At 68.3% G+C, this 55,758-nt stretch carries 58 protein-coding genes and 3 pseudogenes; 24 read left to right on the forward strand and 37 right to left on the reverse strand.

All coding sequences use genetic code 11. The features are described from left to right. Positions 1-1,047: hypothetical protein (locus ACZ6TI_RS46430; protein WP_465351719.1), on the reverse strand; the 1,047-nt coding region annotated here is incomplete at its 3' end. A gap of 270 nt (positions 1,048-1,317) precedes the next feature. On the opposite strand from ACZ6TI_RS46430, the gene ACZ6TI_RS46435 reads away from it, so the two are divergent. Together ACZ6TI_RS46435 and ACZ6TI_RS46440 are read left to right on the forward strand one after the other, a co-directional pair. Beyond that, on the forward strand, positions 1,318-2,004 hold the full coding sequence (locus ACZ6TI_RS46435; RefSeq protein ID WP_465351720.1) for a transposase family protein: 687 nt from the start codon (positions 1,318-1,320) through the stop codon (positions 2,002-2,004). Continuing rightward, on the forward strand, positions 2,001-2,381 hold the full coding sequence (locus tag ACZ6TI_RS46440) for an integrase core domain-containing protein (RefSeq protein WP_465351721.1): 381 nt from the start codon (positions 2,001-2,003) through the stop codon (positions 2,379-2,381). Before ACZ6TI_RS46435 ends, ACZ6TI_RS46440 begins: the two co-directional genes overlap by 4 nt. Positions 2,382-2,504: 123 nt before the next feature. Here the strand turns inward: ACZ6TI_RS46440 and ACZ6TI_RS46445 are convergent, their stop codons facing one another. The 3 genes from ACZ6TI_RS46445 to ACZ6TI_RS46455 all read right to left on the reverse strand — a co-directional run bounded on the left by ACZ6TI_RS46445 (position 2,505) and on the right by ACZ6TI_RS46455 (position 7,622). Further along, positions 2,505-6,587, reverse strand: a complete 4,083-nt coding sequence (locus tag ACZ6TI_RS46445; protein ID WP_465351722.1) for a trypsin-like peptidase domain-containing protein — start codon at positions 6,585-6,587, stop codon at positions 2,505-2,507. Beyond that, positions 6,584-6,892 (reverse strand): CU044_2847 family protein, encoded by a 309-nt coding sequence (locus tag ACZ6TI_RS46450; RefSeq protein ID WP_465351723.1) that lies wholly within the window; start codon positions 6,890-6,892, stop codon positions 6,584-6,586. Before ACZ6TI_RS46450 ends, ACZ6TI_RS46445 begins: the two co-directional genes overlap by 4 nt. 106 nt (positions 6,893-6,998) lie before the next feature. Beyond that, positions 6,999-7,622 (reverse strand): integrase core domain-containing protein, encoded by a 624-nt coding sequence (locus tag ACZ6TI_RS46455; RefSeq protein WP_465351724.1) that lies wholly within the window; start codon positions 7,620-7,622, stop codon positions 6,999-7,001. Between the two features lie 19 nt (positions 7,623-7,641). Here ACZ6TI_RS46455 and ACZ6TI_RS46460 point away from each other — a divergent pair, with 19 nt between their 5' ends. Beyond that, the gene (locus ACZ6TI_RS46460; RefSeq protein WP_465351725.1) at positions 7,642-8,628 is read left to right on the forward strand and encodes an integrase core domain-containing protein; all 987 of its coding nucleotides are present in this window, start codon (positions 7,642-7,644) and stop codon (positions 8,626-8,628) included. An 82-nt stretch (positions 8,629-8,710) separates the two neighbouring features. Here ACZ6TI_RS46460 and ACZ6TI_RS46465 read toward each other — a convergent pair whose 3' ends face one another. Beyond that, positions 8,711-9,001 carry a hypothetical protein gene (locus ACZ6TI_RS46465; RefSeq protein WP_465351726.1) on the reverse strand — a complete coding sequence of 97 codons (291 nt, stop codon included), beginning with the start codon at positions 8,999-9,001 and terminating at the stop codon, positions 8,711-8,713. A 327-nt stretch (positions 9,002-9,328) separates the two neighbouring features. Here ACZ6TI_RS46465 and ACZ6TI_RS46470 point away from each other — a divergent pair, with 327 nt between their 5' ends. Both ACZ6TI_RS46470 and ACZ6TI_RS46475 read left to right on the forward strand, forming a co-directional pair. Beyond that, complete coding sequence (locus ACZ6TI_RS46470) at positions 9,329-10,114, forward strand: hypothetical protein (RefSeq protein WP_465351727.1); 786 nt, start codon at positions 9,329-9,331, stop codon at positions 10,112-10,114. Positions 10,115-11,157: 1,043 nt separating this feature from the next. Beyond that, positions 11,158-11,640, forward strand: coding sequence for a DUF4265 domain-containing protein (locus ACZ6TI_RS46475; RefSeq protein ID WP_465351728.1), 483 nt, complete (start codon positions 11,158-11,160; stop codon positions 11,638-11,640). Between the two features lie 103 nt (positions 11,641-11,743). Here ACZ6TI_RS46475 and ACZ6TI_RS46480 read toward each other — a convergent pair. After that, a pseudogene (locus ACZ6TI_RS46480) lies at positions 11,744-12,259 on the reverse strand (ADP-ribosylglycohydrolase family protein); the annotation flags it as partial. Positions 12,260-12,356: 97 nt separating this feature from the next. Continuing rightward, positions 12,357-12,908, reverse strand: coding sequence for a hypothetical protein (locus tag ACZ6TI_RS46485; RefSeq protein ID WP_465351729.1), 552 nt, complete (start codon positions 12,906-12,908; stop codon positions 12,357-12,359). Between the two features lie 66 nt (positions 12,909-12,974). Between ACZ6TI_RS46485 and ACZ6TI_RS46490 the strand changes: the two genes are divergently transcribed. From ACZ6TI_RS46490 to ACZ6TI_RS46500, 3 genes are read left to right on the forward strand one after another with little or no spacing between them, the layout of a single operon-like run. Next, complete coding sequence (locus ACZ6TI_RS46490) at positions 12,975-13,274, forward strand: hypothetical protein (RefSeq protein WP_465351730.1); 300 nt, start codon at positions 12,975-12,977, stop codon at positions 13,272-13,274. A 30-nt stretch (positions 13,275-13,304) separates the two neighbouring features. Further along, positions 13,305-14,024 carry a hypothetical protein gene (locus tag ACZ6TI_RS46495; protein WP_465351731.1) on the forward strand — a complete coding sequence of 240 codons (720 nt, stop codon included), beginning with the start codon at positions 13,305-13,307 and terminating at the stop codon, positions 14,022-14,024. A 3-nt stretch (positions 14,025-14,027) separates the two neighbouring features. Continuing rightward, on the forward strand, positions 14,028-14,360 hold the full coding sequence (locus ACZ6TI_RS46500; protein ID WP_465351732.1) for a hypothetical protein: 333 nt from the start codon (positions 14,028-14,030) through the stop codon (positions 14,358-14,360). Positions 14,361-14,602: 242 nt separating this feature from the next. On the opposite strand, the gene ACZ6TI_RS46505 is transcribed toward ACZ6TI_RS46500, so the two are convergent. The 15 genes and pseudogenes from ACZ6TI_RS46505 to ACZ6TI_RS46575 form a co-directional block, all read right to left on the reverse strand. After that, positions 14,603-15,103, reverse strand: coding sequence for a helix-turn-helix domain-containing protein (locus tag ACZ6TI_RS46505; protein ID WP_465351733.1), 501 nt, complete (start codon positions 15,101-15,103; stop codon positions 14,603-14,605). A 5-nt stretch (positions 15,104-15,108) separates the two neighbouring features. Continuing rightward, a complete protein-coding gene (locus ACZ6TI_RS46510; protein ID WP_465351734.1) occupies positions 15,109-15,567 on the reverse strand; it encodes a hypothetical protein in 459 nt (152 codons plus the stop codon). Between the two features lie 2,055 nt (positions 15,568-17,622). Then, a complete protein-coding gene (locus ACZ6TI_RS46515; RefSeq protein ID WP_465351735.1) occupies positions 17,623-17,907 on the reverse strand; it encodes a hypothetical protein in 285 nt (94 codons plus the stop codon). Positions 17,908-17,992: 85 nt separating this feature from the next. Beyond that, on the reverse strand, positions 17,993-18,454 hold the full coding sequence (locus tag ACZ6TI_RS46520; RefSeq protein ID WP_465351736.1) for a hypothetical protein: 462 nt from the start codon (positions 18,452-18,454) through the stop codon (positions 17,993-17,995). A 136-nt stretch (positions 18,455-18,590) separates the two neighbouring features. After that, positions 18,591-19,409, reverse strand: coding sequence for a helix-turn-helix domain-containing protein (locus ACZ6TI_RS46525; protein ID WP_465351737.1), 819 nt, complete (start codon positions 19,407-19,409; stop codon positions 18,591-18,593). Further along, positions 19,406-20,200: a helix-turn-helix domain-containing protein gene (locus ACZ6TI_RS46530; RefSeq protein WP_465351738.1), complete on the reverse strand. Its 795-nt coding sequence runs from the start codon at positions 20,198-20,200 to the stop codon at positions 19,406-19,408. Before ACZ6TI_RS46530 ends, ACZ6TI_RS46525 begins: the two co-directional genes overlap by 4 nt. A gap of 197 nt (positions 20,201-20,397) precedes the next feature. Next, complete coding sequence (locus tag ACZ6TI_RS46535; RefSeq protein WP_465351739.1) at positions 20,398-20,685, reverse strand: hypothetical protein; 288 nt, start codon at positions 20,683-20,685, stop codon at positions 20,398-20,400. A 278-nt stretch (positions 20,686-20,963) separates the two neighbouring features. Beyond that, entirely contained in the window at positions 20,964-21,761 is a 798-nt protein-coding gene (locus tag ACZ6TI_RS46540) for an SAM-dependent methyltransferase (RefSeq protein WP_465351740.1), read from the reverse strand. 244 nt (positions 21,762-22,005) lie between these two features. Next, positions 22,006-22,179, reverse strand: coding sequence for a hypothetical protein (locus ACZ6TI_RS46545; protein ID WP_465351741.1), 174 nt, complete (start codon positions 22,177-22,179; stop codon positions 22,006-22,008). 8 nt (positions 22,180-22,187) lie between these two features. After that, on the reverse strand, positions 22,188-22,808 hold the full coding sequence (locus tag ACZ6TI_RS46550; protein WP_465351742.1) for a GNAT family N-acetyltransferase: 621 nt from the start codon (positions 22,806-22,808) through the stop codon (positions 22,188-22,190). Positions 22,809-22,825: 17 nt separating this feature from the next. Beyond that, entirely contained in the window at positions 22,826-24,391 is a 1,566-nt protein-coding gene (locus ACZ6TI_RS46555) for an APC family permease (RefSeq protein ID WP_465351743.1), read from the reverse strand. Next, positions 24,369-25,136, reverse strand: a complete 768-nt coding sequence (locus ACZ6TI_RS46560) for a GPP34 family phosphoprotein (RefSeq protein ID WP_465351744.1) — start codon at positions 25,134-25,136, stop codon at positions 24,369-24,371. Before ACZ6TI_RS46560 ends, ACZ6TI_RS46555 begins: the two co-directional genes overlap by 23 nt. A gap of 259 nt (positions 25,137-25,395) precedes the next feature. Then, entirely contained in the window at positions 25,396-25,602 is a 207-nt protein-coding gene (locus tag ACZ6TI_RS46565; RefSeq protein ID WP_465351745.1) for a hypothetical protein, read from the reverse strand. 395 nt (positions 25,603-25,997) lie between these two features. Then, positions 25,998-26,618 (reverse strand): annotated as a pseudogene (locus ACZ6TI_RS46570) (GPP34 family phosphoprotein); the annotation flags it as partial. Beyond that, entirely contained in the window at positions 26,609-26,899 is a 291-nt protein-coding gene (locus ACZ6TI_RS46575) for a hypothetical protein (protein WP_465351746.1), read from the reverse strand. The pseudogene ACZ6TI_RS46570 and the gene ACZ6TI_RS46575, both read right to left, overlap by 10 nt. Positions 26,900-27,236: 337 nt before the next feature. Here ACZ6TI_RS46575 and ACZ6TI_RS46580 point away from each other — a divergent pair, with 337 nt between their 5' ends. The 3 genes from ACZ6TI_RS46580 (at position 27,237) to ACZ6TI_RS46590 (ending at position 30,658) form a co-directional block, all read left to right on the forward strand. After that, a complete protein-coding gene (locus tag ACZ6TI_RS46580; protein ID WP_465351747.1) occupies positions 27,237-28,562 on the forward strand; it encodes a hypothetical protein in 1,326 nt (441 codons plus the stop codon). Between the two features lies 1 nt (position 28,563). Continuing rightward, positions 28,564-29,115: a GNAT family N-acetyltransferase gene (locus ACZ6TI_RS46585; RefSeq protein WP_465351748.1), complete on the forward strand. Its 552-nt coding sequence runs from the start codon at positions 28,564-28,566 to the stop codon at positions 29,113-29,115. Positions 29,116-29,251: 136 nt separating this feature from the next. Next, complete coding sequence (locus tag ACZ6TI_RS46590; RefSeq protein ID WP_465351749.1) at positions 29,252-30,658, forward strand: IS1380 family transposase; 1,407 nt, start codon at positions 29,252-29,254, stop codon at positions 30,656-30,658. Between the two features lie 477 nt (positions 30,659-31,135). Here the strand turns inward: ACZ6TI_RS46590 and ACZ6TI_RS46595 are convergent, their stop codons facing one another. After that, positions 31,136-31,708 (reverse strand): NUDIX hydrolase, encoded by a 573-nt coding sequence (locus ACZ6TI_RS46595; protein ID WP_465351750.1) that lies wholly within the window; start codon positions 31,706-31,708, stop codon positions 31,136-31,138. 260 nt (positions 31,709-31,968) lie between these two features. Here ACZ6TI_RS46595 and ACZ6TI_RS46600 point away from each other — a divergent pair, with 260 nt between their 5' ends. The 3 genes from ACZ6TI_RS46600 to ACZ6TI_RS46610 all read left to right on the forward strand — a co-directional run bounded on the left by ACZ6TI_RS46600 (position 31,969) and on the right by ACZ6TI_RS46610 (position 33,991). Next, a complete protein-coding gene (locus tag ACZ6TI_RS46600) occupies positions 31,969-32,703 on the forward strand; it encodes an inositol monophosphatase family protein (protein ID WP_465351751.1) in 735 nt (244 codons plus the stop codon). A gap of 32 nt (positions 32,704-32,735) precedes the next feature. Continuing rightward, a complete protein-coding gene (locus ACZ6TI_RS46605) occupies positions 32,736-33,182 on the forward strand; it encodes a cupin domain-containing protein (protein WP_465351752.1) in 447 nt (148 codons plus the stop codon). Between the two features lie 101 nt (positions 33,183-33,283). After that, positions 33,284-33,991 carry a GNAT family N-acetyltransferase gene (locus ACZ6TI_RS46610; protein ID WP_465351753.1) on the forward strand — a complete coding sequence of 236 codons (708 nt, stop codon included), beginning with the start codon at positions 33,284-33,286 and terminating at the stop codon, positions 33,989-33,991. Positions 33,992-34,686: 695 nt separating this feature from the next. On the opposite strand, the gene ACZ6TI_RS46615 is transcribed toward ACZ6TI_RS46610, so the two are convergent. Together ACZ6TI_RS46615 and amcA are read right to left on the reverse strand one after the other, a co-directional pair. Beyond that, complete coding sequence (locus ACZ6TI_RS46615) at positions 34,687-35,283, reverse strand: pentapeptide repeat-containing protein (RefSeq protein ID WP_465351754.1); 597 nt, start codon at positions 35,281-35,283, stop codon at positions 34,687-34,689. Between the two features lie 82 nt (positions 35,284-35,365). After that, on the reverse strand, positions 35,366-36,742 hold the full coding sequence (amcA, locus tag ACZ6TI_RS46620) for a multiple cyclophane-containing RiPP AmcA (protein ID WP_465351755.1): 1,377 nt from the start codon (positions 36,740-36,742) through the stop codon (positions 35,366-35,368). A 236-nt stretch (positions 36,743-36,978) separates the two neighbouring features. Between amcA and ACZ6TI_RS46625 the strand changes: the two genes are divergently transcribed. Next, positions 36,979-38,322: a hypothetical protein gene (locus ACZ6TI_RS46625; RefSeq protein WP_465351756.1), complete on the forward strand. Its 1,344-nt coding sequence runs from the start codon at positions 36,979-36,981 to the stop codon at positions 38,320-38,322. On the opposite strand, the gene ACZ6TI_RS46630 is transcribed toward ACZ6TI_RS46625, so the two are convergent. From ACZ6TI_RS46630 to ACZ6TI_RS46660, 7 genes and pseudogenes are all read right to left on the reverse strand, one after another. Next, positions 38,319-38,852, reverse strand: coding sequence for an NUDIX domain-containing protein (locus ACZ6TI_RS46630; RefSeq protein ID WP_465351757.1), 534 nt, complete (start codon positions 38,850-38,852; stop codon positions 38,319-38,321). The two genes, ACZ6TI_RS46625 and ACZ6TI_RS46630, sit on opposite strands and share 4 nt — an antisense overlap. A gap of 497 nt (positions 38,853-39,349) precedes the next feature. Continuing rightward, positions 39,350-40,711 carry an FAD-dependent oxidoreductase gene (locus tag ACZ6TI_RS46635; RefSeq protein ID WP_465351758.1) on the reverse strand — a complete coding sequence of 454 codons (1,362 nt, stop codon included), beginning with the start codon at positions 40,709-40,711 and terminating at the stop codon, positions 39,350-39,352. Positions 40,712-40,724: 13 nt separating this feature from the next. Beyond that, on the reverse strand, positions 40,725-41,387 hold the full coding sequence (locus tag ACZ6TI_RS46640) for an arsenate reductase ArsC (RefSeq protein WP_465351759.1): 663 nt from the start codon (positions 41,385-41,387) through the stop codon (positions 40,725-40,727). Between the two features lie 400 nt (positions 41,388-41,787). After that, positions 41,788-42,669: pseudogene (gene trxB / locus ACZ6TI_RS46645) on the reverse strand (thioredoxin-disulfide reductase); the annotation flags it as partial. Position 42,670: 1 nt separating this feature from the next. After that, the gene (locus ACZ6TI_RS46650; RefSeq protein WP_465351760.1) at positions 42,671-43,078 is read right to left on the reverse strand and encodes an arsenate reductase ArsC; all 408 of its coding nucleotides are present in this window, start codon (positions 43,076-43,078) and stop codon (positions 42,671-42,673) included. Positions 43,079-43,123: 45 nt separating this feature from the next. Next, a complete protein-coding gene (locus ACZ6TI_RS46655; RefSeq protein WP_465351761.1) occupies positions 43,124-43,867 on the reverse strand; it encodes an aquaporin in 744 nt (247 codons plus the stop codon). A 115-nt stretch (positions 43,868-43,982) separates the two neighbouring features. Next, positions 43,983-44,669 (reverse strand): arsenate reductase/protein-tyrosine-phosphatase family protein, encoded by a 687-nt coding sequence (locus ACZ6TI_RS46660; protein WP_465351762.1) that lies wholly within the window; start codon positions 44,667-44,669, stop codon positions 43,983-43,985. Between the two features lie 232 nt (positions 44,670-44,901). Between ACZ6TI_RS46660 and ACZ6TI_RS46665 the strand changes: the two genes are divergently transcribed. Beyond that, positions 44,902-45,834 carry a hypothetical protein gene (locus tag ACZ6TI_RS46665; RefSeq protein ID WP_465351763.1) on the forward strand — a complete coding sequence of 311 codons (933 nt, stop codon included), beginning with the start codon at positions 44,902-44,904 and terminating at the stop codon, positions 45,832-45,834. 144 nt (positions 45,835-45,978) lie between these two features. On the opposite strand, the gene ACZ6TI_RS46670 is transcribed toward ACZ6TI_RS46665, so the two are convergent. Beyond that, positions 45,979-46,347: an ArsR/SmtB family transcription factor gene (locus tag ACZ6TI_RS46670; protein ID WP_465351764.1), complete on the reverse strand. Its 369-nt coding sequence runs from the start codon at positions 46,345-46,347 to the stop codon at positions 45,979-45,981. Between the two features lie 95 nt (positions 46,348-46,442). Between ACZ6TI_RS46670 and ACZ6TI_RS46675 the strand changes: the two genes are divergently transcribed. The 7 genes from ACZ6TI_RS46675 to ACZ6TI_RS46705 all read left to right on the forward strand — a co-directional run bounded on the left by ACZ6TI_RS46675 (position 46,443) and on the right by ACZ6TI_RS46705 (position 51,760). Beyond that, positions 46,443-46,589 (forward strand): hypothetical protein, encoded by a 147-nt coding sequence (locus ACZ6TI_RS46675; protein ID WP_465351765.1) that lies wholly within the window; start codon positions 46,443-46,445, stop codon positions 46,587-46,589. A 50-nt stretch (positions 46,590-46,639) separates the two neighbouring features. Further along, a complete protein-coding gene (locus ACZ6TI_RS46680) occupies positions 46,640-46,876 on the forward strand; it encodes a hypothetical protein (protein WP_465351766.1) in 237 nt (78 codons plus the stop codon). Beyond that, positions 46,873-48,105, forward strand: a complete 1,233-nt coding sequence (locus ACZ6TI_RS46685) for a M28 family metallopeptidase (RefSeq protein ID WP_465351767.1) — start codon at positions 46,873-46,875, stop codon at positions 48,103-48,105. Before ACZ6TI_RS46680 ends, ACZ6TI_RS46685 begins: the two co-directional genes overlap by 4 nt. An 18-nt stretch (positions 48,106-48,123) precedes the next feature. Further along, entirely contained in the window at positions 48,124-48,453 is a 330-nt protein-coding gene (locus ACZ6TI_RS46690) for an ArsR/SmtB family transcription factor (RefSeq protein ID WP_465351768.1), read from the forward strand. Further along, positions 48,450-48,956: a GNAT family N-acetyltransferase gene (locus tag ACZ6TI_RS46695; RefSeq protein ID WP_465351769.1), complete on the forward strand. Its 507-nt coding sequence runs from the start codon at positions 48,450-48,452 to the stop codon at positions 48,954-48,956. The genes ACZ6TI_RS46690 and ACZ6TI_RS46695 overlap by 4 nt, the downstream gene beginning before the upstream one ends. A 57-nt stretch (positions 48,957-49,013) precedes the next feature. After that, on the forward strand, positions 49,014-50,453 hold the full coding sequence (locus tag ACZ6TI_RS46700; protein ID WP_465351770.1) for an NAD(P)-binding domain-containing protein: 1,440 nt from the start codon (positions 49,014-49,016) through the stop codon (positions 50,451-50,453). Positions 50,454-50,524: 71 nt separating this feature from the next. Continuing rightward, positions 50,525-51,760, forward strand: a complete 1,236-nt coding sequence (locus tag ACZ6TI_RS46705) for an MFS transporter (protein WP_465351771.1) — start codon at positions 50,525-50,527, stop codon at positions 51,758-51,760. Here ACZ6TI_RS46705 and ACZ6TI_RS46710 read toward each other — a convergent pair. Then, positions 51,691-52,512 carry a bile acid:sodium symporter family protein gene (locus tag ACZ6TI_RS46710; protein ID WP_465351772.1) on the reverse strand — a complete coding sequence of 274 codons (822 nt, stop codon included), beginning with the start codon at positions 52,510-52,512 and terminating at the stop codon, positions 51,691-51,693. The two genes, ACZ6TI_RS46705 and ACZ6TI_RS46710, sit on opposite strands and share 70 nt — an antisense overlap. Then, entirely contained in the window at positions 52,509-53,576 is a 1,068-nt protein-coding gene (locus ACZ6TI_RS46715; RefSeq protein ID WP_465351773.1) for a flavin-containing monooxygenase, read from the reverse strand. The genes ACZ6TI_RS46710 and ACZ6TI_RS46715 overlap by 4 nt, the downstream gene beginning before the upstream one ends. 63 nt (positions 53,577-53,639) lie before the next feature. On the opposite strand from ACZ6TI_RS46715, the gene ACZ6TI_RS46720 reads away from it, so the two are divergent. After that, a complete protein-coding gene (locus tag ACZ6TI_RS46720; protein WP_465351774.1) occupies positions 53,640-53,963 on the forward strand; it encodes an ArsR/SmtB family transcription factor in 324 nt (107 codons plus the stop codon). Positions 53,964-54,031: 68 nt separating this feature from the next. Here the strand turns inward: ACZ6TI_RS46720 and ACZ6TI_RS46725 are convergent, their stop codons facing one another. Both ACZ6TI_RS46725 and ACZ6TI_RS46730 read right to left on the reverse strand, forming a co-directional pair. Further along, positions 54,032-54,940, reverse strand: coding sequence for a DMT family transporter (locus ACZ6TI_RS46725; RefSeq protein WP_465351775.1), 909 nt, complete (start codon positions 54,938-54,940; stop codon positions 54,032-54,034). 237 nt (positions 54,941-55,177) lie between these two features. Continuing rightward, on the reverse strand, positions 55,178-55,720 hold the full coding sequence (locus ACZ6TI_RS46730; protein ID WP_465351776.1) for a hypothetical protein: 543 nt from the start codon (positions 55,718-55,720) through the stop codon (positions 55,178-55,180). Positions 55,721-55,758: the final 38 nt, after the last annotated feature.

Consider the following 55,758-nt stretch of genomic DNA (forward strand, 5'->3'; position numbering starts at 1 on the left):
CGCGGGGTCGTCGAGCGCGTCGAACGCGAGATCCAGCACCGGCAGGGTCGCCACGCCGTGTGCGAGCAGGGCGATGGCGGACGCGAGCCGGACCCACGGTTGCGGTGAGGACAGCTCGGCGGTGAGCAGGCCCTGCCATCGCTTGGTGTCGGACAGTCTGCCCAGCCACAGCAGCCACTCGGCGCGGGTGGCCGGATCCCGCGCGGCCAGCAGGTAGCTCTCGGTCCGGTCGGCCGCCGCCGGGGAGACGCGAGCCAGGCCCGCGGTCAGCCGGCGGGCCTGCTCGCCGACCGGCCCCGGCTGCGCCGCGAGCTCGACCGCGAGCGCCTCGGCCGGCAGCACCGCCCGGATCAGCTCGATGTCGTACATGGTGACTTTCACCAGGAAGCGCAGCACGTCCTCGCTCGCCTGCGGGGCTGCGGCGGGCAGCATCCGGAGCAGGAACGGTACGGCCGGCGCGGTTGCCGTTGTGCTTCGGGAGTTGGGATAGAGGATGCGGGGCAACAGGCGGAACGCCTCCTTCCGGACGCGGTCGTCGGCGCTCGCCGCCGCGCGGAGCAGATCGGGCACGTCGTCGGCGGGGCCGTGGACGTGACTGAGCCTGTGCCACGGCACGTCGTCGAGGCCGGACAGGTCGATCCCGGCGGCTGGGACGGCGTCGCGCATCAGGTCGACGGGCAGCGACAGGCCGGCGGCATGGGGCGACACGGCCAGCGGTCGTGCCGTGGTCACGTCGGAGCCCTCCCCCCACACCTGCCAGCCGTTGCGGGCGGCCAGCCGGGCCACCACCGGCCAGAACGGGTGATCCGGGTCGGTGACCGGCCCGGGTCCCTTGGTGAAGATGTTCAGGCGTATCTCGTTGCTGGGCAGCTTGAGGAAGTGGGTCTCGACGTGGAAGCGCTCATCCGACCAGATCTCCCACGTGTCGAAGCCGGGCCGAACCCTCGGCAGGAACCGGCCGAGGCGCTCGCCCAGCTCGTCCCAGCTGGTCAGGGCCGGGCCGGAGTCCGGCCGCAACAGCAGCCTCTCCAGAGTGGTTGTTCTCATGTCCATGCTGACCGTTCTAGCAGGCCTCGCCCAGGATGCCATCGGCCAGCCGAGACCACTGCCACGCGGTCGCCACCCCTCAGGGAGAAGATCGCCGACGGGCCGGTATGGTCGCCGGCCTCATCCTCGGCGGTCGTCGGTGAGGTACACCGGCCGGCGATGCGGAGGGCCCGGCGGGTCGTTTTCGATTCCCTGCCCCGTGTGCCGTGCCAAATCTGTTCGCACCTGGTGTGAGCTGGAGTTCTGCGACCGCCGTGCATGATCGGCTGCATGGTTGTGCGTCTGCTCTACCTGACCGCGGTTCGCATGTTCGGCTGGCTGCCGCAGGTAACCCGCGGCGATACGGCGACGGTCGCCGAGTTGTTGGTGCTGCGCCACGAGGTCGCCGTGCTGCGCCGCCAGGTCGGCCGACTGCGTCTGTCCTGGCCGGACCGGGCCGTGCTCTGCGCTCTGGTCCGCAGTCTTCCCCGTGAGCTGTGGCGGCATCGGATCGTCACGCCGGCCACGCTGATGTTCTGGGACCGGCGCATGGTCAGCCGGCACTGGACCTACCCCAACCGGCCCGGACGTCCGCGGATCAGCGACGAGATACGCGACCTGGTCCTGCGGCTGGCCCGCGAGAATCCCGGCTGGGGGCACCGCCGCGTGCAAGGAGAACTCGTCGGGCTCGGCCTGCGGGTCGGCGCCGGCACCATCCGCCGGATCCTCACCGCCGCCAGGATCGGCCCGGCGCCCCGCGAGGCCGACACCAGCTGGCGGACCCTTCCTGCGAGCGCAGGCCTCCGGCCTGCTCGCGACCGACTTCTTCCATATCGACGCCATCACCCTGCGGCGGCGATCCGTGCTGGTCGTGATGGAGATCGCCGCTCGTCGGGTCCACATCCTCGGCGTCACCGCCCACCCGACCGCCGAGTGGACCACCCGGCAGGCCCGCAACCTGGTCATGGATTTGGGTGAGGGAACTGCGTCCTTCCGGTTTGCTGATCCGCGATCGAGACGCGAAGTTCACCGGCGCTTTTGACGAGGTATTCGCCGCCGAAGGCGTGGAGGTTGTCAAGACTCCACCGCGGACGCCGCGGGCCAACTGCTATGCGGAACGGTTCGTCCGCAGCGCCCGCGCTGAGTGCACCGACCGGGTGCGGATCTACACGAGCGGCACGCTCGCAGCGTCTTTGCCGAGTACGAGACTCACTTCAACGACCACCGTCCACACCAGAGCCTCGACCAGCACGCGGCCGAATCACGATCCAGCCCTTGTCGTCGCGATCGACGCACCGGTACGGCGGCGACGAGTACCCGCCGGCGTGGTCAACCAGTACTCACGAGTCGTCTGATCTGATCGAACGAGCCGCAGGTCGCAGGCCATGCGGCGAGTTTTGGCACGGCACAGGCTGTCGTGGCCTAGGAAAGGACCATTCGAGCGGCCCACCCTACGACGGTCTCATGGATTCTGAGTTCTACGCGTCGGCGTTCACGTCGACCACCAGGTGCCCCGCTGTGACGCCGACTGCGAAGCCTCGGCCGAACGGCGTACAGGAGAGCACGGGATAGTGGAGGGGTATCGTCCGGCCGTGGCCAGCGCTCACATCCCAAATCCGAAGGGACTGGTCATTGCCACCCGAGGCGAGCAACGTCCGGCCTTGGACATTCGACGCGCACAGGGCACGCACGCCGCCCGTATGACCATCGAGGACGCGGTCGAGCCTGTTAGCTCGCGGATCCCAGAGCCGCACCTTCCGGTCGTCGCCTCCGAAGGCCAGCAACGAGCGTCCTTCGACGGTCACCGCGCACATGCTCCGCACGACTACAGCTTGCTCATCGTATGAGGCGAGCATCCTGCCGTCGGCCGGGTCGAATATGACCACGGAAGCCCTGAACGCGCATGCCAAGAGCGTCCGTGTCGGTGCTGGCAGAGCGCAAATAGCCCGTACACCGCCCACATATCCTGATCGCGTATCGAAGCTGAAATGCTCCTCACCCGTGACGGGGCTCCATATCCTGAGCCACCCCTCGTTGCCGGCGGACGCCATCATCGTGGATCCCGCACCGGAGGAAATTGCACACAGCGCACTCACCGCGCCGGTATGACGCGCGAAGATCTGCGTCGGCACGCCGGTGACCGGGTTCCAGATCCGGACCGTCCGATCGTCGCCGGCGGACGCCAGCAACGGGTGACCATCGCTCATCGGAACCGGGCACAACGCCCGGACACCGCCGGTGTGACCCTCGAATCTTGCTTGCTGTCGGCCAGTATCAGGATCCCATGTCCGCAGCGTGCGGTCATCTCCTGCCGACGCGAGAAGTGATCGGCCCCTGATAGGCAACGCACACACGGCATAGACCCCGCCGGTGTGACCTTCGGGTCGTCGCTTTCCCTCGCCGGTGATCGGCTCCCACACGCGGACCGTCTGGTCGTCGCCGGCTGAGGCGAGCAATACGCGGCCGCTTACTGTTACGGCACATACGCTGCTCACACCACCGAAGTGCCCCTCGAACACTCGCAGTTCTGCAGCCGTGGCCGGATCCCACACGCGGACCGTGCGGTCGTCGCCGGCGGAAGCCAGCAGCATATGACCGCCCTCCGTCACGGTGCAGACGCTGCTCACACCACCGAAGTGCCCCTCGAACACCCGCAGTTCCGCGCCGGTCGCCGGGTCCCATACGCGAACAGTCTCGTCGTCGCTCGCCGTGGCCAGCAACATGCGACCACCGCGCGCCGGAAGCGTACATACCGCATTGACAGCACGCACATGTCCCCTCAGGACGCGTCGCTGCTCGCCGGTCGCCGGGTCCCATATACGCACGGTGCGGTCGTCACTGGTTGATACGAGGAACGGCCGGCCGGAGTCGTCCGAAACCGCGCAGACGCCTCGGACTCCGCCGGCGTGGCCACTGAGGACGCGTTGCGGCTCACCGGTGATCGGATCCCAGAGACGCACGGTTTCGTCGTCGCCGGCCGATGCGAGCAAAGGCAGGCCTGCCACTGTCGTCGAGCACACCGCGTTGACCGTGCCGATGTGGCCTTGCAGAACGGTGCGCAGATCACGGGTGAACGGGTTCCAGACGCGGATCGATCGATCATCGCCCACGGACACGAGAAACGTCTGCCCATCGCCGGTCGATACGGTGCATAGCCCTCGCACGCCGGCGGCATGTCCATCAAGGACTTCTCGTTCCACACCGGTGACCAGATCCCAGATTCGCACCGTCCGGTCCTGGCCGGCCGAGGCAAGGAGGTTGCGATCACCTGCCACCGGGATGACACAGAGGGCATTCACCCAGCTGGTGTGCCCATCTAGGGTGCTGTGTTCACTTCGCGGAGTGACGTGCGCCCACCGCGCCCGATAGGGCATACGCGGATGAATGGTCGTCGACGGACTGGCTTGCAAAGCCTGAATGACGTTGAGCAGGCCGGCCCGCTCGGGCGGTGATGCGGCAATCGCTTGGGGGGTGAGCCGCAGGAGGTGCGTTCTCTCTCGCCCCGCCGCCGTACGCGCATCCTCGGCCGCCGGGATAAGTCTCGGCAGATCGGCATGCAGGAGGTAGTTGTCCTCGTCGAGCAGTTCGTCGATCACCCCGGCTCGACTCGCATGTCCGGCCAGTGAGCGCAGAAGATAGGCTGGGGCGAGGGCCCAACTTCGCTTTTGACCTAGGGCGAGAAACGAACGAGTGATCCGTTGCTCGTCAGTGGCGTTGCCGCGCTCGCCTCTCGGCCTCAGCAGGGCGTCGTTGAGAGCCTGGTGAAACAGCCGGAAAACCGACTCGTTGTCTTCTTGTGAGTTTTCCACGAGAAAGTTCGCCGCAGCTGAGCGGGCGAAGCGGTCCAGCGTCGGTTCGCGGACCGATCCACCGAGAGCCTCGACGGCAACGCTCCAGAGCTTGGTAGTCCAGCCGGGTGCCTCTGCATAGGCCAAGGCAGTCAGTACGGCCCGTGCGGAGAGGCCGTCGACGGTAGGCAGCCAAGTCAGAAATGCGTCGAGGGCATCGTCGACGAAGGGAGTCAGGGTCACGGAGGAGGGCTCGGCAGGCTCCAGGTCGTACATTCCGCGTCGCCGAGCCTCCAAGCCGGCGACGAGGAAGTTTCCGTCGGCCAGTTCGGCAATCCGGCGAGCTACAGAGCCGGCTGCGTGGGGATCGGCGTATGGATTGCCGGGCCGTTCGTCACCGACCAGCCGGAGCGTCGCCAGCGCATACTCGTGTAGGTCGGCAAGCTCAAAGTAGTGGGCGTTATCGAGGTCGATGACCTTTGCCGCATCGGCGATCACCGCCAGGAGGTCGCCCCGCGAGTCGTTACGGCGCGTTCCGACGACGACCTGCGCCCCGAATTGCGCGCACGTCTGCACCAACGGCAGAACCACTTTGCTCATGATCAGCCGTACCTCGTCCGCGTTATCCGCCTCGTCGAGGGCGTCGATCACGATGTTGAACCGACCGGGCGCGAACGCCAGTCTTTCTCGTAAAGCGGCGGCCAAATCGTCGGGCTCGCGCGGTAGCGCGGCGGATGCGGCGGTGGCGATTTCGACCGCCACCTCGAGCGCGGTCTTGCCTTTAGCGTGCACGGCACAGGCGACCGATCCCTCGGTGGCCCGGACCGCTGTGTCGGCGGCTGGCAACAGTCGGCTGAGCTCCGCATCCGCGGTCGTGACAACCCGACCCAGCACTGCCGACTTCCCCACGCCGGGCGATCCGGTGACGACGAGAAGGCGCCGGTCCGGAGCCAAGCGATCGAGCCACTCCACGATCGCGGTCAGGGCTACCGACCGGCCACGGAACCGGTAGCCGTGTTCCGAACCCGTCGTGACGCCGCGAGCTCGGGGAGACCAATGACGGCCCGCTTCGCGGTCGGTAGCGAGTCGCCAGCCCCAGGAAGCCATCGCCACGGGACCGGCGTCAAGCGCTCGCCAGTCGACGAGCATCCGTAGCTTCTCGGTCGGCAGGAAGGCGTCCGCTTGAGCAACCGTGAGCGCCTGCGCATCGCCTTTCCGATCTCCTGAACCACGGGCCTGCCCGACGATTCCCACCACGGCACCATAGTCCGGAATCCAGAGACCCCCGCCGCTGAAGCCCCCCTCCACCGGGTACGGCGAATCGGTGTCCAGTCGGACCCAGCCGTGCGCGAGGCGCGCCCCGACCGTGCCCTGAGCCTCGTTACCGTTCGTTCGGCTGCTCAGCGGGAAGCCGAACGCCCACCAGCGCAACCCGACCAACGTCTCCGGCTCGGGTGCCCGTAGCCTTACCGGCTCGGCCTCGTCCGGCAAGTCGTGCTCGAAGTGGAGCACCGCCACGTCGGCAATGGCCGGCTCATCCGGGTCATATTCGACTCGAGCCACCGGACGGCGTACCCGCCACAGGGATGTCACCTTCGGGAACGAAACCCAGATCTTCTCGCGGATCCGATCTCCGTCGCGGACGACATGTGCGCAGGTCAACGCTCGTCGCGGTGCGATCACGACCGCTGTGCCGATCGGTGCGAATCCTCGCTCGAATCCGTGCACGGCAAGGGTCCAGGGGTCGGAGACGGGGGCGGCTGATCCGGTCACGCGAAGGCATCCCCGCCGGGATGCCACTTGAGGGTCACTTCGAAATTGCCCTCGGTCGCAGCCTTTGCCACCATCCAGTTCATCGTGCCGGAGACCTTGATCCCGAACTTCACTTCAACGTCCTGCGGAGCGAGCTCCCTGGCCCGGTCGAGGACCTCACGAGCCGCTTCCACCGCCGGTCCGATCGCCTCCCGTACCGCTCCCACGACCCGGTCCGCCGAGGCTTGCACGAACTCCTCGAGCGGTTCGATCTCGAATTGGACGACTGCGCCATTGTCAACGGCGTAACGCACCACCTGCGACATCTGTTACTCCTCGCTAGTCAGCGCATGCTACCGAGGTCGATTGATCTCCGGCATCGCCCGCCCAGCGTCTCGATTGGCCCTGTACCGTTCGAAAACCCGGTTTCGGCTACGCAGCCTGGGAGTACTCGCTGATCAGACCGTTGAGTACGCGTGTCCGGCGTAGCCGCACGGTGGCCAGATCCGTGACCGGGGTTGGGGACACATCCAGGGCTGGTGGGCGTTGCTCGCGGCCTTGATGGGGTCTGTGCTCGTTGTAGTGCCGGACGTATTCTTCGAGCGTGGCGAGCAGGTGCCGCGCGTTGTAGATCAGGATCCGGTCGAGGCACTCGCGGCGTACCGTGCGTACCCACCGCTCGGCGTAGGCGTTCGCGCGGGGCGCCCGCGGCGGCGTCCGTACGATCTCGATGCCCTCAGTAGTGAATACCTCGTCGAAGACGGTGGTGTACTTGGCATCCCGGTCTCGGATCAGGAACCGGAACGGCGAACTGTGGCTGGGGTGGGCGACCGGCATCCGCATGCCCGACGCGTTGCGGGCGCACGACCCGCTGGTCGCCAAGGCGGTCATCGGGCTGGAGCGGGCGGCCCGCGAGGGCGCGCCCGACCTCTGTGCGGCGTCCGCGGCGAGTTCCTGGCTGTTCACCTGCTCACCCGCCACGGCGATCGCGGCCGCCCGGCCTGTACCGTGCCAGAACTCGTCGCACACACGGTGAGCTGGGATTTCCCGGTTCATGGTAACGATCATCGGTGTGTTGATTCGACTGCTGTACCTGATGATGATCCGGCTCGTCGGTGCTCTGGGGCTGCTGGTCCGAAGCGATACCGCGGTGCTGGCCGAGGTCCTCGCCCTGCGCCATGAGGTGGCGGTGCTGCGCCGACAGCTGAACGGCCGGCCCCGGTTGGCCTGGCCGGACCGGGCCATCCTGTCCGCGCTGACCCGGCTACTGCCCACAGCCGTGCGAGTCCACCGGCTGGTCACCCCCGCCACGCTGCTCGGCTGGCACCGGCGGCTGCTGCGCCGCCACTGGACCCACCCGCGCAGAGCAGGCCGGCCACCGGTCAGCGACGAGGTCCGGGACCTGATCCGACGCCTCGCCCGAGAGAACCCTCGGTGGGGACACCGGTGCATCCAAGGCGAGCTACTACGGCTGGGCCATTACGTCGGCGCGGGCACGATCCGCCGCATCCTCGCCACCCGGCGGCTCGGCCCGGCACCACGAGCCGCGGACACCAGCTGGCGGACGTTCCTCCGCGCGCAAGCCCACGGCCTGCTGGCCATCGACTTCTTTCATGTCGACACGATCCTGCTACGGCGCCTGTACGTACTGGTGGTGATGGAGGTGACCACTCGCCGCGTCCACCTGCTCGGCGTCACCGCCAACCCGGGCAGTGCTTGGGTGGTCCAGCAGGCCCGCAACCTCGTCATGGACCTCGACGAACGAACCAGCCGGTTCCGGTTCCTGATCCGAGATCGAGACGGCAAGTACACCGCGGCGTTCGACGAGGTCTTCGCCGCCGAGGGCATCACCGTGGTCAAGATCCCGCCGCGGACACCGCGGGCGAACTGTTTCATCGAACGGTGGGGTCGTAGCCTACGTGCCGAGTGCACCGACCGGTTGCTGATCTACCACGAACGACACGCCCTCGCGGTGGTCGGCGAGTACGTGGACCACTTCAATGATCACCGCCCGCATCAAGGCCGGCAACAGTTGCCGCCAACCACGACCCGGCCGTCGTGATCGCGATGGATACCCCGGTACGACGCCGACAACGTCTCGGCGGCGTGATCAACGAGTACCACCGGGCACCTTGACGAAATCTTCAAAGTGCCAGCCCACAGCCATGTACGGGGTATTGGCACGGTACAGGGTTATCGCTCTGCAGGCGGCGGACCGCACCGCGGGCGTTGACCTTGTACACGCCCACCTCGACGAGCAACTCCCGCATCCGCGCTTTGTCGGACGTGCTGTAGATCGGCTGGGCGATGAGGGTGTTGAACTGCTGGTAGGCGGCCAGGATCGGCTCGCCGGCCGCCCAGTCGGTGGTGTCGAAGGCTTTCGGTCTGCTGAACAGGTTCTCGACGTTGAACGACGCCACCGTCACCGCAGCCATCAACGCCCCTTCGCCGTCTTGGTGTCGGCTCGAGCTTAGGTCCGCGCCAAGGGTGACGTCTGTCCCCCGATCCGCCTCAACCCTTCATCACTCTGTGGGCTGTTACGGCCCCGGCTCAACATCCTCGACCGGGCCCCGCGTGCTGCGGCGAGGTCACGCCCGGCGCCAGGAGCAAACATCGCCATTGGGGGAGGTGGAGGCTACCGTTCCGAACGGGCGTGGTTGGGGTGCTCAGTGTGGACTTCGCGCTACGCCGCGGGCATGTCTACGGGGGGCAGGGCCGCGCCCGCGACTCGGCCGTCCGACCACTGTGGATAAGGTGTCGCGGTGCCTTCCCAGGATTCTCCCAAGCAGAGCCCGGCTGCCATCGTCGGTGTGGTGCTGATCGCCGGCGCGGCGATCTACATGCTGGTGGTGCTGGTGGCCGGCAGCGTCGTCGGGCGGGGTGATCAGGACGAGGCGCTGGCCAGGCTATCCTGCGGAGGTTACGGCTTCGGGGCGACTCCCATACCCGAGCTCAGCGTTGAGTGCCCGGCGCCGACGACCGCGCCGGCTACGACGTTCGGGCTGCCCGTGTCCGAGTTCCCGGCCGGGCCGGTGCTGGCCGAGGGATACCTCGACCGGCTGCAAGCGATCATGTTCTCGGTGGCGCCGCGGCAGGAGATGCTCAACAACGCGGCCGCCATCGACCAGCGGGTGCAGCACTACGACGACCTGATCGCCGTGCACAACCAGGTCCGGACGTGCGGGGCCGCACCGGCGACGGCGGACGGCGGCAAGGGGCTCCGGATCTCCTTGTCCGGCACCCGCGTCGTCTCGTCTCACCCGTCGAGCGCGAAACTCTCCCTGCGCGTGGTGGAGCAGACACCCTCGTGCGTGACCGCCGCTGAGCCGTCATCCGGCCAGATCGCCGGCACGACCGACCTGACGGTGACGTTCGCCGCGGGCACACTCGGGGACGGCCGCGAGGTCTGGCAGGTGACCGCGCTTCGGGCGTGCCCGGTCACGCCGGAACCGCTCCGCAAGGCGGTGCCCGGCACGCTCGGCGCGTCGATCCCGCGCTCCGACGACGCGTCCCTGTTTACCACCGTGAGCAACGACCACGCCTGCTAGCGGTAGTTTGTCGCCTTCGTAACCTTCTTCCGCTCTGCGGCGTTGCACCGGCTGGTGTCGGGTCGAGTGGCTTGGGCACGCAGGAACATCCGCAACTGGTGTCCACCGTTCGCGGTGCCGGACCGAGTCGCCGGGTGGCGAGGATGCGCCGGATCGTGCCTGCGCCGACGTGGTGGCCCAGCTGCTGCATTTCGCCTTGGATCCGGCGGTGTCCCCGACGCGAGTTGTCGTGTGCGGGGCATCGGATCAGGTCGCGATCTCGTCGTTGACCGGTGGTCGACCGGTTTTTACGTGGATGGGTCCAGTGTCGGCGTAGCAGCCGCCGGTGCCATACCAGCAGTGTTGCCGGGGTGACCAGGCGGTGGGCCCGGATCGCAGTGGGTAGTAGCCGGGCCAGAGCGGACAGGATAGCCCGGTCGGGCCAGGACAGCCGGGGCCGGCCGTTCAGCTGCCGCCGGAGCACTGCCACCTCGTGGCGCAGGGCGAGGACCTCGGCCAGCAACGCGGTGTCGCGATGGACCAGCAGCCCGAGACGGGGTCAATAGGTCAGAGCTCGGGCAAAGGGTCCAAGGGGAAAATGGTAAGGGGGACTCTTCCGGTGGTGGAAAGAACGGTGACGCGCCAAAGAACGGCGCGCGTTTTGAAGTAGACTCGCGCGGCGTCATCAACGATGCGGCTAAACCGTCTACCAGGCCCTACCAGAAATTTACGCGCGACGAGACGCAAAGCCGAGCAGCGCAGCCTGGAAAACAATGGTGGAAGGACACGATGCGATGATTGTCGAATCGAAACAGTCCCGGCCACTCAGTCGAGAAAGGGAAGGCCAATACCCCGTTATGAGGGTAGAATCGATCATATGATACCGAGGTCACTTGAAGGGTCTGGCGAGCTATGGAAACGTGCGGTTAGTATGTGACCCCTGCAATCGTGGATGGGGAAATATTCCCAAGGGTCTCATCTAATGGATCACGGCTGGCCGGGACTGTCTAGCGGCGCCTCGGCCGGCCACGGCCGTACACTGAAAGGGCCACATGGCCTCCCCGATGAGTGTCATTGACGCCGACCACGTGAAGATTCGCTATGAGCTGCCATCGGACGGCGACGGGTGGCCACCGGTGGCAAGTGAGGACGTCTGGGCCATCCGTGTCGGCCCAGGTGTCGTCCGCATCGACAGCGTGCCGTGGTTCGTCGATGACCTCGCCCTCAACGACCTGGTCCAGGTTTCCGAGAACGACGGAACACTTCGAGCGGTCGACCGTCTGCAATGGTCCGGTAACTGCACGATCAGGCTTGCAATCGCGACTGATGATTACGACAGCGACGATTTGCTGGATATGGCAAGTAGGCTCAATGCGCTGAACGTCCAATGCGAGGGCATTCAACAATTCGGAATGATTGCAGTCAGTATTCCGCGGGACGCAGATATAGCCCAGATGCAACGGCTGATCTTGGATCAGGTCGGCACTGGGAAATGGGAGTACGAAGAGGGATACGTCAGCGAGGCCTGGCATGCGGGAATGCCCTGATATCGACCTCTGCAACTGCCTCCGGCTACAGCACGTTTCCCAAGTCGGCCACGAGATCCCGCACGAGAGATAGCAACGGGCAGGACGGCGGTGCGGGTCACTCTCATGCGTGACCCATCGAGGTGAGTTGGCCGGTGTACTCGATGCGGTGTTGCCATTCGTTCGGCCACGCGATCACTCCTCGATGTGCGCCGAGGAAGGCGCCGGTGAGGCAGGCGATGGAGTCGGAGTCGCCGGATGTGGCGGCGCTCAGGCGAGTGCGATCACGGGGTCGTTGGCGTGTCTGATGGCGCAGAGCAGGCTGGTGGCCAGTGCCTCTTCGGCGATCCAGCCCTTCGCCAGTGATTCGGCAGGGGCCGCCGCCGTCGTCAGTCACGTTCATTGCCGCGTCGAGTCGGTCCAGGATGTCCAGGCATTCGTCCCAGCCGCGGGCGATGAACTCGGCTGCGGTGGTGATCCCCGGTTGTTGCCAGAGGTCGCCGAGCCAATCTTCTCGGCAGACCTCGCGTTGCTCGTCGGCGCGGGCCCGCAGCAGGGCCGGTAACCCTCCGGGGGCGGCGCCGTCGCGGAGGACGCGGACGGCGTATGCGGTCAGTTCGGAGGCGGCGAGCGCGCCAGGTGGCTTCTGCTGGTTCTAGCGCCTGGGCTGTGTGGATGGGCGTTTGGAGGTTTGCACCGCCCGAACGGAAGCCCGTGTAGCGACGAAGGTCGGGTCGTCAGGCGCCCGCCGGCCGGGGGAGCTGGCCGGCGAAGTCCGGGCTTGCCTCAGCGATGTGCACGGCTGAACCGTCCGCGCTGAGTTCCGCGTTAACCAGTCTCGGCAGGCTCACCGCCCGGAAGACAAATGGTGAGATGAGGATGGCGGCGAGCCCGAGCAGGATTGGGATCATCGGAGCGGCGTTAGGACCGTCGTCGAACGCGGCGACCACGAATCCGGTGACCATCGCGAGGAGACCGCCGACCAGGAGCACACCCGCGAGGACTAGACCGGCAGTCCGGCGGCGCACACACTGCTGGCACAGTGGCCAGTCCGTCACTTTGACGATCTTGACCTGCTTGGTGTATTCCTCGGCGCGGTTGAGTGAGGTGTAGCCCGGCTGGAACACTTTCGCCTTCGACCCGATCTTCGGGTTGGAGCGCACCGCGAACGTCACCCGTTGCACCGCCGGGAGCCCATGCGGTGCGCATCGGTCGGGCAGCGGCGGTTCCTGGGCCAGCCAGCCGGTCGGGATGTCCACCGTCGCCCGTGCCGACACGAGGTCCTCCAAGATTCGTCGTCACCGATACGATGCCTCGACAATCAGCGTACTCACACCAGTCACGGGGGGTCACCGGTGACGTTCATCGCCAACCACAACACCATCCGCTCCTTTGCCGGCACCATCGGCGGGCTGACCGACGACGCCGATCAGGCCGTCGGCTATGCCCGCGAATGGCTCGGCATCGGCTACGCCGAAGGGCGCATGTTCGCCACCGTCGTCGAGACCGCCACCAACGTGCGCGAAGCCCTCGTCGACAACTACACCGCGCTCGCCAGGCTGGCCGACGCCTGCGAGCAGGAACTCACTTCGGCCGCGAACGAATACCGCGACACCGACCAGGCCGCAGCCGCCCGCGTGGACGCCACCTACTGACAAGCCGCGTCCACGAAAGCGAGGACATCGATGGCAGACGCACCCGCCGCCGCCCTGACCACCCCGGTCGCCGAGGCGCCGATCCCCGACCTGGTGAACAACATCCTGGGCGGCAAGCAATACATCAGCCCGTCCTACTGGCTCGGCTGGGCCATGGAGAAGGTCTGCGGAACCAACCCGTTCGACTGGGTCGCCCAGCAGTTCGCCGGCGACTGGAACGCCGCCGCCGAAGCCAGCTCCGCGCTGAACAACCTGGCCGAGTTCAACACCCGCTACGGCGACACCATCAAACAAGCCGCCGGCAACGTCATCCCGCACGACTGGGACGGCAACGCCGCCACCCAGGCGCAGACCTACTTCAACGAACTCGCCGCCGCACTGCAGAAACAGGTGTCCGCGCTCAAGGACATCGCGTCGCAGTTCCGCAGCCTCACCGCCGGCATGGAAGAAATGGCCCAATCGCTGCAGAGCCTGCTGCAGGACCTGCTCGACTGGCTCATCGCCATCGGCATCTCCGCCGCTGCGGCCGCCGCGTCCAGCTGGACCGTCGTCGGAGGGATCGCCGGCGCCGCAGCCACCGCCGCGTCCATCTGGAATGCCGTCAAAGTGTGGTACCTCGCCCTGGACGCCCACGACGCCGCCTGGGCCGCCGTTCAAGGTTTCGTCGGACTCTGCGCCGGCTACCTCGGCGCCATCCACGGCATGCAGGACGTAGCCCTGCCCGGCGCCTACAACCACCCCGGGGTTTGAGACATGTCAGACCCCCGCGACGAACCCACCATGGCTGTCGCCCACGGTGACCCCGCCCTCGCCCGCCACCTGCGCCGATCTCTCGAGGAACTCCGCGACCGCAGTGACAACGACGACTTCCGCCGTCTCGCCGACGACGTGCTCAACGGGCGCGCCAATCTCCGCGACGTCTACTTCACCCCCGCCTTCGCCGCCGGCATCGACCCCGGCACGCAACAATTCGCCGAACGCTGGGACCAACTCAGCCAAGACGAACAACAACAGCTCGCCGAGCAAGGACGCCAACAGCTCGACGAAGAACGCGACCGCATCCAACGAGAAGACGAGCCCGAATAGCACTCAGCCCACGCCTAAACCGATGACGCTTGTCCGGCCGCACGCCGGCCAGCCCGGGTGCGACCCCGCCGAGGTAGTGCTTCCGAGCCAGCTCGATCCCGACGCGCACGCCGGGCGCGAGCTTGGACTTAGGACGGCGAAGGCCCTGCTGGGTCGGCAGGGCCTTCGCCGTGGGTGCCGCAGAGGCTCCCAGTGCCCGGGGTCGCGCGGGGAGCGCGCGAGCTCGGGGTGGTGTGCGTGCGTTAGGCGGGTTTCTCGAGCCGGTCGAGTTTTTCGTGCAGGGTGGCGTGGGCGTGTGGATCGGCGATCCAGACGCCGCATGTTTCGCAGTGTGCGCGGCCGGGTGCTACGAGGCCGTCGTGGAGGGTGACGGGGATCGGTTGGTCGTCGTTCTCGGCGTTGAGCCACAGCTCGAACCAGGTGTTGTGGATCTCGTCCGGCTCGATGCCGAGCGCTTTGAGCAGGCGTGCGAGGTTGTCCCAGGGCGGGCTTTTGCGGGCCTTGAAGATCCGGCAGATCGTCGATGCCGAGAGCCCGCTGTCCTTGCCGATCACGCGGTAGGTGGGTCGGCCTGCTTCGCGGTGGGCCAGTTCCAGGCGGCGTAGCAGTCGGCTCAGGGCACTGTCGTCCTGGGGCTCTTCGCCGTTCGGGGACTGTCCGGTCACGAGGGTGAACATGGCCATGATGTTCGCCGTCCAGCCGGCGCTCACGGGCGAGCGGTGTTTGCGGGCGCCGGCCGGCATGTCGGCTACACCCCCCGCCGTGGGGTGATCGGACGCAGGACCCGGGCGGCGACCTCGCCGGCGATCACGCTGGCCGTGCCCGCGATGAACGCGACGTCGCTGGCGTCGTAGCCGCGGACGATGAGGATTACGGCGAGTGCGGTGACCGAGCAGGTCACCACGATCGACGGGACGGGCCCGGCGTCGACGAGGATTCGGCGGGTGATCTCGGCGCCGAGCAGGGTGACGCCGCCGGCCAGCAGCAGCGCCTCCTGTAGCGGTTCCCCGGTCAGTAGCAGCGTGCCGGCGCTGGCGTGGACGACCACGACCAGGACTGCCGCGTACCAGGCGTTGCGCCGCTCGTGACGGGGTGTCCCCGGCGTGGAAGACCGCTCGGGCTCGGCGAGGTGGCCTGCTGCCTGCGGCCATGGTTCTGGCGGCTGGTCAAGCGGGTCCTGGGAGAACCGGGGGGTTGAAACGGTCACGACGTTCCTACTCCTTGTCTTGTCCTGGGCAGCGTGTGCTGCTCAGGCGTGGGGGGGGGGGGGGGGGGTTCCCCCCCCCCCCCCCCCTCTCGGCGGTTTTTTCGGGAAAAAAACACCCCCCCCCCCCCCCCGTGGCAGAGGGGAAAAAAACGGGTTTTTTTTTTTGTGTTTGGGTGGGGGGGGTGGGGGGTTGCGTTGTGCCCTCCCCCCCCCCCCCCCCCCCCCCCCCCCCACGCTGCTGGTCCGGGCGCTTTCGAGGAAAGAACACCCTTGGCCCTCGCTCCGGGTGGAGCGGGGAACCAGGTGCGGCTTTACTGGTGGCAGTCCAGTGATCCAAAGCCGCAGTTCACACATCCTCCCCTATCGGGAGCATTTTTCATCGCGGGTGCACCACATTGGAACAAGAAGATCTCCGTCGGGGCCAAAGGTCAATTTTCGGGAACGGACATCCGTACTCACTAGCTGCGCGTGGAATGCACGAAGTGCGGGCAGATTGACTAATGTGGAGAGCCCTGGAAAAACGAAAAACCCCCCGCTGCCAACGGAGGGTTTCTCTGTGTTTCCCCGAATTAGCGCCCGGACCAGCAGACAAGAACTCGGATGCTTACCAGAAATCGGTAAAGCCATAAACGGCAGCGCCAGGCAGGTGCACGCTGATGGGCTCTACAGTGCACTAGATCTAGCTACCGTGCAACAGGCAGATAGCCCGTATGGTGGGCAAGCTGTTGCACAGGATTTCACCACCGCCTGGGTTCTGCGGTGTAACAGGATGGTTGAATGTCAAGCCATCTTGTCCGGATATACCCTAATATCTGGTGCTCGTCCGTAACCAATCCATGACCTTGCGTGTGCGTACTGTTTCCTACGGTGATCGACTCGCTGCAAAATTGCGCGATTCACGGCCACTCATCCAAAGGATTTCCGGAGCCGGGGTCCCCCGTAAGCGTTGCCCCGCACACCCGTGTCGAGCGCTAGTCGTTCTTGGCCTTCTGTGATCATCCCCTAACCAACAGGTTACGCCACGGTAGACAGCGGCAAATTCTTCGATTCCGAGGCCGGAAGATCGACAGCCAATAACAACATATTCAAGATGACCAATTGCCGCCAACACCATATGCGCCCGGCCACAGCTATCCTCAACAGAAAGCCAACGAGCGGATTCCAAAACGGAAGGCGGACAAACTGTCCGTGTGACGCGGATCACTATGGAGGTTCCGCGTGTCGCTTCGGGCGTTACCAAAAGATCTTTCACTTTGCGCGGTGGTGCGTGTTGTTAACGCTCTCATGACACCCTTGCGCATGAAATGCATGTGCATCTCATGAAACGGTGAAACAGAAAGTGCAAGTTGCACCGGATGATCGGCTGGCCGGTAACCGGGCCCGAGCATTCTCCGGACAGCACAGTTGGCCGGGAGACTGGCAGCCAGGGACGAACACGAGGGCTACCTCGACGAGCTGACCCGGCAGTGGATTCAGGCCGAGGCGGCGAAGCCAGTGCGCGTGCCTGCGCCGGGAACCTCCGGCTTCGCGCCCGCCCGGGTGGGGCCTGCAGCGCGTGCATCCGGCTCAGATCCGATGGGTGCGCCGCCCAGACGACCGCCCCAGGCTGGCCCGGGCCTCGTGCGCAGGTCTGTGATGCGCGCTCCCACGCTTGCGCCGCGCTCGTCCCGGCATTGTGGCCTCCGGCCCCCGGCTATGGCCCGGCGAAGGCGTCCGCGGGGAGTCCTTCCGCTTCTGGTTCGAGCCCGGTGGGATGTCATCGCGCGGGGAGGCGTACGGCCCAACGCCACCGAGCTGACGACGCCGAAGCCACTCGGGCGGTCCGGAAAGGCCTGGTCCGGATGGGAATCGCAGTCGGCAGCCGACGCCACGTCGACATCGCGTCGTCACGCCGAGGCCGGGCGCCGCCAGGTCATGCGCCAGCTCAGCGACGAACTGCTGGCAGGACAGGCGGTGCAGCCGCAGCGTGTAGCGGGTGGCGTCGCTCAACACGAACACCACGCGCAGCGGATCGGTGAACACCGCGGCCGGCATCAGGCACCCACCCCCGCCAGGTCAGCCTTGTCGTCGAACTCGGCGAACAGGTCCCCGGTCAAGATCGGCGGCCCGGCCCGCGAGCACCCCGAAGTACGGCACGCAGAGTTGCCGGGTGAGGGCCTGTTCGGCCAGCCGCAGTCCGCGGTACTGATGCCGCCGGTAGTACTTTCCGTCACAGAACAGCACCAGCGCCGGGGCAGTGTCGAGGACGGCGAACGCCTGTTGTAGTGGCCGCATGTCGAAGGTGCCGGCGGCGGCGCGGTGCCCGCCGGCCTGGAAGTTGAGCCACGCGAGACGGTGCATGGCCGAATTTTGGTCGGGTTGCGGAACCTGGTGCATCGGGCGCTTTCCCTTTCCGATGTGGGAGTTCATGTGGGCGTGGGGTTCGCTAGTGGTTGCGCAGGAAGCCGGGGACGTAACGCGGGCGGCGCGTGCGGAAAATCCACCCGGCGACCAGCCAGGCATCATCGAGCAGATGATCGGCAAGGCGGTCGAGGTGGCGGGACTCGTCGTTGCTGAGGTGAACGTCCGTGGCGAGGAGCGCGCAGCGCATCGCGACTCGGGCGCAGCGCCCGCTCCCGCTGTGTGCTTGCGCGTCGATCAATGCCTGGATTGGGTCGACGTGGTCTTCAGTCTCTGGGGACGGAAGATCGTTCGACCGTGCCATCCATGAGGCGATCAGCGAGGCGTCCGCCTCGGTCAATGTCTCGGCGATCCGGCCGACGTGCTGCCAATCGAGACTGCTGAGCCTGTTCCGGGCCGCTACGTGCGCGTCGCGGATGATCTTGAATGGGCTGCGCTGGTCGCCGTCCGCGACGGGTTCCGTGGTGTGTTGCTGCGGGGTTGACATCAGCTCTTCTCGCTGTTCGGACGGTTACTGCCGGATCCTCGGAAAAAGGCGATGTTTGCGTCACCAGCTGCGGATGCGGTGGCCGGGCCGCACCCCACATCGATCCACTGCCGCGTCCCGGCCGCGGCGAGCGCGGTCATCGCCTGGGCTCAGCAGATGTTTGGGCACCTGTGGTGCCGGCGATGCGCCGGTCGGCGGCATTGACCGGCTGGACGCCGGCCTCGATGAGCAGCCTTCGGACCGTGGCCACGCTCTTGCCCATCTCGACGGCGATGGCCTCCAACGAGGCGCCTGCGGCGTACCGGCCAACGGCGGTCGTTGCGGCCTGGCGCCGGCGTTCCCCGGTCAGGCGACGTGTCTCAGGCAGGACCACGCCAGCCTCGATGAGCAGCGTCTGTACAAGCTCATAGCTGTGGCCGACCTCGGCCGCTACCTGGCTTATGGATGCGCCGGCCTTGTGTTTGGCTACTGCGACGGCCTGGAGCCTGCGCCTGCGCTCACCGACCAAACGTTCCGCGGGGCGAAAAGCCCCGGCCTCGATGAGCAGCGTCCGTACAAGCTGGTTGCTGTGGCCGACCTCGGCCGCTACCCGGCGGATGGAACCGCGGGCCTTGTATTTGGCTACCGCGACGGCCTGCAGCGTGCGCCGGCGCTCACCGGCCAAACGTTCCGCGGGGCGAAGAGCGCCAGCCTCGGTGAGCAGCGCCCGGACCACGGACGTGCTGTAGCCGATCTCAGCGGCGATGTCTTGGACTTCGACGCCTGCCTGGTACCAGGCGACGGCCTTCGCGCGCAGCTCTACGCGGCGGTCGCGATCGATCCGAGGGCGTTGTGAGCGGATAACGCCGGCCCCGATAACCAGTGCGCGAATGACCGACGTTGGCTTGCCCTGCTCTGCGCTGACCTTCCTGATGGAGGAGCCTTCGCTGTATCGGGCGAGAGCATCAGCTTTCATGGACTCGAGCTCGTCCTCAGACAGAGACGCGGTCGTAGACAACCGGCCTGCTTCCGCAGCTCGACCCCGGCCTCCAGGATCAGCGCCCGTGCCGTTGCGGAGCTGCCGCCGATCTCGGCGGCGACGGTCTCCAATGACGCCCCAGCGGTATACCGGGCAGCGGCTACGGCCGACACCTCGCGCCGACGCGCCCCGACCAGCCGATCGTGGCGGCCGTTAAATCCAGAGCCCTGCGGCGGCAGTGGACCGCCGGTGGACGTGAGGCCGGCGTTCGGGATGCGGATGTTGATGGGTTCAGACACGATCGAAACTCCGAAGCAGGGTCGTTGCTGTTGTTTCGTTAGCAAGCAGGTTGAGCAGCCCGGATTCGACCTGGGCGATCTGGGCGCCGCTGGCGAGAAGCGCGGACCGAAGGCCCATAACGTGCGGCCGGGGGCTCCTGCGCGGCTGCATATCCGGGATGTCGTGGAGGTCGGTGACGACCAGGTCGTACGGCCTTGGGACGTAGCTGATCCGCCCGTTTCACCGTCATCCGGTAGATGCTCGGCGGGACATGCGTGTGGGGGTGCAGCAGGCCGTACTCGGCGGAGATGAGCCGCATCCGGCCGCGGTGACGCGGATGCGTGGCCAGGCGCTCGCGCAGTCGGGACAGGCACCCGCCGTGATACAGGTCCCACGCCGGGACGAGCTGGTTCCGCTCCTGTGCGCGGGCGGTCGCCGACACGAAGATTATGCGACGGCCGATCGGGTCGTCCGCGTCGGCCCACCGCCGCGGCCCCGGTGGCGGTCATCCCGGAATCACCGCCGCCGGGGTTCGGACCGGCGGCGCGACGCACCCGGTCTGCGGCCCGGCGCTATGCATCCATCCGTACACCTCGTCGAACATCCAGCTACCTGAGCATGTGGGGTGGGGCAAGGGTTCTCGGCGCCGAGCCGAGGTGTGTCCCAGCCCAGCGCGGCAGACCTGCCCCGGCTGGCAGTATGGCGCTCACGCATCGGAGCCCTGCGAGTCCGCGAGCAGATCCAGCAGCACTGCCGTTGCCTCGTGCAGTTGCTGGAAGGACAAGACATCCAGCGCCACGGTGCTGCCGTTCCACGCCATGCTCACGACCACCTCGGGGGACCGGCCAGCCTCCTGGACGAGGAGCAGGTGGATGGGGCGGTCCTTGGTGCCGACGGTGATCTCCGTGCTGGAGTGCCGGCGGGCCACGGTGTATAGCGGGGCTGGCTCGGCGATCGTGCAGACACTCGGGTCGCACCAATGTGGATGGCTCACAGGTCAGACGCTCGCGAGGGGTGAGCGTGGGGCAGCCCGCCGGCGACCGAACGAGGGCACTCCGTGCAGGCCATCCAGCCGCCGCAGTCAGGACACCAGCACCTGGGCCCACGCACCGCCCACCCGGCCGCGGCCCCTATGACGAGCGCGACGAGCGCGACAACGGTCGTGAGCATCGGTCCAGCTCCTTCGGCAGGGGCGGTGGTGGGAGGTACGGGTGGGGGAAAGGCCCGGACTGGGGGTGAGGTGAGGCGGAGGGGATTCCCGCCGGTCGGGAGTCAGGGTTTTCTTGCCACAGCGCAGTACACGTCCAGCGGCCGCATCTCGTTGGGCACCACCGGGTCTTCGGCGTCGGGCCGCCACAGCGTGGTGGGCACGACTCCAGGAGCTTGGAGCTCGAGTCCGGCGAGGAAGTGGCCGATCTCCTCGGGAGTGCGCAGGTTGTAGTCGGCGCCGCCGCGCCGGGCGACCATCAACGCCGTGACGCTCGCGGGCGTGCGAATGCTGTCGTTGATGGCGACGTAACTGCCGGACGGGATCGCGGCGGCTACCCGGCTCACGATCCCCGCAGGGTTGTCGTCGTCGGCGACGTGACCCAGGATGCCGAGCATCAACACCGCAACCGGCAGGGTGAAGTCCAGCGTCTTGGCCGCCTCCGCCAGGATCTTGCCGGTGTCGCGGACATCGGCGTCCACGTAGTCGGTGACGCCGTCAGGTTTGCTGGTCAGCAGCGCGCGGGCGTGGGCCAGGACGAGAGGGTTGTTGTCCACGTACACGATCCGTGACCAGGGTGCGGCGCGCTGCGCCACCTCGTGGGTGTTGTCCGCGGTTGGCAGCCCGGTGCCGAGATCGAGGAACTGGTTGATGCCGGCGTCGGCGGCGGCCAGGACGAACCGGCGTAGGAACGCGCGGCCGGCCTTGGCGATGTGCTGGATTTCCGGATAGCCCGCCACCACCGCGTCGGCGACGGCGCGGTCAACGGCGAAGTTGTCCTTGCCGCCCAGGAGATAGTTCCACCACCGGGCGGAATGCGGGACGCTCGGGTCGCATCCGGGGGCGGGGCGGTTCTCGGTCATCGGTGGTCCGTTCGGGTTGCTGGTGGGGTGCCGGGTGCGCACCTTGAGCGCCTTTCGAAGGGCGCTCGCGGTTTGGCTCAGGTATGCCGTGTCCGGTCAGGATGCTGGCGGAGGCGTCGGTGATGCTGGCGGCATCACTGCGCGCGGATAGCCCGAAGGAATGGGGAGAGGAGAAGTGGTGATGTGCCGCCCCGGCTACCCGGGACCGGAAGCCGGCAGCGGCACATCACCGGGCCGGTCCGACTTACGGAATCGGGGGGCCGGTTGCGGACCGGTGGCTTTCGGGCGGCGCCGGGCAGGCGTCGCGCCACATCGGGTACTGCCGGGGACTTTCGTCGCCGTCGACGGCGAACGGCGGCTGGCTGAGGTAGCCGTATCGCCGAAACAGCGTCTGGTCGGCGCTGAACGGGCTGGTCATGAGGACTCTCACGCCGACGCCGCCGGCCGCCACATGCGACGGAGGGGGGCCGGGCAGTTCGACAGATTGATGGTGGGCGGGTTCATGTCGGTGTAGCCGTGACGCCGGTACAGCCGCGCGTTCTCCTCCCCGGTGGCTTCCAGGTAGGCGGATTCGCGTTTGGCGTCGAGTTCGGCGTGGGTGAAGTCCATCAGCCTGCTGCCGTAGCCCTGGCCCCAATGGTCGGGGTCGACGGCCAGGAACAGCAGGTGCCGGTGCGGGTCGTCCGGGTGCAGGGCATCCATCTTCTGGCCCAGTTCCTCGAACTGGGGCAGGTCCTCGCCGGAGACGGCGGCCAGCTGCTCGGCGTAGTCGTCGGGCTCGGCGAACGTGCCGGTGCGGTCGAACCACACCGCCGCGGCGCTGCTGTCCTCGGTCATGACGACCTGCCCGGCTCCCGCGATGGCGTGCGCGATGTGCAGCCGGTACCAGGCGCGGGACACCGGCCACCGCCGCTGGTCGTTGGGGACGAGGAAGCGGATGACGTCCAGGTGTAGGAAGGAGTCCGCGACGATGCCGGCGACCGCGTCGATGTCGCCGGGACCGGCGATGCGGATCCCGGGGGCAGGGGCGGGGGTGGAGCTGCTCATCAGTGGGTTCCCTTCGATCAGAGGACGGAGGACAGGCCGGAGGCTCCGGCCGCCGCGCTGCTGGCGCCGCGCCCGATGCCCTGGTAGACAACGGGTTTGGTTCTCCTGAGAATCAGGGCCCAGATGATGCCGCCGACGAAGGCGATCGCCATGGCGATCGGGCCGAAGATGGCCGGGCCGGTGCCGGGGTCGACGCCGTACAGCGCGGCCAGGTTGTCCACAGCCAGGTAGGACACCCACAACAGAAGCCCGGATGCGACCAGCGGTGCGAGCAGGCGCCGCCACACGTTCTCGCCGCGCTTGCCGCGGGCGAAGAAGCAGATGACGGAGATGCTGGTCAGGGTGTAGAGCAGCAGGACACCCAGGCCGCCGGTCGTGGAGCCCCAGAAGAACAGCTGGACCAGGGGATCCCAGCCGTTGATCGCGAACAGCAGGAGCACGAGAAACGCGAGCGCCGTCTGCGCGAAAGACGCGTTGCGAGGGGCGCCGCCCAGGGTGGTGTGGCTGAACCCTCGCCAGGCGACCCCTTCGCGGCCGAGAGAGTAGGTGTAGCGGGTGATGGCGTTGTGGAAGGCCAGCGCCGCCGCGATCAGGCCGGTGCCGAGCAGGATTTTCCCGACGGTCGCGGACCACTGACCGAGCGCGGCCGCGGCCTCGTTGAAGAACAGGTCAGGGCCTTCGGCGGCCGCACGGGAGAGAATCTCCTCCCCTGGGGCGGAGATCTGCACCCAGGATCCGAGCACGTACACCGCGGCGATCAGGGCGATGGTGGTGTAGGTGGCGACGGGGATGGTGCGCTGCCGGTTCTTGCTTTCCTCGATGTAGACCACCGACTGCTCAACGCCCGCGAAACTGGTCGCGCCGAGGACGATGAACACGCCCAGCATCGGGCCCGACAAACCACCGATGTCCATCGCCGTGCGGGAGAAGGCGAACCCGGGCGCGAGCGCGATCGCGATGCTGTACGCCACGACCAGGACCGTCTCGGCGGCGACCAGGATCATCAGGACGTAGCCCGAGATCTTGACTTCGTTCGCGCCGAGGACCGCCACGAGGAGCCAGGCAGCGTAGGCCGGGACCCACCAGGCCACGGGGAAGCCGATCCAATCCGTGAGCAGCGGGCCAAATTGCCATCCGAGCGCGCCGTAGCAGCAGAGCTGGAAGCAGTTGTAGACGAACAGTGCGACCCACGCTGTGCCGACGCCGAGCGGCCGGCCGATCCCCTGGGCGATGTAGGCGTAGAAGGCGCCGGCGTTTTCGATGTGGCGGGCCATCGTCAGGTACCCGACGGCGAAGACCATCAGCAGTGCGGCGACGGTGATGATCGCGATGGGGAAGCCGGTCAGGCCGGTCTGGGCCGCCGCGACGGGGACGACCACCGCAGTGACGGTCAGCGGCGCGACGCTGGAGGCTATGGCCGAGCCGATAGAGATCGCGCCGAGCCGATCGGCGGCCAGCGCGGTCGACACGCTGGCTTTCTCGGCGAGGGGGGATGATGCGCGCACAGTGGAATTCCTCCTGCAACTGGGAGACGGGGGCGGGGTGGTGCTCCGCGGGGTGTTAGCGAACGGCGGCAGCGTCACCGACGGCGTCCTCCGCGGCCTTCAGCAACTTCCGAGACTGTTCATCGAGGCCCTTGATCAGGGACAGCAGTAGGGAATGTTGGCTTGGCGTCAGGGTGGCCAGCGCATACTGGTGCAGGCCGGTGGCCAGGAACAGACCTGTCAGGACCAGCCCCGACCAGGACAGTCCGTGCCCTTGTTCCGCGGCAGTTCTGATCCAGCTCGCCGGACTTCCGGTGACGGTGGTGTTGTGAGGGACGTACCGCACCGTTTTGAACCTCCGCCAGCCCCGCTCCTCACGCCGGACCAGCCCGCCACGAGCGAGCCGCTCGCCGACCAGGGTCTCGGCGCGTTTCTTGTTGGCCAGGTACGACATCCACTCGCGCACGTCGTGGCCACGCTCTGCGGGGCGGGTGGCCTCCGGTACCGGAGGCCACCTCCAGTCGTCTCGTGGCTCCGGAGGCCAGACCTGGCCGTGCGGTTGCCGCGCGTGGGCGGCTATGTACGTCGGCGATGGCGTCGATGGCTGCGGTGGCCAGCCCTGCTCGTCTTGCTCCATCTTGGCGAGCAGGGCTTCCAGCGCGGCGTCCTCAGGCGCGGGGATCCCCGTACGGAACAGTTGGCCGTCCCGCAGCTGGCACCAATCGCCGTGGACCAGCGCCGCCAGCAGGCCCGTGGCCAGCCCGATTCCGAGGGGCCGGTCACCGATCAGGCGCGCGTTTCCGGGGCCGTCGTGCGCCGTTAGCCAAAGGTGATCGCTGGGCACAGTCAGCTCCGCTAACGACGGCATGGCGTTCCTTCCACTAAGTAGGCGTTGAGTCGAGGTCATGCGGGCAGCACGGCGCGCACGCCAGCGCGCCGTGTGCCACACGGCCGCATTGGCGTCACTCGTGCCTGTTTGCTGCGTCCGGCCGGCGAAGGGGATCGGCCGGGTCTACGCGATGTCGGGGCCGCTACCGGTTGCCCGGCAAGACGAGGCCGCCTGGCCCCCCGCTGCCAGGCGACTCGCCCGGCAGGACCATCCGCTAGTGCTGGCCCGGCAGCAGCAGGCCACCGCCCTCTAGCTGCTCGTCGCCGCGGCTGCCTCGGCAGATCTGGCACCACGGCCGACGCGCGTCGGGCGGCGCCGCCGCGGACATGGTGTTGAAGATCATCGGCAAGACGCCGAGCTTGGACTTAGCGAGCGCTCGTTTGATGGCGCCCGGGGGCGCGGACGCCTCTATCGTTCTCATGCGGGGGAAGCTCCTTGGATGGAAGACCGGGCCTTGGGTCGGTCCGGAGCCGGGAGGGGCGCCGGTCCGATCAGGCTGGCCATGGGGAGCGAAACGAGAGCCCAGCGGGGAGTCCGCTGTCGCGCTCGCTGGCGTTCAGGTGGACGTGATGACGGAGTTGCCGACCAGGACTTCCGTCTCGTGGACCAGCCGCTCAACGGCATCGGGTGCCCGCTTGAGAAGCCCGCGCAGTTCGGCCTCCACATCCCGGCCTTCACCGCCGAGGATGACGTGGCGGTGAAGGTCAATGGCCAGGAGCAGACCCCCGAAGAGGGTCTCGCGGTCGTTGAGCGTCTTGTCGCGTCGAAGTGCGTCCGAGACCCGGGACCAGGCCCAGCCAGAACATTGGAATTCTTGGGAACGTAACGAGTCCTCCGCCAGCGGCGTTCGAGGCCGTCCACCACCCCAGCCCGTGTGAGCCGGAGGCCAACGTGGTCATAGACGCTGCGGCCGCCGAGGTCTTGCGTCGCGATGTAGCTCAGCCAGTCACGCAGAGACGAGCAGGTCGGTTGCTCCTGAATCACGGACACGAGTTGGGCAGCGAGTCTGTCGACGGGCTTTCCTGCCACCTTCTGGACCACACCATCTGTGTCGACTTTGACGTAACGGTGCAGGATTAGCCTTCCCATGAGCGCCGCCGCCAGGCCGAAATTGGTGGTTCGCCGATGCGCCTGCCGCTTCCCGCGAACGTCGTGCAAGGCCAGCGACATGTCGTCCGCAACCAGCGTCCAACATGTTGTCTCGTCCGGCGCCCGATCCTCCTCGACCGCGCCCGCCGGAACCGACGCCGGCGAGAGCGGCCCGAAACCGGCGAGACACAGGGAACCGTCGCTGGGTCGCGATCCGGGATGCCACGCATGCTGGGGGACGTGAGGGCGGGGAACACCGCCGCCCTGCGACCCGTAGTAGCCATCAAGGCTCGTGCTGTCATCGGCTCCGTTGGTGAAGATACCGCCGTCGCGGGGGTTCATTGCCATACGCAGGTCACCTCCTCGGGGATAGGACCGACGCGGATCTGCTCGACGCGTCGGATGTAGAAGTGCATGGCGAAGAGCGCGGTCACTCCGAAGCGGCGCACGACGGCCGCGGCCAGAGCTTCCTTAATCGCCGACGCAGGAACCGGTCGAAGTCGACAGCCACACAAGGCGCGATATGCCGACTGGCCATTGGGTTGGCCGATCAGAAACATCGCCTGATCGCAGCCGCCGCAAATGGCTGGGAGGCGCAGCTGATACGCAGCATCCGTCATGACGGTCATGTGAGCCTCCCATCGCGTTTGCCCCCGTAGCGTTCAGGCGCTGCTCTTGGTCATGTGCGCTATTCCCTGGCGGCTTGCCTGACGGCGCACGAGCTAACGAACCCTGATGCGCCGGATACGGTCATATTCGGTCGCCTGGGTGGGTTCGCTGTCTCCGCTACTTGGGTTCCGGTGGAGCCCTCATCGACGGAGATCGGCTGATTGCACGGTGGATGTTCCGCGGGGTGTTCCGAGATCCAATGCTCACCCGTACTCTGTGTCTCCCGGAAGGCACTCCCTGTCCATACCCTGTCCTGGACATCCGGGACAGTCACACCCACTCAATACGGGAGCGGACATGCTTGACCGCCCAGAGACGTTCGGTGAGGCCCTGCGCCGGCTGATGGGAGATCGGAAGCACACCTTCCGGTCCCTGGGGCTCGCAGCGAACATGTCCAAGTCGAAACTGGGCCTGATGTGCCAGCCCGGCGCCACGGTGACCGATGAGGACGCGAGCGCTTTGGATGCGATCCTGCACTCCGACCTAACCTTGGTGACGGCAGCACAGAGAGATCGCCAAATGGCTGCGGCGACTGTGCTGCACGGACGCAACCGCTACACCGACCTCGCCGTGTCTCTAAGCGGAGAGTTCGCAGTTCAGGGAGTGAGTGCTGTGGACCGACGGAGTTTCCTGCAAAACGGGGTGCTCGTGCCTGCTGTAGTCCTCGAGCTGAGCCGACTCGGGCTCAGCGACGCCATGACCTCGCGCGGCAGCGTCTCCGCTGAGGAGTGGGAGGAGATCGTCGCCGACCATGGTTTCGCCTACATGACCACCCCACCGGGCGAGCTCCTCGAGCAGCTCATGGTCGACGTCCTGGCTATCCAGTACGCCGTGGACGGTGAACCGGAAGATAGCCGCCGAGCCCAGGATCTGAGGCGATGCGCGGCGCTGCTCGCCGCCCTGACCGCCATGACAGTGGCGAATCTCGGGCAGCTTCGCGAGGGTCGCAGGTGGTGGCGCACCGCCAAAACCTTGGCCGACCGGTCCGCCCACCCGGCCACACAAGCTTGGGTTTATGGTCGAGAGATCGTCAGGGCGCTCTATGAGAACCGCCCCATCGGAGCAATTATCAAGATGGTCGACGGGTTTGAAGCCAACCTTCCTCCAGCCCCGCAAGACGCCATGCTGGAGTTCGTGACCGGTAAGGCTCAATCCCTGGCGCTTGCCGGCCGACGTGACGAAGCCTCAGCATGCCTGCCAAGCCTGGAAAGAATCTGCGACGATCTTCCGAACTCGCTCATGGCCGACGGCGCATCCATTTTCGGCTGGTCTATGGATCGCCTCAGGTTTACCGAGTCATACGTTTACTCGTTCATCGGTGAGTATCCGAAAGCAGCGGAAGCCCAGGCGGCGGCGATCGGTCTATACGATCCGTCATACACCCGCGGACCTGCCCAGATCGAACTGCAGCGCTCGATCTGCCTCGCAAGGATCGGGGACTCCACACAGGCTGCTAGTCATGCAAAGAACGTCATTGATGGACTCGGCTCAGGTGACCGAATCCGGCCCGTGGTCGACCTCGGCTCCCGCGTCCTTACCGCGATACGCGGTACCGATCAAAATCTTCCCGAAGTGCGCGATTACCGCGAGTTCCTTGGTGCCGCTAAGCAGATTGAGGCATGAGTTGACATCCCAGGATCTGGATATCGAACTGCGGCACTCAGGCTCCGAAGATGCCTCGGCGCTCCGCGCTCAAGTCCTCCCGGTCTATGCCGCCTCCCATGCCGACCAGATGCATGACCCCTGGTTCTCGCCGGAGAGTTTCTGGGAACGGTTAACAGAAATCTATGCCAAGACCCGCGACTTCGACCTCGTAACCGCGTGGCAGAGTGGCAAAGTCGTTGGATACGCATTCGGCAGCCCGAGGGACACAGACGACCTCTGGCCGGACATACAGCCAGTATTCCCTCACATGACGCCACATGGCCCTGTGTACATCTTCCGTGAATTTGCCGTAGCGCCGGATTCCCAGAGGCGTCATATTGGCACTCAAATCCATGACGAACTACTCCGAGGCAGGCCGGAACAGGTAGCGCATCTGCTGGTGCGGCCAGATAACGTCGCCGCTCAGGCAGCATACGCACGATGGGGATGGAAGCGGGTCGGCAAGGTCAAGCCATTCGCCGACTCACCTACGTTTGACGCACTGGCGCTCGATCTCACCGAGCGTTATTGACCGATAAAGACGCTAACCTCGCGCCTTCAGTAAGGGCGGCGGGTGGCGGGGCTGGGGAACGCGAAAGTGCCTTCTGATCTGGGATGATCTGGCTTGTCTGGAGTCAAGATCGTCCCGCACGGAAGGCACTTTCAGAGTGCAGGGTACCGGTACGCGTCCGAAGGTTGTCGTTGCTGGTGGCGCTCGCGGTGTGGTCGGTCATGCCGGCACCCGTCTGCTGACCGATCTCGCCGATAGGACCGGGTTGACCAGGGGCTTCGTTGAAGCGCTCGGGCTGGACCGGGTTCGCCGCCCGGCGCACGAGCCGGGCCGCGTCGCGGTTGATCTGGCGGTGTTACTGGCCGACGGCGGCGAGGCCATCGCGGATTTGGCGGTGTTGCGGCAGCAGCCCGGCTTGTTCGGGCCGGTGGCCTCGGATCCGACGGCGTGGCGGGTCCTCAACCAGGTCGACACCCCGGCCCTGGCCCGGTTACGAGCCGCCCGGGCTGCCGCGCGGGAAGTGGCCTGGCTCCAGTTGCTCGAGACGCGCCGGTCGTTGCCGGCCACCGTGGTCCTCGGGCGGACGCTGCCCGGGTTCGTGCTGGACATAGACGCGACGATCGTGCTGGCGCACTCGGAGAAGCAAGCGGCGGCGCCGACCTGGAAACACAGCTTCGGGTTCCACCCGCTGCTGTGTTTTCTCGACGCCACCGGTGAGGCCTTGGCCGGGATGCTGCGGCCGGGTAACGCCGGATCGAATACCGCCGCCGATCACATCACCGTCCTGGGCCAGGCCCTGCAACAGGTCCCGGACGCGTATCGGTATGGCTGCCCGATCCTGATCCGCAGCGATTCCGCGGGCAGCAGCCACGAGTTCCTCGCCCACATCCGCGGCCTGCGCGAGCATGGTGTGGCGGCCGGGTTCTCCGTCGGGGTCGCGATCACCACACCGATCCGGGCCGCGATCACCGCCGCTTCCGATTGGGTGTCGGCGCTCGACGGCGACGGCAGCCTGCGCGATGGTGCCGAACTCGTCGAGCTCACCGACTATCTCGACCCGAGCGCAGTGGCCTCGTTCCCGGCCGGCACCCGGCTGATCTGCCGCCGGGAACGCCCGCACCCCGGCGCGCAGCTGTCGTTGTTCGACCAGGTCAACGGCAAACGGCATCAGGTCTTCGCCACCGACACGCCACACGGCGGCGGCTCGATTCAGTTCCTGGAAGTCCGGCACCGCTGCCACGCCCGGGTCGAGGACCGCATCCGCACCGGCAAGACCACCGGGTTCGGCCGGTTCCCCTCACGGCAGTTCGCGATCAACGCCGCCTGGCTGGAACTCGCCCTGACCGGCATCGACCTACTCTGCTGGACCCAACACCTGCTCCTGGACGGCGCCCTGGCCGCCGCCGAGCCGAAGAAACTGCGCTACCGGCTCCTGCATGTCGCCGCGAAACTCACCCGCACCGCCCGCACCACCACCCTGCGTATCGCCGCCGGCTGGCCCTGGACCCACGACCTCATCCGAGCCTTCGAACGCCTCACCGCCCTACCCGAACCCGTTACCTGACAACAGAATCCACCGCCCACCCGACCAGGACCACGGAGAAACCCGGCCTACGGCCGGGCGACACAGCCTGCCCTACCACCAACGCCGGCACCGATCCCTCATCCAACAACCGCCGAAACGATCAACCGCCGCTTAATGAAAGACGGAGGCTAACCGACTCGCCAGCTAGCAAGAAGTTCATCTAGCGAACCCGTGTCCGATCACGGATCGGTGCCTGCAGCTCGCAGATCTCACCGTGGTCACCGCCGGCCGACGAGGAGCAGCTGCAGCAAGCCCCGCCACAGGCGTCGTTGTAGCACCAAACCATCACGGTAGCGGTCCGCCAAGTGCAAGGCGCGGGAGCGGCGTTCTCCGCAGCGTTGATCCACAGCCGCACCAGCGGCGACGATCTCGTCAGCAGCCTCGGCTACGCGTGCGCCAGCGGCAGCCTCTGGTGCACCCGGTCCCTCGACGAACCTATGCCGCGCGACGACGAGATCAGAGCGCTGATGCGCTCGTGACCAGAGCTGCGGTCAACTTCGTCACGAACCGGGCCATGTGCGGATCGAAATGAGCCGCCGACCAGTCGACCGGCTCGTCCAGGCCGAACCAGCCGGTACCCCGGAACTCGCCAGGATCAGGCGTCATCTCCTGCGCACGGTCACCGCGCAACACGAACCACATTGTCACGTCGGTGTGGCTGTGCTGTCCCCGAGTCTGCGTCACCGACAGGAAGAAAGGCAGGTCACCGAATCCTTCGTGGAACCGGCCATCGATCCCGAGCTCCTCTCGCGCCTCACGCACGACCGTTGTCCGCGGATCCTCACCGTCGTCAACATGCCCCCCAGGCAGCAGCCAGCAGCCTGCCTTGACATGATCCACCAACATCAAGGCCGGGTTCGCTTCATCGAAAAGAGCGAAGTAGACGGCCAGATGCTTCGGCGGCGTCGTCGGAGGAACCGTCCGAAACAGCGGCGCGTCGGAGCGCACCCAAGCCACAATGTCGGCCTGGTCCTGCCGCTCACGTTCATCGAGCGGCACGACTCGCGACGCGAGATCCTCGACGATCATCCGTGGCCCATCAGCGCGCACCATCGAACCTCCAGCACAAGAGCGGACATCCAGCAGAAACTTGGCGAGGCTACCGTGCGCGCCGCCGCCGAGAGAGCGTCCGCCGCCCGCGTGTCACCCGAGCCCACAAGAAGTGGTCCGGCGCCGCACCCATCGCCGCGTCCGTGCACAGGCACATCGGCAAACCCCTACAACCAGCCACGTGCGGAACCCCCGCTTGGATGCTCACGGCCTGCCAGCCGTCTGACCATGGAGACGCTTTGACGACACTCGATCTGCCCGCGCTGCTCGATCTGGCCCGTAGCGTGACCGCGGCCGCCGAACATCACTTCCACACCGGCGGGCCGGGCGCGATCCGCGTCAAGGGTGACCGGGACATGGTCAGCACCGCCGACGTGACGGTCGAGCGGCAGATCCGGGCACAGCTTCGCGAGGCGACACCCGACTTCGGGTTCCTGGGCGAAGAAGAAGGCGAGGACCTCCCGCAGGCGCCGACCCGGTGGATCCTCGACCGGTCGACGGCACCGCGAACTTCATCCGCGGCATGCCGCTGTGCGGGATCTCTCTCGCGCTCGTCCACGAGCAAACCGCCGTCCTCGGGGTTCATCACCCTGCCCTACCTCCGCCGTCCCTACTGGGCCGCGACGGGCCTCGGTACCTGGCGAGACGGCCAAACCGTCCGACCGGCTACGGCCGCGGCCGTGCGGGACACGACGATCGCGATCGGTTACTTCACCCTCGGCCGCGGCGACCCCGAGCGTGACCGTGTGCTACTCGCCCTCGTGGCGCGCCTGGCGCAGCGGACCCGGATGATCGGCGCCTCGGCCGTGGATCTCGTCCTGTCGCTGACGGCGGGTTCGACGCCTCGGTCACGCACGCCAACCGGTCGTGGGACATGGCCGCCGGGGTGGTCACGGCCAGGTGGTCGTCGAGCGCAGTCCGGCGACGCGCCGGGCCGCCGCTCAGACTGTGGCACGATCCGGCCGAGACAGTGAAATCCAGACCGCTTGTGCCTATCCTGGCCGGTATGGCGGTCCCGGACGCGTACGCACTCGAACCTAACGCGGGCGAGCTGCTCGTCTTTGGGGGCGTCACCATCCTCGTCAGAGCGGCGGCGGTCCAAACCGGGGGCGCGTTCACGCTCTTCGAGGAGGTGCCGCCGATGGGGGATACGCCGCTACACGTGCACGAGCGCGAGGACGAGCTGTTCTACGTGCTTGAGGGCGAGCACGTTTTCCGGGTTGGGGAGCAGGAGCACCGCGTCGGGCCGGGCGGCGTTGTGTTCGGCCCGCGGGGCGTCCCCCACTCCCAGCGCAGAGTGGTCCCCGGCGAGGGCCGTCTGCTCGTTCTGACTGCCCCAGCGGGATTAGAAGGGTTCTTCCGGCACCTGGCGGCAGCGCAGGAGGCGGGAACACTTGGGCCGGACGCCCGGGCCGAGGCGTCAGCGCAGTACGGGATTACCTGGATGGACTGACGTGCCGTCGTGACACGGCTTTGATGCGGCTGCGGCCGCTGTGGCCGGGGATGTCGGGGTGCGCGACGCGGGCGTACTTGTCCACCTCGCAGACAGGTTCTGTGCGGCGCGACTTGGTCGGTCGGGCTGCGGCAAATGCGACACAAGACGAGCGCGCTCGCGACCGACTGCTGATTCTTGCCCAACACGAACCACCCTCTGAGTTCGTCGGATCCGACGAAGGTGAACATGCGCTTGCCCGTGGCCGACGGCTGTGGTTCGCCGCGGAAGCGGTGCACACCGACACCAATGCCCGCGGCCGGCTCGGACAGCCACCGACGGTCGAAGCCACGTTCCTCGAACCACTCACAGATCAACGGCACCCGGTCCGGGGCGCCACGGTGACGAGTCCAGATCGCGACGCCGCCGGTCCTGCACAACTGGCGGCAGAAGTCGACGGTTCGCCGACGGGGTCCTGGCGGCCGATCACGCCCGGCTCGAAGGAATCAGCGCTGGTGGTGGACGACAAGGAGCAGCGGCACGGGTGGTTCTCGGTGGTCGAACTGGACGGCGGCACGCCGAGCGGCTCAGCGGCGCTGTGGGACATCAACAACCACAACCGCTCCGCGCACCTCGGGCTGGCGTTGCGGCCCTCCGCCCGCGGCAAGGGCTACGGCACCGACGTGGTCGCCGTGCTGTGCCAGTACGGTTTCGTCGTGCGCGGCCTGCACCGGCTGCAGATCGAGACGTTGGCCGACAACGCCGCGATGCTGAGCTGCGCCGAAGGCAACGGTTTCGTCCGCGAGGGCGTGCGACGCTCGGCGGCCTGAGTGATGGGCGAGTTCCTTGACGAGGCGCTGTTCGGGCTCCTGGCCCGGGAGTGGCGATCAGCGTAGGTTGCCGGGCGGTCCGCGGGTCGCCGAAGGCGCTGACGCTGACCCACGGAGTCGCAACGGATCGCTCATTGCGGGATCCGCCCCGTTCGCCAGCAGCCGTCGGCGGGGCCGTCACTCGTTCGGTGGGCCAAAAGACAAAGTTCAGTGGCATACGAACAGACTTCGTTGGCAACGGACAGCACCTGACCCGCCGCGGCCACCACATCCACGTCGTCGGGCTCTACCCCCATCGCGCCCCGGCCCGCCTACCCGACCGGCCGCTCGACCGGCGCACCGTTCTGCACGCTCCGCCCCGCAATCCCCACCGGACGCCGTCGCTCTCCACACGGCCAAGCAGCGAATGCGGGACCTGCTCGCGGACCCACACCTTTGGGCGAGAAAACGGGGCTGCGCACAATCGTCGATCGGCAGGTGGGCCGGTCGGCATGACGGACGGCCGGCCTGCCCTGTACTTTCTTGATGTCCGACGTCGTGGGTTGCCGGTGCTGCCCGGCCCTGAGGCCGCGGAGAACGGCCCGGACAACAGCTTTGAGGGGCTGGCAAGCTGACAGGCGACGCAGGCATCCGGCCCACGCCGTGAAACTGGTCTGGCACAGGCGTGTGAACGGTGAAGGCGCCGATCGAGGCCGCTACCGGCCAGTGGTCAACTTGATCGCCAATTCCCCCACGAGCGCGTCGGCGAGGGCAGGCAACTGGTCCCGGTCGAGGCGTACGCCGCGAAGGCCGGTGACGGCGGTGAGGCCGTGCAGGTCATTGCCGCGCAGGTCGGCGCCGCGCAGATCGCTGCGCTGAAGGTCGAGCTGGCCGAGCCGGCACTGGTCAAAGACGCCTTTGGTGAGGGTGCTGTCGGCGATGGTGGTTTCGGCCAAGGAGCAGCGCAGGAAGGCCACCGGACCGGCAGTGGTGACTCGGGTGAGGGTGCTGTAGTCAAGCCGGCATTCCTCGAGGACGACGTCGCGCAGGGTCACGGTGTCCCAATTGGAGCCCATCATGGTGCAGCCGGCCACGACGCATCGGTCCAGGGTGACGCGGGTGAAGGTGCTGGCGGACAGGTCGGCGGCGGTGAGCCAGCAGTTGCTGATCACGGTATCGGTGAGGGTGGCTCGCGCCCATCGGTCGCCGGTCAGGACGCTGTCGGTGACTCGCTCGCCCGGCCGGGGTACGCGGTCGACTGGTACAAGGTCGCTGGGGTCGTCGCTGGGCAGAGCGATCCGCGAGTCGCGCACGGTCCGTGTTCGCACCAGTCCACCCTATAGCTGCTGGTGGCGACCGCCGGCGTGCACGGCCTGCCACCAGCCGTGGGTTGCTTTAGCGGTTGTTCCAGTTGTCCCAGCTGGGCCGGTTGTCGAAGGTCGGGCCAGTGTTGTCCCAGGTGGACCGGTTGTCGAACTTAGCCGCTTCGGGAAGGTCACCGGTCGTGACAATGCCGGTGAGATGCAGCGGGTCGAGCGTGGTGGCGGGGGCTGCGGTGAGCAGGGCGAGTGCGGTCATCGGGCGTCTCCTTGGATCAGGTCGAGCGCGGCGCGCACGACGGCTTGGTAGGTGGTGCGGCAGTAGTTGGTCTCGGTGACGTTGAAGCGGCCGTGTTCGAAGTACCGGTTGCCGGCCTGGGCGCCGTGACAGAAGTCCCAGAACTCGCATTCGGTCGCGCACCGGCGAAGGCCCGTCGTGGAACTCGGAGACATACCCCGGCCGGTCGGCTGCGAGTAGCTGGGGGAGGGAGGCGGTCAGCAGGTTGCCGATGACGAAGTCGTGGTAGCCGGGAGCGGTGACGCCGAGCAACTCCGGCGACAGCAGCACGGTCTGCCCAGTCGCGGCGACCGTGGGGATCGGGTCGTAGACGACCGGCCGGGCCGGCTGGCCGCTGCGGGCGTGGTCCAGGTAGCCGCGGAACCGGTCGAGGTCACGCACGCGCAGCTGCGGATACTGGGGGCTCAGCTGCCACAGCCGGTGCCAGAACGTGCGGGCCTGCTCGGGGGTGACTTGCCGGCGGTGGGCGTTGAGTCCTTCCTGCTCCTCGATGTTGAACCCCACACTCGCGCAGCCGAGCTGGGCGAAGAACGCCAGCAGCTCGTCCGCCTGGTTGATGCCGTCGACGGTGACCACGCAGATCGCGGTGAAGGCGATGCCCGCCTCGCGCAATCTGCTGATCCCGGCCCTTGCGCGGTCGAACGATGGCCGCCCACGGCGGTCAGCGCGGATCACATTGAGCTGCGGCGGGCCATCGATGGAGACCCCGACGCGCACGTCGTTGGCGGTGAACAGATCGATCCAGTTCTGGTTGATCAGCGTCGCGTTGGTCTGGACCGCGTGCACGACCCGGCCGTCACGGCGCAACGACTCGAACGGAGCCAGCAACGCGCGCATGTGGTCGAGGGGTGTGGTCAGCGGTTCCCCGCCGTGCCAGACGACCTCCACCGGATAGGTGCTGCCCTGCTCGGCGATCGAGGCAGCGAGCCGTTCGGCGACGCGGGGCGGCATCAGCGTCTGCCGACCGCGATCGGGTAGATAGCAGTAGGCGCAGTCCAAGTTGCACAGCGTCGCGGGCTGTACGACCACCGCGCGGAACGTCGTGCCGACCCTTGGGGCGTCCGCCGGCCGTTCGCGCAGCTGCGGCGACGATCCATTGGCCGGCCGCATCCGCGGTCGGGGATGGCAGATCTCGAGGGGCTGAGTCCGATGCATGGAGTTCCTCCCGGCGGCGAGCGATCGGGGAGTTCCGGATGTCTCCAGCAGAGCCCGCCGCCGCCCGGGTCCGGCAGACGTGCGCAGCCGTGTCCGGTGTTGCGCTCCGGCGCCCGGTTGTGCCGGGTTGTGCGCAAGCGACGCCGTCTATCCGTGAGCCGCGGCACAGCTATACGATTCAAACGGAAAGTAGTTGCTCGGACACCAAAAGTTGATCTCGTGAGGGAAGGACCGAGGTGGCCGCATCGGACCGACCGCTCAACACGTACCTCGCTGCGTTGATCGCTCAGGCGGGAATCTCGCACGCGGCGCTCGCCCGGCAGGTCAACCAGCTCGGCCGCCAGCGCGAGCACGGCAGCCTCGACCTGCGCTACGACTCCAGCTCAGTCAACCGCTGGCTGCGCGGAGCCATCCCCGCCGCCCCCGTACTTACTCTGATCGCTGCGATCCTGTCTCGACGCCTCACCCGGCCGGTTGACCCCGAACACCTGGTCGGCGGCAAAGACTTCCTCCAGCTTCCCGTCGATGCCGTCGACACCGCGAAAGCCGCGACTGGCCTGTCGCACCACGCTGCGCACCGGCGAGGCGCCGCCCGCTACCCGTTCGTAGCGCAGGCCGGCCCCGAGGCCGGCTGGCGGTGGGCCTTCGCCACCACCGACCCAGATGTCACCGGTACTGGCACCCGCCGCGTCGGCATGAGCGACGTGCAACGCCTGCACACCGCCCGCAAGGACTTCGCGGACCTCGACCGGCGCCACGGCGGCGGCTACGCACGGGCCTGGCTCACCGACTACCTCGACCACGAAGTTGCCCCTCTGCTGCACGGCCGCTACCGCAACAGCGTCGGCCGGGAACTGTTCTCCGCCGCGGCGATCCTCACCGAGACGGTCAGCTACATGGCCTTCGACGACGGCGAACACGGCCTCGCGCAACGGCTCAGCATCCAAAGCCTCTCCCTGGCCAAACACGCCGGCAACACCGCCTTCGGCGCCTACGTGATGAGCAACATGGCGGCCCAGCTCGTCTACCTTGGCGACGGCCGAACCGCAGCACAGATGGCCTGTGCTGCCGCCAGCACCAGCAGGCAGACCCCCGGCCCGCTACTGGCGCGGATCTTCACCACCGAAGCCCGCGGCCACGCTCTCGCCGGAGACATCAACGCCTGCCGGACCGCCCTCGATCATGCCGAGAACGCGAGGGCCCAACCCGGCGACGCGCCCGGCTGGCTCGGCGCCTCTAGCCCGGCCCACCACGCCGGCTCCGCCATGCACTGCCTGCACGACCTTGGCGTGCACACCGAAGCCGTCCGGCACAGCAGTGCCGCTCTCGACCTTCCACACGACAGCGCCCGGGCCCGAGCTCTGCACCACATCCTGCTCGCTCGCGTCCACCTCGGTCTGCACGGCATCGACCGCTCCTGCGAAACTGCCCGCCACGCCCTGCAAGCCGCCATCCAGCTACGCTCGCAGCGCCTTCACGACCGGATCCGCGAGTACGCCAGCGCCTTGACACCACACCGGCGCCATCCCGCAGCCCAAGCCTGGCAGGCGGAAGCCCGCGAGTTGCTCGCCGCTGCCTAACGATCACCAACCGACTGGCCCGCACCTGCGGTGTCCGTGCTGGCGTGGTCGACCATTGAGCCGTTGTGTAGGTAAGCGACGCCGCCGGACTCTCGCGCACGTAGAGCTGCTTCCACGCGGTCGGCGGTATTCGCAGTGAACCGCTGCCGCAGATGCGAGGAATCGACGAACTCGACGGCGTCCAACTCCTCGGTCTGCAGCGTGACCCGCGAAAGATCGTCGAGGGTGCCCCCATCGAACACGTAGCCGAACCATGCCTTGCGCACGGCGTTCGGAGCGACCCAGTCCATCACCAGCAACCGGCCCAGGCGGACTCGGAGTCCGAGCTCTTCGGCGACCTCCCGGGCGCAGCAGACGTGCGGCGGCTCGCCGGCTTCCATGATGCCGCCTGGCGCGTTCCACGACGTCCGATAGTTCGGCTTCACCGCCAGCACAGAAGTACCCGCAGGATTCGTGATCAACGCGCTCGCCGACGCCAGAAAGCTGGGCAGACTCGCATACCACTGCGCCGGATCCAACTGCTTACCCACAGCCGCATGCTACCGGTCCGCCACGGCTGGCGACCGCACCGTGCCCGGGTACCGGAGAGGACATCTGATCATGGGTGTCCAAACAGGGGACCATCGGCAGCCTGGTCGAGAGCAACACTTGCTACGTCGAGGCCCAACGCCACTCCTTGCGCAGAGGCTCACCACCTACCGCCGAATACGGAGGGCCGAGATTGGCACAACGTTGCGGCGAGATGCCACTTCACGGATGGCGCGAAGTGCGGATTCAGTCGATGGTTTCGGCGCGCTGATCTTCGATTGGGACGGCACGCTTGTCGATTTCCCTGTCAAGTTCTTCTGTTCAGCTCGCATGGTCTCTCAGCAGCGTGGAATGGGGCGGGGCCATCCCCGGTCTGAGGACAGCCCCTACGGGCTGTGAGCCGGCATCGACGCCCTCCGTCGTCGGCGACCGCGCCGTCTCGCGATCGCGGGCCGCAGCATAGGTAGAGTCCCGCCTGGTGGTGGGCGCCTGCTGGACATCAGCCGCTGACGGTGCGTCTCCAGGTCGTGGTGGCGATCTGGACAGCGTCCCAGGGACTGCCCAGTGGTGGGGTGTAGGACAGGTCCAGATCGGCGATGTCGTCGACGGTACCGCCGTATCTGATCGAGGTGGCGTAGGTGTCGACGCGTTTGGCGATTTCCGCGCCTCGGGAGCCGAGCAGTTGGGCGCCGAGGAGTCGTCCGGTGGCGCGGTCGCCGGTGATGCGGATCCGGATCGGTGTGGCACCGGGGTAATACGCCTTGTGGTCATCAGCGGCCGCTTCGACGGTGACCGGCTGGTAGCCGGCCTGCCGGGCGGCATGGTCGCGTAGTCCGGTGCTGGCGGCGACGAGGTCGAACACCTTGACGGCCTGTGTGCCCAGCGACCCGGCGAAGATGGTGTTGCCGCCGACGGCGTTGATGCCGGCGACGCGGCCTTGTTTGTGGGCGGTGCTGCCCAGCGGCAGGTAGACGTGCTGGTCGAGGAGCTGGTGGTAGGTGTGGACGCAGTCACCGGCGGCGTAGACGTCGGGCTGGTCGGTGCGCATGTGCCGGTCGACTGCGATGGCGTCGCGGATCCCGAGGGCGGCGCCGGCTGTGGCAGCGAGGACGGTGTCGGGGCGTACGCCGGTGACGATCAGGACCAGGTCGCAGGCGTTGCTGCCCCGGTCGGTGTCGACGCTTAGCCGGGTGCCGTCGGTCCGGATGGTGTGGACTTTGGTGCCGTGGTGGACGGCGACGCCGTGTTCGCGTAGGTGATCGGCCAGCGGTGCAGCGAGTTCGGGGTCGATGGTTGGCATGACCTGGTCGAGCTGTTCTAGCAGGGTGACGTGCAGGCCGCGGGCGGTGAGGGCTTCGGACATTTCCAGGCCGATATAGCCAGCGCCGACGATGACCGCCGTCCGGGGGTTGCGTTGTTCGAGGGAGGCCAGGACGGCGAACATGTCGCCCATGGAGTGCAGCACGTGGACGCCGTCGGCGGGCCCGAGCTGGTCGAGGCCGTTGATCGGTGGCAATGCGGGCCCTGCGCCGGTGCCGATGACCAGCCGGTCGTAGTCGAAGAGCGCGGTCGCGCAGCCGGGGGTGGCGGCGGTGACGGTGTGCGCGCCGGGGTCGATGGCGGTGGCGCGGTGGTCGAGGTGCAGGGTCAGGCCGGCATTTTCGAGGTCGTCGGGGCGGCGGTGGGCGAGTTGTCGCCAATACGGGATGTCACCGGAGATGTGGTACGGGATGCCGCAGATGCTGAAGTTCGGGTATCTATCGGCGAGCAGCAGGGTGACCTCGGCGGTCGGGTCGTGTTCGCGTGCGGCGAGGCCGGCGCTGATGCCGGCGTCGCTGCCGCCGATGACGAGCAGGCGCACCGCAAGTGGCCTTTCAGGAGACGCCAACGGAGAGTTCGTCGAGCAGCTTCCGGACCCGGCGTTCCAGTTCGTCGCGGATCGGCCGGACGTCGATGACTTCCAGACCGGCGGGGTCGTCGAGGTCCCAGTTCTCGTAGCGGGTGCCGGGGAAGATCGGGCAGGCGTCGCCGCAACCCATGGTGATGACCACGTCGGCGGCGCGGACGACCTCGTCGGTCCATGGCTTGGGGTATTCCCCGGCGATGTCGATGCCGCGTTCGGCCATCGCGGCGATCGCGGCGGGGTTGACCTGGTTGCCGGGTTCGGAGCCGCCGGACCAGGCGGTGGCGCGTTCGCCGGCCAGGTGGGTGAAGAAGCCGAGTGCCATTTGTGAGCGGCCGGCGTTGTGGGTGCACAGGAACAGCACGACGGGTCTGCCGTCGTCGCGGCGGCCTTCGACCTTGGCCAGGGCGGTGAGGCGTTGCCGGGCGAAGCGTTCGGCCAGCAGCGGCAGGAAGTTTGGGACGCTGCTGGTGGTGGCGAACTGGTCGTAGCTGGTGTGCAGGAACCGTTCGATCGTTTCAGGACCGTACAGGCCGTCGAACTCGCGGCCGAGGTTGGTCGCGGCGGTGCGCAGGGCGAGTTGCTGGTCGATCGACAGTTCCGGGTGCTCGTAAGGCCGTTGTAGGTCAGTCATCGGTGGGTCCTTCGATGCCAGGCGAGTCGAGTCGATCCGCAGTGACCGTGCTCAGCTCTGGGGCGGGCTACGACCCCTTCACGCTATTGCTCAGCCCGTATTGAGTCAATGAGTGTGGAGCGATATTCGCAGGGTGTTCTGGTGGCAGGGTGAGGCGACGTTGTGGCGTGATGTGGGCGGCGCTCGGCGGTCTCCATGGAGTTCCTGCTCCGCACTGGTGGGTGCACCGTGCGTACCCGTAGCATCCCCATGAGTGACGTGAGCCACCGATCCCGGCTGGCGATCGCGCCAAAGTTGGCGAGGGGCAGATGGCGGAGAGCAGGGTGGGCAAGCGGATCTCCGGCACTGCGTACAACGCTCTACGGTCGGCGCTGGCGTCCGTCTTTTGGTACAAGTCGACGTAGGTGTGGTCGACGAGGTCGCCGGCGGCGAACACTCCTGGGATGTTGGTGCGGGTGCTGGGCGCGTCGACCTTCACGTAGCCGTCGTCGTCCATCTCGATCTGACCCTTGAACAGCTCGCTGCGGGGGTCGTGGCCGATGGCGACGAAGACGCCGGTGACATCGAGCACCTTGGTCTCGCCGGTCTGCAGGTGACGCAGCCGGGCGCCGACCACCTTGCCGTCGTCACCGAGGATCTCCTCGACGACGCTGTTCCATTCGACCTTGATCTTCGGGTTGCTCTTCGCCCGGAGCGCCATCACCTTGCTGGCCCGGAAGTCGTCGCGGCGGTGCACGATCGTCACGGTCTCGGCGAAGCGGGTGAGGAAGGTCGCCTCTTCCATCGCGGAGTCGCCGCCGCCCACCACGATGATGTGCTGGTTGCGGAAGAAGAAGCCGTCACAGGTCGCACACGACGAGACACCGTGGCCGAGCAGCTCCTGCTCGCCGGGCACACCGAGGGGACGCCACGCGGATCCGGTGGACAGGATCACGGCGCGGGCGAAGTATTGCGTTTCGCCGACCCAGACGGTCTTCAGGCCCTCGGTGCCGGCCTCGGTGGGCTTGTCGCCCAGCTCGACGCGGGTCACGTCGTCGGTGATGAACTCGGCGCCGAACCGCTCGGCCTGCTTGCGCATGTTGTCCATGAGCTCGGGGCCCATGATGCCGTCCGGGTGACCCGGGAAGTTTTCGACCTCGGTGGTGGTCATCAGGGCGCCGCCGGACTGCACACCCTCCATGACGAGTGGCTTGAGGTTCGCCCGGGCCGCGTACAGCGCCGCGGTGTAACCGGACGGTCCCGAGCCGATGATGATCAGGTTCCGGACCACGTCGAGCTCCATGTCAGGCGGCCGGTATCAGGTCGGCCAGCAGCGCCTCGATGCGGACCTTGATCTCGTCGCGGATCGGCCGGACGGACTCGACGCCCTCGCCGGCCGGGTCTTCGAGCTTCCAGTCCTCGTAGCGCTTGCCGGGGAAGATCGGGCAGGCGTCACCGCAGCCCATCGTGATGATCACGTCGGACGACTCGGCGGTCTCCCATTCGAGCTTCTTCGGGGTCTGGTCGGTGATGTCGATGCCGACCTCCGCCATCGCCTCGACCGCGGCGGGGTTGATCGTCTTGCCGGGTGCGGAGCCAGCTGAGCGAACCTCGACGGCGTCGCCGGCGAGGTGGCGCAGCCAGCCGGCGGCCATCTGGGATCGGCCGGCGTTGTGGACACAGACGAACAGGACGCTGGGCTTGTCACTCATCGCGAAGGGCTCCTCGAAACACGGAACGGTCAGGGGTGGGGTGGGTCAGGAGACGCGGGCGGGTCGGTCGGCGTTCTGCTCGACGACGACCTCGCCGGCCGTGGCGCCGACGCTCGGGTAAAGGGCGAGCAGCAGGCCGACCCCGACGAGCAAGCCGATGAGCTGGGCGCCGATGAACCCGGCCAGGGAGGCGGGGGCGATGCCGGCGAAGGTGTCGGTGAACGCGCGGCCGATGGTGACGGCCGGGTTGGCGAAGCTGGTGCTGCTGGTGAACCAGTAGGCGGCGCCGATGTACGCGCCCACGGCGGCCGGGGCGACGGCGGCGCGCCCGGACCGGGCCAGGGCGAAGATCAGCAGGAGCAGGCCGGCGGTCGCGACGACTTCACCGAGCCACAGGTGCCCCTCGGCCCGGTCCTTCGTCGAGAACGCGACCGGCGCCAGGTCGAACATCAGGTTCGCCAGGACCGATCCGGCGATCGCCCCGGCGGTCTGCGCGGCGGCGTAGCCGGCCAGGTCGGTGCCGGTCAGCCCGGTCCGGGTGCGGCGGCCGAGGAACCAGTCCGCGGCCGAGACGACCGGGTTGAAATGCGCCCCGGACACCGGGCCGAAGGTCAGGATCAGCGCGCCGAGCGCGAACGCGGTGGCCACCGAGTTCTCGAGCAGCTGCAGGCCGACGTCGTTCGGCGACAGCCTCGACGCCATGATGCCGGAGCCGACGACGGCGGTGACCAGCAGCGCGGTGCCGACGAACTCGGCAAGCGCACGCCGCCACAAAGCGATTGGGGACATAGCGGACTAACTCCGGTCTGATGGTAGGCGGTGGGGATAGGGCAAGGGGACCGCGAGTTGTCCGGCGGCCGACCGCGGAACGGGGTGGGCCGCCGGTTTCACGGTATCGGCGGGGTCAGCCGTGCGCGGTCGGGTTGACCACGGGGGCGAGCCGGTCGATACGGCCGGCGAGATCGGCGTAGGCGGCCTCGAACGCGTCGTCGGTGTCGACACGGACCGGATCCGGCACCGACCAGTGCAGCCGAGGCCGGACCGGGGTAGACAGGTCTTCGTGAGCGTTGTCGCAGACCGCGATAACCAGGTCCCCGTCGTGGACGACGTCGGTGACGTGCGCGGTTCCGGTGGCATCCAGGGCGAGCCCGTGCCGGTGGGCGACCTTGACCGCCCGCGGGTGCACCCGGGCGGCCGGCCGGGTGCCGGCCGAGGCGACCGTGCCGCCGATCCGGTCGCGCCACAGCGCGGCCGCCAGCTGCGAGCGGGCCGAGTTGTGCGTGCACACGAACACCACCCGCTCGGCGTTCTCCAGCGCGGGCGGGGTCAGCGAGGCAAGCACCTCGGATCGCAGCCGCAGGTAGGTGCGGCGCCGGTCACCCTCCGACCGGGTCCGCACGATCAACCCTGCCTCCTGCAGCACCTTCACGTGGTGGGCGACCAGGTTGGTCGGCATCCCCAGGTCGTGACCGACCTCCCCTGGTGAGGCGTCACCCAAGGTCAGGGCGTCCACGATCGCGAGCCGCGCCGGGTCACCGAGCGCGGCGTGGATCCGGGCCCGCACCTGCAGGGAAGAAAGGTCGCTGTTCATTGACTCAATACTGACTGAACCTCTTGCCGGTGGTCAAGCAGGGCGTCCGTCACACCGGCCGGCGCGCCCTGTCGCCGTCGATGAAGGCGGTTGCCGCGCGGGCCTGCGGGTCCGGCGTCCCCCCAGGGGATCGGCGTGCCGCGTTCGTGGCAGAGGGAGGACCGTGATATTCCGTTGGGCGCGTTGGCGGGCCCGCTGACGTCCGGCCAGAACGCGTATCCGAGGCGGAATGATGACCGAGCCCCAGGCCCTGCGGACTGATTTGCGTTTCGCGGGGGCGCCGCCGACCGGGCCGCAGCTCGCGCACTGGCACGCGGTGGTGGCCGAGATGACGGCGGAGATTCCCGATCCCGGGCGGGTCGAGGTCATCCTGACCGACCGATTCGCGCAGCTCGCCGGGGAGTACCTCGTCCGCTCCCTGCACCGGTCCAACCCGGACATGACCGCCGCTGACTATCAGGCCCAGCGGGTCGATGGCGCGAGCGCGGTCGCCATCACCATCGAGCTGCCGAACAACCAGCAGGCGATCGTGGCGTCTGTCGGCCTGCTCTCCGAGCCCGGCGGCGTGCTGCGATACGCCATGCTGCATGAGGCCCAGCATGTTCGCATGATCCAGCATGGTGACCCGGGGCACGCGGTACACCGCCGTAACTCCACGCCGACGCCCTTCCTCCTGCCCGACGGCGGCCTGGCCTGGGAGTACGTGTGGATGGCGGGCAGCTCGATCGATGAGTTCCGGGCGGAACGGGCGATGCACGAACGCGGTTGGAGTACTCCCGCGACCTGCGTCGCACCCAGCGACTTCGCCCACATCGAGGACGCGTTCGGCCGGGCCACCATGACGTTCCGGACGTCTCGCGACGTCATGCAGGCCTACCACCAGTCGATGGCGGCGTTGGATCGGTACGCGATGTATCTGGCCTACGCGGCCGCCGGCATCGTCACGGGAACATTCACCGTGCGGGACTGGCGCGCGGTATCCGCGCTCACCGCGTTCGTCGACCTCCTCCGCGAGGTGCCGAGCACTGACGCGGTGATACCAGCGGACGACCTTCTGCCGGTCGCACTCAGTCAGGCGCGTCTGCTGCAGGCCGGTCTCAAGGACATGGGGTTCGACTACCACCAACTCCCGAACGACCAGGGGACATGCCTCACGGTCCTGTAGCCGGACCGAAGGCGCCCGCCTGCCGCGGCTACCGGGGGATGGGCCGCCGATGCGCGGGCAGCCTCCAGTAGCCGGGCTGCCGGCGACGGACTCTCGTCTGGCGCCCCGGACGGAGTCGTCTCGTCGCTGACGCCCGCCCGGCGGTTAGGCGTCGGGCGTGAGCAGACCGGCGAGCTGCCGCATCAAACCCGGGCGGGCCTTGTAGTACACCCAGCTGGCCCGCCGCTCGGCGTCGACCAGGCCTGCCGCCCGCAGGGTTTTGAGGTGGTGCGAGATGGTCGGCCCGGACAGCTCGAACGCCGGTGTCAGGTCGCACACGCAGATCTCCCCGCCCGGGGCCGAGGCGATCATCGACATCAGCTGCAACCGGACCGGGTCGCCGAGGGCCTTGAACGCCGGCGCCAGGATCCCGGCGGTCGCCGCGTCGACGCGCTGCTGGACCAGGGGCGGACAGCACGGCACCGCGTCGGTGTCGGCGTCGAACAGGGTCACCGGTGCGGCTGATTTAGACATGCATCGAGGTTGACACACGTCGAAACCGCGTGCAACCCTCGGTTTAGACAGTCGTCAAGTTCGAGAATCCTCGAAACCACGTCTGGAGGGTCGACATGTTCCGTTTCGCCCGTCGCACCGCACGGCTCGACGGCGTCCAGTTCTGCGACAGCTGCACCGAGGTCACCACGGCGGCCGAGCGGGCCCGCCGGCATCACGAACGTACCGTGCTGCACGCCCAGACGCTGCTCGGCCCTCGCTGACCCGCACACCCACCCGACCCCCCGCACCAACCCGGCAAAGGAGATCCACGATGAGCGACACCCAGACCCGCGGCGGCTTCACCGGCGACCCGGCCGCCGCCCTGACCGTGACCGGTACCAGCGGCTGCTGCGGCAACCCGCCCCAGACCACCCTCGCCCTGCCTGAACCGGCCGCTGCTTCTGGCCCGTGTTGCGGTACGCAGGCCGAGGCCACGGCGGAAGGCTCCTGTTGCGGCAGCACGGCGAAGACCGACGCCCTCGCGGCCGGTCAGGGTTGCTGCGGATGACCACCGACCTGGACGCCCTCCTCGAAGAGGTGGACGGCGAGCGGATGGCCGGCACCGTGGCCGCCCTTGCCAGTGCCCCGTTCGCCGGCCGCCGCGCCGGTAGCCCCGGCGGCGCCGCCGCCCGGGACTGGCTCGGCGAGCAGATCCGTAGTCTCGGCGCCGAGCAGGCCGTGGACCCGTTCCCGGTGCGCGCGGTGCCCGAGGTCTACGCCGCCCCGGAGGTCACCTGGGCCGATGGCATTGCCGACCGGCGGCTGGCGTTCGGGCGGCAGACGGCGGTGCACCTGGCCTCCGCCGACCACCCCACGATCCGTCGAGGTGGGTTGGCGGTCGCCGGAGCCGGTGACCCGGCCGGGCGGTGGCTGCTCGCGCCGACCGGGATGACCTTGTTCGACGCGTACGGGCACGCCGACGGTGCGCTCGGGCTGCTGATCAGCCGCCCGGTGGACGCGGACGGCTGGCACTACACGATGCTCGCCGGCCCGGATCCCGGACCGCTACCGGTGCTGACCCTCGACCCCGATACCCACGCCGCGATGCTCGCCGCCGCGCCGACCGGCCGGGCCTGGCTCGCCGGGAGCACGCCGATCCGCCGTGTCGACGTGACCGCCGCGAACCTGCATGGTCGCTGGCGCACCGCGGCCAGCGATGGTGCGGACCTGCTGCTGACTGCGCACTACGACGGCGTCGGTGACCATCCCGGGCTGCGGCAGCCGGCCGCGTCGGACAACGGTTCCGGCGTCGCTGTCGTCCTGGAGGCCGCTCGGATTCTGGCCCTGGTCCTGCCGGACGGTGCCGGGTTCGCGGTCGCGCTGCTGGACGCGGAGGAGATTGGCGCTCTCGGCTCGGCGCACCACGCCGCTCATCTGCGCCGCACCGGGGCGTCGCCTCTGGTGGTTAACGTCGACGGCGCCGGACAACTCCATGAGACCGTCGCCGTCGAGGCCGGCGGCCCCGCGCATCGGTTGCTCGCCCTGCTCGATCAGGCCGGCCGGCACACCGGCCTGCCCCTGATGGCGGGGCCGGTGGCCTCGGACAACCGCCGCTACGCCGCCGCCGGCCTGGCCGCGGTCGGGATCGGCGCCGGGATGGGCGGCTACCACAGCCCCGCCGACACCCCCGACCGCGTCGAGGCAACGACCCTGGTCGCGGTCTGCCGCCTGGTGGTGGCGACCGCCTGGTTGGCCGCGACCACCCCGGCTATACTTCCATCGTTGATCGGCGATTGACGATGAAAGTGGTGGGTGATGGCCGACCTCCTCGACCGGACGACCGCGGAGACCTACGCCTCATGGTTCCGGGCTCTGGCGGATCCGTCCCGGGTGCAGATCGTCGAGTACCTCGCCCGGCAGCAACGCCCGCTGCCGGTAAGCCAGATTGTCGCGGCCGTGGGGTTGGCGCAGTCGACCGTCTCCCAGCATTTGAAGATCCTGACCGAGGTGCGGTTCGTGCTGGTGGAGCCGGTCGGCAACGCCCGGCACTACCGGATCAATAACCGCTGCATCGAGTGTTTCCCGTCCGCCGCCGACGTCGTGATCGGCCGACCCGCTCCGACCACGACCGGCAGCTGCGCATGAGCACCGCGACGATCCGCCCCATGACGCCGTCCGACGCCAAGGCCGTGCTGGGCATCTACCAGGCCGGCATGGACGCAGGCAACGCCAGCTTCGAGCACACCGCACCGGACTGGGCGGCGTTCGACGCGAGCAAACTCGCCGACCATCGCCTCGTCGCCGTCGACGAGCACGACACCGTGCTCGGCTGGGTGGCCGTCTCGGCGGTGTCCAGCCGGGCCGTTTACGCCGGGGTGGTCGAGCACTCCGTCTACGTCGACCCGGCCGCCCAGGGCCGTGGCGTCGGCCGGGCCCTGCTGCGCGCGTTGTTCGTCTCGACGGAGGCGGCCGGGATCTGGACCATCCAGTCCGGGGTGTTCCCGGAGAACACCGCCAGCCTGGCCCTGCACCGTTCCTGCGGGTTCCGCACCGTCGGCGTCCGCGAGCGGGTCGGCCTGCACATCTCGCAGGGCAACCGGTGGCGTGACGTCGTGTTCATCGAACGCCGTAGCCCCGCCATCACCTGACTTTCACCGGGCTGCACACGGCCCGCCCACTTGCTTTCCTCCAGACAGGAGCCTTTCGTGAGTACTCACCTCGAGCAGTACCCGGTCGTCGTCATCGGCGCCGGCCCCGTCGGGCTGGCCGCCGCCGCCAACCTCGCCGAACGCGGCATTCCGTTCGACGTCCTGGAGGCCGGTGACGGCCCGGCCGCCGCGGTCCGCGACTGGGGCCACGTGCGGCTGTTCTCCCCGTGGCGGTACAACATCGACCCGGCCGCCGCCCGCCTGTTGGCCGACGCCGACTGGGTCCGGCCCGAGGACGACCGGCTGCCCACCGGCGCGCAGCTCGCCGCCGACTACTTGCAGCCCTTGGCCGATCTGCCCGCGTTCAAGCCGCACGTCCGGTACGGCGCTCGGGTGGTCGCGGTGACCCGATACGGGCTTGACCGGGTCCGCACCGCCGGCCGCGCCGACACCCCGTTCCTGATCCGCCTCGCCACCGGCGAGGACATCCTGGCCCGCGCGGTCATCGACGCCTCCGGCACCTGGGGCACCCCGAACGTGCTCGGCGCTTCCGGTATCCCCGCGCATGGCGAGACCGCCGCCGCCGGGTACCTCGACAGTGCGTTGCCGGACGTGCTGGGCCGCGACCGGGACCGGTTCGCCGGCCGTCGCATCCTCGTGGTCGGCGCCGGCCACTCCGCCGCCAACACCCTCCTCGCCCTCGCCGGCCTCGCCGAGCAGGCGCCCGGCACCACCGTGACGTGGGCGATCCGCGCCGATTCCCCGGCCCGCACCTACGGCGGCGAGGCCGCCGACGCCCTGCCGGCCCGCGGCGCCCTCGGTAGCGTCTTGCGCGAGCGCGTCGAGTCCGGAGCGGTCACCCTTCTCGCCGGCTTCAGCATCCAGGGCGTCACCGCCGGCCCGGACGGCGTCACGGTCTCCGACGGCACCCGGACCGTCACCGCCGATCGGATCGTGGCGGCCACCGGCTACCGGCCCGACCACGGCATCTCCGCCGAATTGCGCCTGGATCTCGACCCGATCCTGGGCTCCACCCGGGCCCTGGCGCCGTTGATCGACCCGAACGAGCACTCCTGCGGCACCGTCCCGCCGCACGGCGTCGATGAACTCGGCCACCCCGAGCCCGGCTACTACGCCATCGGCGTGAAGTCCTACGGTCGCGCACCCACCTTCCTCCTGGCCACCGGCTACGAGCAGGCCCGCTCGGTCGTCGCCGCCCTCGCCGGCGACTGGGAAGCCGCCCGCGACGTCCAGCTCGACCTGCCCGAGACCGGGGTATGCAGCAGCGACGTGCCCCTGGACGCCGACCGCCTCGACAGCGGCCAAAGCGCCGATAGCGAGGGCGGCGGCTGCTGCGGCACCCCGGCAGCCGAGCCGGCCGGGCGGGGTCTGGCCACGGGCATCGAGGGTGGCCTGCTGCGCTCGCCACTGGCCCTGGTCGACGTATCCACCGGCGCTACCGGCCAGGAGGAACAGGCCGGCGGCTGCTGCAGCTGAGGATGCCGACCGGGGTCCCGGTGGCCGCCCGAACGGGCGGCCACTGGCAAGGCTCCGCTGGCTGGCGGATCGTGACAATTTTCGCGACCACCCAGACCCTCGGATACGGCTGCCTCTACTACGCCTTCGCCGTGCTGCTCCACCCGATCGCCGCCGACCTGCACACCTCCACCGCCACCGTCACCGGCGCCCTGACCACCGCCGTACTCACCTGGGCCGCCGTGGCGATCCCCGTCGGCCGCCGGCTGGACCGGCACGGCGGCCGGGCGATCATGACCATCGGGGCAGCGGCCGGCGCGGTGCTGCTGGTCGCCTGGTCGCAAGTACAGGCGGTGTGGCAGCTGTACCTGGTCTTCGCCGGGCTCGGTGTGGCGATGGCGATGGCGTTGTACGAGGCGGCCACCGCGGTCATCGTCTCCTGGTTCGAACCCGACCAGCGCTCCCGGGCGCTGCTGGCGATGATCGTGGTCGCCGGGTTCGCCAGCATCATCTTCATGCCACTGACCGGCCTGCTCAACGACCGCTACGGCTGGCGCACCACCCTGCTCGTCCTCGCCGTCCTCTACGGTCTGCTCGCGGTGCCGCTGCACGCGCTCGCCGTCCGGCGCCCACCCACCAACGCCTCGCCGCACCGGCGGGCGACCGCAGCGCAGCGGCACACCCTGGCCCGGGCGGCGGTCCGCGATAGCCGGTTCTGGTGCCTCGCCGTCGCGTTCGTCGCGCACGCCGCCGCGATGAGCACCATGACCATCCACCTCGTCGGCTACCTCGTCAGCAACGGCCATCCGGCCACGTTCGCCGCCACCGTCGCCGGGCTGCTCGGTGTCCTGTCGGTCACCGGCCGGCTGCTGCTCACCGCCGCCGGACGCCGGTTCCGGCTGTCCACCGTGGTCGCGATCGTGTTCACCACCCAGGCCGTCGCGGCCGTCGGCCTGCTGCTTGCCGCCGGCACCCGGCTCGGTGCGGTCCTGGCTGTGACCGGGTTCGGTATCGGGTTCGGCGTGGACAGCCTCGCCAAGCCCGCCCTGCTCGCCGACCGGTACGGCACCGCCGCCTACGCCAGCATCGCCGGAACCCTGGCCGCCCCGGTCACCCTCGCCAAAGCCGGTGCGCCCCTGGCCGCCGCTGTCCTCTACACCACCACCAGCTATCGGCCGGTCCTGGCCGTCGTTGGCGGGCTGTGCCTGCTCGCCGCCGCAGGCATCCTCGCCCGCGCCGGCACACCCTCGCCGGCCGGTCAGACGGTCGAGGTGCGGCCGAGCCGGACCGCGACCGGCACCGACAACACGTACATCACCAAGCCGTAGGCCAGCAGCGCCACCACAGCCCCGGTGCTAGCCGGGGTGGCGAAGAACAGGGCGAGTGACAGGTTCCGCACCGCGCTGGTCATCCCGACCGCCCGCCGCACGGCGGGTTGGCCCAGCCCACCGATCGCGGTCGCCGCCAGACACGCCCCGACCAGCAGCACCGCCACGGCGATCGGTGGCCAGCCCAACGCCGGAAGCTGCCCGCCGGCCGTGACCACGAAGTACACCACCAGGGCGGCCAGCAACACGTCGGCGATCCGCCGCGCCACCCGATGCACCCGCACCGCACGGTCCGGATCCCGCCGACGTAGCCACATGCCCCCGACCAGGGGCACGAGTTGGCCGGCCAGGCCACCGACGACCAGGCCGGCGCCGGCCCATCCCGAGGGCACCACGTCGTGGCCGGACAGGTGCGCCCACAGCGGCGCGCTCACCAGGCCCAGCGGTGCGAGGATCCCTTGCAGGGCCGCGCTCAACGCGAGATCACCACGGGCGTGCAGGGTCAGCAACGCCCCGGTCCCGCCGCCCGGAGCCGCCGCGGCGAGCACGATCCCCAGCGTGGTCGCTGGTGCCAGATCGGCCGCAGCGCAGACGCCCACGGCGAGCCCCGGCAGCGCCACGACGTTGATGATGATCGCGACCGCGAGGACCGTCCGCCGGGCGGCGAGGGCCCGGAAGTCGGCGACGGTCACCGCCGTCCCGACCGCCGTCATGGAAGCGATCAGCAGCAGCCCGACGGCCAGGACACTCACCGGGCCGCAGCCGCTTGCCCAGCGTGGTCGCGCACCAGCGCCCCGAGGACGTGGGCAGCGTCGCGGCCGACCCCGCGCAGCGTGGCCGAGGCGAAGCTGCGCTGCCGTTCGAGGCCGACATATCCCAGCCCCGGCACCGTGGCCGACACCCCACCGTCGTGCAGCGGCACCCCGGCGGCATCCAGCGCGCCGGTACCGGACAGGTAGCCGAGTTCCGGCCGGTAGCCGGTGGCCAACAACAGGGTGTCCGCCCGTTCGCGGGTGCCGTCAGCCCAGATCACCGCGTCGCCGTCGAGACGGTCGAACAACGGCCGCCGATCCGGACGGCCCGCGCGTACCGCCGTCCGGTAGCGGCCGTCGTCGATCACCGGCACCGTCCCACCGGCCAGCCGCGGTCCCCACCGGGCGGTGTCCAGGCCGGTGCGGGCCAACCACCAGTGAAAGTCCTTGCCCAGATACCGCTGCGGCTGCCACCGCACCGCCCGGCGGGTACTCAACGTCACCCGGGCGAGTTCGGCCAGCTCCACCGCGATCTGCACCGCCGAGTTCCCGCCACCCACCACAACCACCCGGCCACCGGCGAACGCGGTCGGCTCCCGGTAGTCCGCGGCGTGCAGCACCCTGCCGGTGAAGGAGTCCAGGCCCGGCAACCGGGGCCGATACGGCGACCCGAACCCGCCACTGGCAGCGACCACCAGCCGAGCCTGCACCACCGTGCCGGCTGACGTCGACACCGCGAACCCGGCCGCCGACCGGGTCACCTGCTCCACCTGCTGGCCGAACCGCACCTCGGCGTCCAGCCCTGCCGCGTAGGTGGTGAGGTAGTCCACCACCTCGTCGCGCAGCGGATACCGGTCCGGATCACCGGCAAACGGCAGGCCCGGCAGCGACGAGAACCGCGCCGGGGAGAACAAGGTCAGGCTGTCGTAGGAGTACGGCCACGACCCACCCGGCCCGGCGGCGGCGTCCAGCACGACCGGGACCAGACCACGGGAACGGGCGACCTGCGCGGCGGCGAGGCCGGCCTGGCCGCCACCGATCACGGCGACATCAGCGATACTCATACCCACAAGCTATCGTCACTTCGGGAAAAGACGAAATGATGGCGTGGAGGAGACTGGAACCTGATGAGCGCACCGACCGTCGACGGGCAGACCCAGGACTTCCTCAAAGCCCTCGCCAGCGAGACCCGCCAACAGATCATGCTGCTGTTCGCCGGCGGCACCCAACTCACCGTCGGTGAGATCGCCGACGGCTGCGGCCTCGGGCTGTCCACCGCCTCCGAACATCTGACCATCCTCAAACGCGGCGGCCTGGTCCTGTCGACCCGCGACGGCAAACTCGTGCGCTACCGGGCCAACCCCGCCACCATCGCCGCCCGGCTGGCCGACCTGCAGAGCTACCTGGCCTGCTGCTGCCCGCCAGCGAGCGACGCCGACCCGGGAACGTGACGCACCGGCGCCGGATGCTCTGTGCCCATGCGTCGTCGTGGCAGCTCTGCACGTCGGCGGGGTGTCGCCTAGCCGGCCACGTGATCGTCCTTACGGATCAGCGTGGCGGCGCCGACGGCTCCCACGACGACGCCGGCGCCGATCCATTGCCGGACGGTGAGTCGTTCGGCGAGCAGCAGGTACGCGGCGGTGATGCCGAAGACGGGGATGAGGTTGATGAAGATCCCGGCGACCGTTGCCGATACCCGTCGTAGGCCGCTGAGGTACAGGTAGAACGCGATCGCGTAGTAGAACACCCCGGAGCCGACGGCGCTGAGCCACGCCCATCCGGACACCTGCATCACGTCGGTCCGTACGCCGACAAGCTGAGCGCCGGCGAGCAGCACGACGGCATACGCCAGGGCACAGCACTGCTGGACCAGCACGACCGTCACGGTGGAGTCGGCGGCCAGCAGCAGCTTGCGGCAGATCACCGTGTACGCCGCGCAGGCACCCACCCCGGTCAGCGTCAGCGCAACACCGAACACCGCACCGCTCGTGCCGGACTGCACTACGATCAGCAGCACACCGGCGAACGCGGCCACCATCGCGACCGCGAGCGGACCGATGATGCGATCCCGAAGCAGCCAACGGGCCAGCAGCAGAATCAGGATGGGCTCCACGGTCCACAGCAGCACGGACATGCTGGCGGTGATGTGGGCCAGCCCGAACAGGCTCAGCGTGTAGGCGACACCCGGGTTGAGCAGCCCCAGCACGCCCAGCCGGCGCACCTGCGGCGACCAGGCCAGGTGCACGCCATGGACGCGGATCAGGATTGTCAACGTGACCACGCTGACGGCCAACTGGATGGGCAACAGGGTCAGCGGCGCAATCTCGTCCACCGCGCGTTTGCTGATGACGGTAGAGATTCCCCAGCACGCGGCGGCACCGGTCAGGAAAAGGGCAGCATGGCGGGAGCCACGCGGAACGTCGAGCATGGCGAAGCACTCCGAACAAGCGAAGAAGGAAGGGGCGGACACCGGCACGGTGGGTGTCAGTTCGCCGCGTCCTCGCCGTCGCAGAGCGCATAGCTGGGCACCCGGATACGCCGGCAGCAGCGCGTCGACACGGGTGTCATACCCGACAGCCTAGCCAGACCAGACCGCGACGACATGGGGCTGCACGGCGGAACCAGGACGTTTCGTGGCGGCGGTGCCATGCGGCAGACCGGGTGATCACGCGAAGTCAAGATCAGTACGGGCCTGTGCCAGAGCCGCCTGGCTCGTACGTCGGAAGTCCAGCCGTAGCTGGTCGACCTGTTCGCCGGTCATCGCACCGTCTGCGAGCGTGCGCACGGCCGACGTCATCACCCGGCAGACGTCCTCCGACGCGGCGGACATCTCCTCCGAGCCGTGCAGGCGGAGCGGGACCCGCGCGGCCTCGGCCTGATCCACCAGGGCGCCCAGCCGCGATAGGTCCTCGGAGCCGAGCGCCCTGGGCTGTTCGCCGTCAGCCACGATCAGGGCATAGGCCGCAGACGCCCACGACGCGACTGCGAGGAGGAATTGGGTGTGCGCCTCCTGTCGCTGCGCAACCCGGCGTAGCTGATCCTCGCGTCGCCACTGGTCACGGCGTTCCTGCTGTTGGCGCTCCCACCGTCGGCTGTCGGCGTCCTGTTCCTGACGCCAGCGCCGGTCCTCACGCCGCGCACTCCAGATCTGGGTGAACACCGCCGCGCCGAGGGTGCCGGCGACACCCACGACCGCGACCGCGAGCACTGTCCACGTCGGCTGCATATCCGCAGTGTGCGCCGGCT

This window comes from Actinoplanes sp. NPDC051388, assembly GCF_055586225.1.

Bases quoted from the DNA above. Each gene is read 5' to 3' on its own strand.
- ACZ6TI_RS46690 (WP_465351768.1), top strand. From the start codon at position 48,124: ATGGCCGACCTCCTCGACCGGACGACCGCGGAGACCTACGCCTCATGG.
- ACZ6TI_RS46725 (WP_465351775.1), bottom strand. From the start codon at position 54,940: ATGCTCGACGTTCCGCGTGGCTCCCGCCATGCTGCCCTTTTCCTGACC.
- ACZ6TI_RS46520 (WP_465351736.1), bottom strand. From the start codon at position 18,454: ATGTCAACCCCGCAGCAACACACCACGGAACCCGTCGCGGACGGCGAC.
- ACZ6TI_RS46530 (WP_465351738.1), bottom strand. From the start codon at position 20,200: ATGACCGCCACCGGGGCCGCGGCGGTGGGCCGACGCGGACGACCCGAT.
- ACZ6TI_RS46525 (WP_465351737.1), bottom strand. From the start codon at position 19,409: ATGAAAGCTGATGCTCTCGCCCGATACAGCGAAGGCTCCTCCATCAGG.
- ACZ6TI_RS46500 (WP_465351732.1), top strand. From the start codon at position 14,028: ATGTCAGACCCCCGCGACGAACCCACCATGGCTGTCGCCCACGGTGAC.
- ACZ6TI_RS46695 (WP_465351769.1), top strand. From the start codon at position 48,450: ATGAGCACCGCGACGATCCGCCCCATGACGCCGTCCGACGCCAAGGCC.
- amcA (WP_465351755.1), bottom strand. From the start codon at position 36,742: ATGCATCGGACTCAGCCCCTCGAGATCTGCCATCCCCGACCGCGGATG.
- ACZ6TI_RS46515 (WP_465351735.1), bottom strand. From the start codon at position 17,907: ATGCACCGTCTCGCGTGGCTCAACTTCCAGGCCGGCGGGCACCGCGCC.
- ACZ6TI_RS46660 (WP_465351762.1), bottom strand. From the start codon at position 44,669: ATGAACAGCGACCTTTCTTCCCTGCAGGTGCGGGCCCGGATCCACGCC.
- ACZ6TI_RS46580 (WP_465351747.1), top strand. From the start codon at position 27,237: ATGCTTGACCGCCCAGAGACGTTCGGTGAGGCCCTGCGCCGGCTGATG.
- ACZ6TI_RS46675 (WP_465351765.1), top strand. From the start codon at position 46,443: ATGTTCCGTTTCGCCCGTCGCACCGCACGGCTCGACGGCGTCCAGTTC.
- ACZ6TI_RS46685 (WP_465351767.1), top strand. From the start codon at position 46,873: ATGACCACCGACCTGGACGCCCTCCTCGAAGAGGTGGACGGCGAGCGG.
- ACZ6TI_RS46505 (WP_465351733.1), bottom strand. From the start codon at position 15,103: ATGCCGGCCGGCGCCCGCAAACACCGCTCGCCCGTGAGCGCCGGCTGG.
- ACZ6TI_RS46550 (WP_465351742.1), bottom strand. From the start codon at position 22,808: ATGAGCAGCTCCACCCCCGCCCCTGCCCCCGGGATCCGCATCGCCGGT.
- ACZ6TI_RS46475 (WP_465351728.1), top strand. From the start codon at position 11,158: ATGAGTGTCATTGACGCCGACCACGTGAAGATTCGCTATGAGCTGCCA.
- ACZ6TI_RS46565 (WP_465351745.1), bottom strand. From the start codon at position 25,602: ATGAGAACGATAGAGGCGTCCGCGCCCCCGGGCGCCATCAAACGAGCG.
- ACZ6TI_RS46650 (WP_465351760.1), bottom strand. From the start codon at position 43,078: ATGAGTGACAAGCCCAGCGTCCTGTTCGTCTGTGTCCACAACGCCGGC.
- ACZ6TI_RS46720 (WP_465351774.1), top strand. From the start codon at position 53,640: ATGAGCGCACCGACCGTCGACGGGCAGACCCAGGACTTCCTCAAAGCC.
- ACZ6TI_RS46435 (WP_465351720.1), top strand. From the start codon at position 1,318: ATGGTTGTGCGTCTGCTCTACCTGACCGCGGTTCGCATGTTCGGCTGG.
- ACZ6TI_RS46455 (WP_465351724.1), bottom strand. From the start codon at position 7,622: ATGAACCGGGAAATCCCAGCTCACCGTGTGTGCGACGAGTTCTGGCAC.
- ACZ6TI_RS46715 (WP_465351773.1), bottom strand. From the start codon at position 53,576: ATGAGTATCGCTGATGTCGCCGTGATCGGTGGCGGCCAGGCCGGCCTC.
- ACZ6TI_RS46655 (WP_465351761.1), bottom strand. From the start codon at position 43,867: ATGTCCCCAATCGCTTTGTGGCGGCGTGCGCTTGCCGAGTTCGTCGGC.
- ACZ6TI_RS46450 (WP_465351723.1), bottom strand. From the start codon at position 6,892: ATGTCGCAGGTGGTGCGTTACGCCGTTGACAATGGCGCAGTCGTCCAA.
- ACZ6TI_RS46465 (WP_465351726.1), bottom strand. From the start codon at position 9,001: ATGGCTGCGGTGACGGTGGCGTCGTTCAACGTCGAGAACCTGTTCAGC.
- ACZ6TI_RS46540 (WP_465351740.1), bottom strand. From the start codon at position 21,761: ATGACCGAGAACCGCCCCGCCCCCGGATGCGACCCGAGCGTCCCGCAT.
- ACZ6TI_RS46680 (WP_465351766.1), top strand. From the start codon at position 46,640: ATGAGCGACACCCAGACCCGCGGCGGCTTCACCGGCGACCCGGCCGCC.
- ACZ6TI_RS46595 (WP_465351750.1), bottom strand. From the start codon at position 31,708: ATGATCGTCGAGGATCTCGCGTCGCGAGTCGTGCCGCTCGATGAACGT.
- ACZ6TI_RS46640 (WP_465351759.1), bottom strand. From the start codon at position 41,387: ATGACTGACCTACAACGGCCTTACGAGCACCCGGAACTGTCGATCGAC.
- ACZ6TI_RS46575 (WP_465351746.1), bottom strand. From the start codon at position 26,899: ATGACCGTCATGACGGATGCTGCGTATCAGCTGCGCCTCCCAGCCATT.
- ACZ6TI_RS46545 (WP_465351741.1), bottom strand. From the start codon at position 22,179: ATGACCAGCCCGTTCAGCGCCGACCAGACGCTGTTTCGGCGATACGGC.
- ACZ6TI_RS46665 (WP_465351763.1), top strand. From the start codon at position 44,902: ATGACCGAGCCCCAGGCCCTGCGGACTGATTTGCGTTTCGCGGGGGCG.
- ACZ6TI_RS46605 (WP_465351752.1), top strand. From the start codon at position 32,736: ATGGCGGTCCCGGACGCGTACGCACTCGAACCTAACGCGGGCGAGCTG.
- ACZ6TI_RS46495 (WP_465351731.1), top strand. From the start codon at position 13,305: ATGGCAGACGCACCCGCCGCCGCCCTGACCACCCCGGTCGCCGAGGCG.
- ACZ6TI_RS46670 (WP_465351764.1), bottom strand. From the start codon at position 46,347: ATGTCTAAATCAGCCGCACCGGTGACCCTGTTCGACGCCGACACCGAC.